This window comes from Undibacterium sp. TC9W, assembly GCF_049339865.1.
GTDB lineage: Bacteria > Pseudomonadota > Gammaproteobacteria > Burkholderiales > Burkholderiaceae_D > Undibacterium.
The window spans coordinates 172004-229674 of sequence record NZ_JBMPPJ010000002.1 but is presented as its reverse complement, the minus strand read 5'-3'; the positions used below and the strand labels follow the sequence as shown (position 1 = coordinate 229674).

At 50.9% G+C, this 57671-nt stretch carries 54 protein-coding genes and 1 riboswitch (2 of these 55 running past the window's edge); of the genes, 24 read left to right on the top strand and 30 right to left on the bottom strand.

Annotation, left to right across the window (positions count from 1 at the left end; all coding sequences use genetic code 11):
• The 4 genes from ACO0LN_RS03325 to ACO0LN_RS03310 form a co-directional block, all read right to left on the bottom strand.
• Positions 1-1068, bottom strand: partial view of an amino acid adenylation domain-containing protein gene (locus ACO0LN_RS03325; protein WP_422970956.1) — the 5' portion only. 570 nt of this gene lie to the left of the window's left edge; 1068 of the gene's 1638 nt are visible here — the first part of the coding sequence; the start codon lies at positions 1066-1068; the stop codon falls past the left edge of the window.
• A gap of 107 nt (positions 1069-1175) precedes the next feature.
• The gene (locus tag ACO0LN_RS03320; RefSeq protein WP_422970955.1) at positions 1176-3236 is read right to left on the bottom strand and encodes an alpha/beta fold hydrolase; all 2061 of its coding nucleotides are present in this window, start codon (positions 3234-3236) and stop codon (positions 1176-1178) included.
• A 72-nt stretch (positions 3237-3308) separates the two neighbouring features.
• Positions 3309-3554, bottom strand: a complete 246-nt coding sequence (locus ACO0LN_RS03315) for a hypothetical protein (protein WP_422970954.1) — start codon at positions 3552-3554, stop codon at positions 3309-3311.
• A complete protein-coding gene (locus ACO0LN_RS03310; protein ID WP_422970953.1) occupies positions 3532-4437 on the bottom strand; it encodes a diiron oxygenase in 906 nt (301 codons plus the stop codon). The genes ACO0LN_RS03315 and ACO0LN_RS03310 overlap by 23 nt, the downstream gene beginning before the upstream one ends.
• Before the next feature lie 524 nt (positions 4438-4961).
• On the opposite strand from ACO0LN_RS03310, the gene ACO0LN_RS03305 reads away from it, so the two are divergent.
• From ACO0LN_RS03305 to ACO0LN_RS03275, 7 genes are all read left to right on the top strand, one after another.
• Positions 4962-6230 (top strand): RNA polymerase sigma factor, encoded by a 1269-nt coding sequence (locus ACO0LN_RS03305; protein WP_422970952.1) that lies wholly within the window; start codon positions 4962-4964, stop codon positions 6228-6230.
• Positions 6231-6296: 66 nt separating this feature from the next.
• The gene (locus ACO0LN_RS03300; protein WP_422970951.1) at positions 6297-7361 is read left to right on the top strand and encodes an alpha/beta fold hydrolase; all 1065 of its coding nucleotides are present in this window, start codon (positions 6297-6299) and stop codon (positions 7359-7361) included.
• A 151-nt stretch (positions 7362-7512) separates the two neighbouring features.
• On the top strand, positions 7513-7935 hold the full coding sequence (locus tag ACO0LN_RS03295; protein WP_422970950.1) for a VOC family protein: 423 nt from the start codon (positions 7513-7515) through the stop codon (positions 7933-7935).
• Between the two features lie 36 nt (positions 7936-7971).
• Entirely contained in the window at positions 7972-8328 is a 357-nt protein-coding gene (locus ACO0LN_RS03290) for a YciI family protein (protein WP_422970949.1), read from the top strand.
• 11 nt (positions 8329-8339) lie between these two features.
• Positions 8340-8744 (top strand): VOC family protein, encoded by a 405-nt coding sequence (locus ACO0LN_RS03285; RefSeq protein ID WP_162042162.1) that lies wholly within the window; start codon positions 8340-8342, stop codon positions 8742-8744.
• 57 nt (positions 8745-8801) lie between these two features.
• Positions 8802-9206, top strand: a complete 405-nt coding sequence (locus ACO0LN_RS03280; protein ID WP_162059663.1) for a VOC family protein — start codon at positions 8802-8804, stop codon at positions 9204-9206.
• 187 nt (positions 9207-9393) lie between these two features.
• Entirely contained in the window at positions 9394-10338 is a 945-nt protein-coding gene (locus ACO0LN_RS03275) for an alpha/beta hydrolase fold domain-containing protein (RefSeq protein ID WP_422970948.1), read from the top strand.
• Between the two features lie 654 nt (positions 10339-10992).
• On the opposite strand, the gene ACO0LN_RS03270 is transcribed toward ACO0LN_RS03275, so the two are convergent.
• Both ACO0LN_RS03270 and ACO0LN_RS03265 read right to left on the bottom strand, forming a co-directional pair.
• Positions 10993-11562, bottom strand: coding sequence for a flavodoxin family protein (locus ACO0LN_RS03270; RefSeq protein WP_162059665.1), 570 nt, complete (start codon positions 11560-11562; stop codon positions 10993-10995).
• A 99-nt stretch (positions 11563-11661) separates the two neighbouring features.
• A complete protein-coding gene (locus ACO0LN_RS03265; protein ID WP_422970947.1) occupies positions 11662-12363 on the bottom strand; it encodes a pirin family protein in 702 nt (233 codons plus the stop codon).
• Between the two features lie 119 nt (positions 12364-12482).
• Here ACO0LN_RS03265 and ACO0LN_RS03260 point away from each other — a divergent pair, with 119 nt between their 5' ends.
• Together ACO0LN_RS03260 and gluQRS are read left to right on the top strand one after the other, a co-directional pair.
• Entirely contained in the window at positions 12483-13400 is a 918-nt protein-coding gene (locus ACO0LN_RS03260) for a LysR family transcriptional regulator (RefSeq protein WP_422970946.1), read from the top strand.
• A 9-nt stretch (positions 13401-13409) separates the two neighbouring features.
• Positions 13410-14312, top strand: coding sequence for a tRNA glutamyl-Q(34) synthetase GluQRS (gene gluQRS / locus ACO0LN_RS03255; RefSeq protein ID WP_422970945.1), 903 nt, complete (start codon positions 13410-13412; stop codon positions 14310-14312).
• A gap of 85 nt (positions 14313-14397) precedes the next feature.
• Here gluQRS and ACO0LN_RS03250 read toward each other — a convergent pair whose 3' ends face one another.
• A complete protein-coding gene (locus ACO0LN_RS03250) occupies positions 14398-14892 on the bottom strand; it encodes a hypothetical protein (RefSeq protein WP_422970944.1) in 495 nt (164 codons plus the stop codon).
• A 188-nt stretch (positions 14893-15080) separates the two neighbouring features.
• Complete coding sequence (locus tag ACO0LN_RS03245) at positions 15081-15749, bottom strand: hypothetical protein (protein WP_422970943.1); 669 nt, start codon at positions 15747-15749, stop codon at positions 15081-15083.
• A gap of 262 nt (positions 15750-16011) precedes the next feature.
• A riboswitch (cyclic di-GMP riboswitch) is annotated at positions 16012-16098 on the top strand.
• A gap of 76 nt (positions 16099-16174) precedes the next feature.
• Here ACO0LN_RS03245 and ACO0LN_RS03240 point away from each other — a divergent pair.
• Entirely contained in the window at positions 16175-19048 is a 2874-nt protein-coding gene (locus ACO0LN_RS03240) for a putative Ig domain-containing protein (protein WP_422970942.1), read from the top strand.
• A 117-nt stretch (positions 19049-19165) separates the two neighbouring features.
• Here ACO0LN_RS03240 and ACO0LN_RS03235 read toward each other — a convergent pair whose 3' ends face one another.
• The 4 genes from ACO0LN_RS03235 to ACO0LN_RS03220 form a co-directional block, all read right to left on the bottom strand.
• On the bottom strand, positions 19166-20587 hold the full coding sequence (locus ACO0LN_RS03235; RefSeq protein ID WP_422970941.1) for a multicopper oxidase family protein: 1422 nt from the start codon (positions 20585-20587) through the stop codon (positions 19166-19168).
• A gap of 25 nt (positions 20588-20612) precedes the next feature.
• Positions 20613-22022, bottom strand: a complete 1410-nt coding sequence (locus ACO0LN_RS03230; RefSeq protein WP_422970940.1) for a TolC family protein — start codon at positions 22020-22022, stop codon at positions 20613-20615.
• Positions 22023-22223: 201 nt separating this feature from the next.
• Positions 22224-22604, bottom strand: a complete 381-nt coding sequence (locus ACO0LN_RS03225) for a hypothetical protein (protein WP_422970939.1) — start codon at positions 22602-22604, stop codon at positions 22224-22226.
• Positions 22605-22659: 55 nt separating this feature from the next.
• The gene (locus tag ACO0LN_RS03220) at positions 22660-23265 is read right to left on the bottom strand and encodes a LysE/ArgO family amino acid transporter (protein WP_422970938.1); all 606 of its coding nucleotides are present in this window, start codon (positions 23263-23265) and stop codon (positions 22660-22662) included.
• 259 nt (positions 23266-23524) lie between these two features.
• On the opposite strand from ACO0LN_RS03220, the gene argP reads away from it, so the two are divergent.
• Positions 23525-24436, top strand: coding sequence for an HTH-type transcriptional regulator ArgP (argP, locus tag ACO0LN_RS03215; protein ID WP_422970937.1), 912 nt, complete (start codon positions 23525-23527; stop codon positions 24434-24436).
• Here the strand turns inward: argP and ACO0LN_RS03210 are convergent.
• The 8 genes from ACO0LN_RS03210 to ACO0LN_RS03175 all read right to left on the bottom strand — a co-directional run bounded on the left by ACO0LN_RS03210 (position 24417) and on the right by ACO0LN_RS03175 (position 32930).
• Positions 24417-25685, bottom strand: a complete 1269-nt coding sequence (locus ACO0LN_RS03210) for a GGDEF domain-containing protein (RefSeq protein ID WP_422970936.1) — start codon at positions 25683-25685, stop codon at positions 24417-24419. The two genes, argP and ACO0LN_RS03210, sit on opposite strands and share 20 nt — an antisense overlap.
• Positions 25682-26734, bottom strand: coding sequence for an ABC transporter substrate-binding protein (locus ACO0LN_RS03205; RefSeq protein WP_422970935.1), 1053 nt, complete (start codon positions 26732-26734; stop codon positions 25682-25684). The genes ACO0LN_RS03210 and ACO0LN_RS03205 overlap by 4 nt, the downstream gene beginning before the upstream one ends.
• Before the next feature lie 286 nt (positions 26735-27020).
• A complete protein-coding gene (gene coaD / locus ACO0LN_RS03200; protein ID WP_422970934.1) occupies positions 27021-28160 on the bottom strand; it encodes a pantetheine-phosphate adenylyltransferase in 1140 nt (379 codons plus the stop codon).
• Positions 28157-28798, bottom strand: a complete 642-nt coding sequence (gene coaE, locus ACO0LN_RS03195; protein WP_422970933.1) for a dephospho-CoA kinase — start codon at positions 28796-28798, stop codon at positions 28157-28159. The genes coaD and coaE overlap by 4 nt, the downstream gene beginning before the upstream one ends.
• 134 nt (positions 28799-28932) lie before the next feature.
• On the bottom strand, positions 28933-30342 hold the full coding sequence (locus ACO0LN_RS03190; RefSeq protein WP_422970932.1) for a heavy metal sensor histidine kinase: 1410 nt from the start codon (positions 30340-30342) through the stop codon (positions 28933-28935).
• A complete protein-coding gene (locus ACO0LN_RS03185; RefSeq protein ID WP_422970931.1) occupies positions 30339-31010 on the bottom strand; it encodes a heavy metal response regulator transcription factor in 672 nt (223 codons plus the stop codon). Before ACO0LN_RS03185 ends, ACO0LN_RS03190 begins: the two co-directional genes overlap by 4 nt.
• 60 nt (positions 31011-31070) lie before the next feature.
• A complete protein-coding gene (locus tag ACO0LN_RS03180; protein WP_422970930.1) occupies positions 31071-32468 on the bottom strand; it encodes a YncE family protein in 1398 nt (465 codons plus the stop codon).
• Positions 32469-32549: 81 nt separating this feature from the next.
• On the bottom strand, positions 32550-32930 hold the full coding sequence (locus ACO0LN_RS03175; RefSeq protein WP_422971270.1) for a DUF305 domain-containing protein: 381 nt from the start codon (positions 32928-32930) through the stop codon (positions 32550-32552).
• A 527-nt stretch (positions 32931-33457) separates the two neighbouring features.
• Here ACO0LN_RS03175 and groES point away from each other — a divergent pair.
• From groES to ACO0LN_RS03155, 4 genes are all read left to right on the top strand, one after another.
• On the top strand, positions 33458-33748 hold the full coding sequence (gene groES, locus ACO0LN_RS03170) for a co-chaperone GroES (RefSeq protein WP_110257032.1): 291 nt from the start codon (positions 33458-33460) through the stop codon (positions 33746-33748).
• A 41-nt stretch (positions 33749-33789) separates the two neighbouring features.
• A complete protein-coding gene (groL, locus tag ACO0LN_RS03165) occupies positions 33790-35439 on the top strand; it encodes a chaperonin GroEL (RefSeq protein ID WP_162059682.1) in 1650 nt (549 codons plus the stop codon).
• Positions 35440-35772: 333 nt separating this feature from the next.
• Positions 35773-37755 carry an OPT family oligopeptide transporter gene (locus ACO0LN_RS03160; protein WP_422970929.1) on the top strand — a complete coding sequence of 661 codons (1983 nt, stop codon included), beginning with the start codon at positions 35773-35775 and terminating at the stop codon, positions 37753-37755.
• Positions 37756-38027: 272 nt separating this feature from the next.
• Complete coding sequence (locus ACO0LN_RS03155) at positions 38028-38477, top strand: nuclear transport factor 2 family protein (protein ID WP_422970928.1); 450 nt, start codon at positions 38028-38030, stop codon at positions 38475-38477.
• Positions 38478-38596: 119 nt separating this feature from the next.
• On the opposite strand, the gene ACO0LN_RS03150 is transcribed toward ACO0LN_RS03155, so the two are convergent.
• On the bottom strand, positions 38597-39487 hold the full coding sequence (locus ACO0LN_RS03150) for a LysR family transcriptional regulator (protein ID WP_422970927.1): 891 nt from the start codon (positions 39485-39487) through the stop codon (positions 38597-38599).
• Positions 39488-39599: 112 nt separating this feature from the next.
• Here ACO0LN_RS03150 and ACO0LN_RS03145 point away from each other — a divergent pair, with 112 nt between their 5' ends.
• The 6 genes from ACO0LN_RS03145 to ACO0LN_RS03120 all read left to right on the top strand — a co-directional run bounded on the left by ACO0LN_RS03145 (position 39600) and on the right by ACO0LN_RS03120 (position 45253).
• Positions 39600-40298: an NADPH-dependent F420 reductase gene (locus ACO0LN_RS03145; RefSeq protein WP_422970926.1), complete on the top strand. Its 699-nt coding sequence runs from the start codon at positions 39600-39602 to the stop codon at positions 40296-40298.
• A 136-nt stretch (positions 40299-40434) separates the two neighbouring features.
• On the top strand, positions 40435-41061 hold the full coding sequence (locus ACO0LN_RS03140; RefSeq protein WP_422970925.1) for a hypothetical protein: 627 nt from the start codon (positions 40435-40437) through the stop codon (positions 41059-41061).
• 618 nt (positions 41062-41679) lie between these two features.
• Positions 41680-42603 carry an NADP-dependent oxidoreductase gene (locus ACO0LN_RS03135; RefSeq protein WP_422970924.1) on the top strand — a complete coding sequence of 308 codons (924 nt, stop codon included), beginning with the start codon at positions 41680-41682 and terminating at the stop codon, positions 42601-42603.
• A 54-nt stretch (positions 42604-42657) separates the two neighbouring features.
• Positions 42658-43146, top strand: coding sequence for an ester cyclase (locus ACO0LN_RS03130; protein ID WP_422970923.1), 489 nt, complete (start codon positions 42658-42660; stop codon positions 43144-43146).
• Positions 43147-43164: 18 nt separating this feature from the next.
• Entirely contained in the window at positions 43165-44142 is a 978-nt protein-coding gene (locus tag ACO0LN_RS03125; RefSeq protein WP_422970922.1) for an MBL fold metallo-hydrolase, read from the top strand.
• Positions 44143-44338: 196 nt separating this feature from the next.
• Positions 44339-45253, top strand: a complete 915-nt coding sequence (locus ACO0LN_RS03120; RefSeq protein ID WP_422970921.1) for a LysR family transcriptional regulator — start codon at positions 44339-44341, stop codon at positions 45251-45253.
• An 86-nt stretch (positions 45254-45339) separates the two neighbouring features.
• Here the strand turns inward: ACO0LN_RS03120 and ACO0LN_RS03115 are convergent, their stop codons facing one another.
• Positions 45340-45981 carry a tRNA-uridine aminocarboxypropyltransferase gene (locus ACO0LN_RS03115; protein WP_422970920.1) on the bottom strand — a complete coding sequence of 214 codons (642 nt, stop codon included), beginning with the start codon at positions 45979-45981 and terminating at the stop codon, positions 45340-45342.
• Between the two features lie 112 nt (positions 45982-46093).
• Here ACO0LN_RS03115 and ACO0LN_RS03110 point away from each other — a divergent pair, with 112 nt between their 5' ends.
• Positions 46094-47431 (top strand): hypothetical protein, encoded by a 1338-nt coding sequence (locus ACO0LN_RS03110; protein ID WP_422970919.1) that lies wholly within the window; start codon positions 46094-46096, stop codon positions 47429-47431.
• Between the two features lie 51 nt (positions 47432-47482).
• Here ACO0LN_RS03110 and ACO0LN_RS03105 read toward each other — a convergent pair whose 3' ends face one another.
• The 7 genes from ACO0LN_RS03105 to ACO0LN_RS03075 form a co-directional block, all read right to left on the bottom strand.
• Positions 47483-48961: a radical SAM protein gene (locus ACO0LN_RS03105; RefSeq protein WP_422970918.1), complete on the bottom strand. Its 1479-nt coding sequence runs from the start codon at positions 48959-48961 to the stop codon at positions 47483-47485.
• Position 48962: 1 nt separating this feature from the next.
• Complete coding sequence (locus ACO0LN_RS03100) at positions 48963-49889, bottom strand: hypothetical protein (protein ID WP_422970917.1); 927 nt, start codon at positions 49887-49889, stop codon at positions 48963-48965.
• Entirely contained in the window at positions 49873-50646 is a 774-nt protein-coding gene (locus tag ACO0LN_RS03095) for a prolipoprotein diacylglyceryl transferase (protein ID WP_422970916.1), read from the bottom strand. Before ACO0LN_RS03095 ends, ACO0LN_RS03100 begins: the two co-directional genes overlap by 17 nt.
• A 57-nt stretch (positions 50647-50703) precedes the next feature.
• Positions 50704-50904 (bottom strand): hypothetical protein, encoded by a 201-nt coding sequence (locus ACO0LN_RS03090; RefSeq protein ID WP_162042198.1) that lies wholly within the window; start codon positions 50902-50904, stop codon positions 50704-50706.
• Positions 50905-51294: 390 nt separating this feature from the next.
• Complete coding sequence (locus ACO0LN_RS03085; RefSeq protein ID WP_422970915.1) at positions 51295-51531, bottom strand: hypothetical protein; 237 nt, start codon at positions 51529-51531, stop codon at positions 51295-51297.
• Positions 51532-51534: 3 nt separating this feature from the next.
• A complete protein-coding gene (locus tag ACO0LN_RS03080) occupies positions 51535-52590 on the bottom strand; it encodes a rhomboid family intramembrane serine protease (protein WP_422970914.1) in 1056 nt (351 codons plus the stop codon).
• Between the two features lie 69 nt (positions 52591-52659).
• Positions 52660-54642, bottom strand: a complete 1983-nt coding sequence (locus tag ACO0LN_RS03075; protein ID WP_422970913.1) for a TonB family protein — start codon at positions 54640-54642, stop codon at positions 52660-52662.
• Positions 54643-54789: 147 nt separating this feature from the next.
• Here ACO0LN_RS03075 and ACO0LN_RS03070 point away from each other — a divergent pair, with 147 nt between their 5' ends.
• The gene (locus ACO0LN_RS03070; protein WP_422970912.1) at positions 54790-55344 is read left to right on the top strand and encodes a hypothetical protein; all 555 of its coding nucleotides are present in this window, start codon (positions 54790-54792) and stop codon (positions 55342-55344) included.
• A 226-nt stretch (positions 55345-55570) separates the two neighbouring features.
• Entirely contained in the window at positions 55571-56509 is a 939-nt protein-coding gene (locus ACO0LN_RS03065) for a 4-hydroxyproline epimerase (protein WP_422970911.1), read from the top strand.
• Positions 56510-56578: 69 nt separating this feature from the next.
• Here ACO0LN_RS03065 and ACO0LN_RS03060 read toward each other — a convergent pair whose 3' ends face one another.
• Positions 56579-57671 carry the 3' portion of an ABC transporter substrate-binding protein gene (locus tag ACO0LN_RS03060; RefSeq protein ID WP_422970910.1) on the bottom strand. The gene runs 50 nt beyond the window's last position, so 1093 of the gene's 1143 nt are visible here — the last part of the coding sequence; its start codon lies off the right edge, out of view; its stop codon occupies positions 56579-56581.

The following is a 57671-nucleotide window of genomic DNA, read 5'->3' as shown; positions in this document are numbered from 1 at the left end:
TTCCTGCCCTGGCAAAGACTGGCCTATGGGCACGACGGGCAAGGCCGCAATGCGCTGATCACTGGCGTCGTAAGGATGCACGGTAAAGGCGATCGTTGCCTCGGTGGGCCCGTATAAATTCTCGATGATGGAATTGGGCGCGGCAGGTTGCCAGTCTTGCGCCAGACTGGTGGGCAAAGCTTCACCACAAAACAGACTGTACTTCAGGCTGGGCAAAACACCGGGGCGCAAGGCGTTGTAGCGTTTCAGGCAGGCAGCCAGCGATGGTACAGAAAACCAGTGCGTTAATTCATGTTGCTGTACAAATTTAAGCGGCATCATCATGACACGCGCAGGCACGCTATACAGGCAGGCACCAGCACTCAGGCATACGAAAATATCATGTACCGACAAGTCAAAGGTAAAATCAAAAAACTGGGTAAAGCGGTCGCCCTGCCCCGGTTGATAGCGTGCGATGATACTGGCGACATAGGTAGCAACATTTTCATTCGTCACTGCCACACCCTTGGGCAAACCCGTGCTGCCAGAAGTAAACAGGATATAGGCAACAGGGTTGGCCTTGACAGGCAAGCTCAGGCTGGCGGTATCGGCCTCGGCCATCTGGCGTTTTAAAATATAAGTATGCTGGCTGGCGCTGGCAGCCCAGGTGGGCAAAGTCTCCGTATCGGGCATCAGCACGGTCAAAGGCTCGGGATAAGATTGCAGCAATTCTTTGGCTGCATCCATGGAACGCTCATCGACGACAATCGAGTTCGATGCAGAAAGCTCCACCATGCGCAAATTGCGCTGCACGGGGAACTTGGCATTCAGTGGCACATAGGCCATGCCTGCCAGCAAAGTACCAAGCACAGAAGCATAGGCAGTAATGCTGCGATCTACCAGCAAGGCACAACGTTGCCGGTTGCAATCCTTGTTCTCGCGCGTCAGCGTGCGGGTAATCCTGGCGACACGCAACAGCAATTCTGCATAGGTATAAACCTGTTCATCTACCCACAATGCATTGCTGTTAGGCTGGGCTTTAGCCGTGTTGAAAAAACTGGCAATCAATAATTTTTGTTCTTTTTTCATAAAAATGTCTCCCCCGACCATGGTGATTAGCATGGTCGTCATTTCGCTACGACGAAAACAGCAGGCAATATCCGCAGGTGTTCTTGATGCGGACATTGCCATTGACATCAATTCAGGCTGGGTATCACTTGATCCTGATGCTGTGCGACAAATTGCCTGATCATGGTCGCCAGGTCTTCATCATAGAAGTGCGAGAAGTGATCACCGTTTTCATCAAAGGACAATACCCCCTGCTTCAGGCCTGCAACCAGGAAACGGCCCACATCGGCATGCGTGACAAGATCCTTGCCACCGACATGCACGAGCACAGGATGCGGGATATCGGCAGTCCAGGCATCTGCTCTTTCATTGAACAGGCCATTCATCATATTGGCATAGCGGAACAATGATTCCGGCGTGCGGAAAGGTACGCTGGTCATGTACAGCAAGAAAGGGTCGGTACTGGTCAGGATGGTAGAAATCATCTTGCGGTCTTCACCATCATCTGAGGTTGCATGGGCACCATAGATGAGATCACAGTACTTTTGGGCGAAACGATAATTGGCAGCGATCTTGGGGAAAAGCGTGCGTATATTTTTTTCAAAGTCGGTGATCTTGATTTCATTCGACGCTGGCAACGAAACACCGCCATTCAGCAATACTGCCGATGAAATACGTTCAGGGAAAGCCGCCATGCTGCGCAGGCTGACCTGGGCACCGCTGCTCCAGCCAGCGATAGCTGCCTTGGCGATGCCAAAGTGGTCGAGTATCGCCACCATGTCTTTGGCATGGGTCAAGGAATGACATTTTTCCAGATCAAATTCATGAGTAATGGCTGGTACCCAGCGGCTTTCCCAGGTGATGACATGAAACTGATCAGACAAGCGCTGGGCCAGCGGGAACATGAAGTCAGATGGCATGCCATAGGCATTTGCCAGCACCAGCGCCGGTTTGCTCTTGTCACCCAGCGTCAACACACATAATTCAGTACCATCTTCAGCCGTGACCTGGCTGCGGTTGAAAGTCGTACCATTCTTTTGTTCATCCAGTTCCTTGATAAAAGCAGTCAGGTAAGTACCGTAATCAGCCCAACTCAGCCCCACATGCTTGGGCAGGCTGCGCGCAAAGTTCTTGATGGTGCGGTAGTAGCCGCCATAAAACACGGTGCGTTTATCGAACAATTCTTCTATCGCAGTCGCAGGAGTGTCGCGTTCTGGCACGAAATTGATGCTTTTCATGCCAAGCGCAGTATCAATTTTTTCCAGCATGGTCTTGACATTAAGGTCGCTGGAATTGGTCAGGTGATACACCTTCTGATCGCCAAAACCGATATTACTCAGATAGATCATGTCGAACACGCATTGATCGACCGGCACCAGATTGCCCGCAGCAGCGAGGTCACCGATGAGGCGCAAAGGTGTCTGCAATTTGCTCAGTGTTTCACGCAGGCGGTACATTTCCTGCGTCAGGCCGTAGATACCAAAGCGCGTGCCACCGCTGCGGCGTGATGCCAGCGGCCCCATGATGATGGCAGGACGCAGGATGCGGTAGTCCAGTCCGTTGGCATCACAGTATCTGGCGACTTCATGCTCGCCCTCATTTTTACTTCTCTCGTAAAAATTGTTGTAGTCTATATCGACGGAATGCAGGCTCTCCGGTATTTCACCAGCCACACGACCAGAGGTATAGGCAGTAGAGATATGCAGGTAGTGCTGGCAATGCACACGCCGCGCCAGGTCCATCACATTCTGGGTGCCGTTGATATTGTGGTGGTAGATTTCTTCCTTGTGGCGGTCTTCAAACTTCAGGCTGGCGGCACAATGCCAGAATTCGCTGATACCCGCCGCTGTGAGTTTTTCCAGATCATTCTTGCTGATCGCACACATGGTCTCGGTCATATCACCGAGTATGTATTCCAGCTTGCTGTCTATATCTGCTTTGGGGATAGGCTGGTTGTAGGCAGAGGCGCAGACAGCTAGCGCATCATATACACGCTGCTTGGCGTGTTCCTGCGATTCTCCCCTGACCAGCACATAAATTTTGCCACTCTGGCGCAAACGCCAGAACAGGAAATTACTGCCGAGAAAACCGGTAGCACCTGTGAGAATAATATTCTTTGTCGTATTGCGGTGACGGTTTGTCAGTTCCAGCAAATCGCCATAGCGATAATCAGTGAATTGATGTTCCATGGTTTGTCCTTGTATTTGTTTTGTATTTGTTTTGTCTATGTTTTTCTACATGTGCTGCGGATTAGGAATGGCCTATTCCATATAATTTAGTTGCACCCTGTCCAGGGTCCTGACCTTGTCGAGCACGGTGTCATCGACCACAACTTCCCTGCCACTGATTTCTTCTATGAGGAGTACGTATTCCACAAAACTCAGGGAATCAACGACATCGTTTTCTATAAGGTCAAGGTCTAAGGGAATATCGGACAGATATTTTTTCTTTGACAGCAACCACTGTTTAACTTCATTGATCTTGTCAAGACTGATAAGCTGGTTCAAGACTGGTCTCCTGTTTTAATAAATGGGTGTCGCCCAGCAGGGCCAATACTTTTTTCAACAATTCACGTGCGTGAAAATCCTGCCGCACCGGGTCAGCCAGCAGTGCACTGCGGATTGCCATGCCGCTGCTAAAACCGGCATCGCGGTACATCGCCGGGTTATAGAGGGACTCGATGGTGACCTGCACATATTTGTGCAAGTGTTGCGAGACTTTCTCCAGCACTTCTGGCGCATAATCATTGCTGATGCCATCTGCCAACTTGGCCAGCACGGCGCGACCAAAGGTGATGTGGCGCGACTCATCATTGCGGTGCGCCTCATTGATCTCGCGTATAAAGGGATGCACGCGGTCATCAAGTGCAATCTTCAGGTTGTAGTAATGGCCGACTTCTTCAAAAATGAAAATCTGTGCAAAGCGGACGAGGATAGTCAGCCTGGGGTCAAGCTTGAGTTCAGTAAGTTGTATTTTCTTGTTGCCATAAATCTTGCCCCCATAGTTTTCGCAGAATTTGGCGAAGTACCACATGTGCTGGTTTTCTTCGTCGATGAAGTGATGCAGATAATCATTGGCTTCTTTCAGCATGGGGGTATGCAAGAGTTCAGCAACACCTGCGATCAGTTCCTGCTCGCCCGTCACATTCAGACTGAACAGGTTGATGCATTCCCATTTGCTGAGCAGTTTGCGTTGCGCCTCGCTGGCCTGCTCGTAGTAAGCGGTGCCATGGATAGTCAGCAGTTCGGGGCTTACCCACCAGTCCTGCTCACTGATATCATCCACCCAGTCAAAGCGGGTGAAGCTGAAGACATGCCTGTCACGTGACAATTGCACCAGCCTGGCAAGGCGGTCTGTGTACATACTTTGGGCACTTTGGTTCATGCTCATCTTTATCTGTCTCCATTGATGCTGATCAATACGTTAAAATTTAGTCTAGCTATTTTTAGATGCCTCTTTAGCCACATTAATAAAAGTCCAACATCAGCGTCCATGGAATTTGATAGAATTTTTCATCTAAGTTTCTGGCACAAAATTTGATTTACAGAAACTTTGCAGACATACAAAAATAGCGGAGAAACACCTTGTTTGAGACGTGGCAGACGCATACCACCGGGGCTGGCCAGAGGGTATTTTTGTATTCAGGAATTGATCTCAGGCACGGACAGACCACTTTTCAATTAGTGGTAAAAAAAGCACAATCGGTCTTTTTTTTAATTTCGCTTAAACCTCTGGCATGCTGGAAATTTTCTTTAAATTAATGCTTTTAAAGCATTGTTCTTTAAGAGTGCGCTAGAATCCGTCATCACTATTTCTGGTACTGAAAATGCAGAATTTATCGATTCTTCAGGCTTTTTATGTGGGCCGGGCCAGTATTCAGGTAATCATCAAAGCTTCATATCGCAATTAAGAGTATGACGACTTCCGTTAGCGATAACACCCGGCAATTGGTGGAATCCATATACCAGCAAGAGTCGCGTCGGGTCTTTGCGACCCTGGTACATCTGCTGGATGACTTAGACCTGGCAGAAGAAGCCTTGCATGAAGCCTTCAAGGCAGCGCTGGAGCAATGGCCGGACAAAGGCTTGCCTGAATACCCACACACCTGGCTGGTCTCTGCAGGACGCTATAAGGCCATAGACAGCATACGCAGGCAAAGACGCTTTGACCCGCTGGATGAGCATGTAGAGGCCGTAGAAGCGCTGGTGGATGAAACAGCCCAGCCAGGCGAAACTGCATTTGAATCACCAGTCATGGAAGACGACAGGCTGCGCCTGATCTTCACCTGCTGCCACCCCGCGCTGGCAGCCGATGCCCAGGTCGCTCTGACCTTGCGCGAGGTCTGTGGCCTGACGACGGAAGAAATCGCCCATGCCTTTTTGACCCCCGCCCCTACTCTGGCGCAGCGCATCGTGCGTGCCAAGGCAAAAATACGTGATGCCAGAATCCCTTATCAGGTACCAGAAAAAGAAGAATTGCCAGCGCGCCTGCACAGCGTGCTCAGGGTGATTTATCTGGTCTTTAATGAAGGCTATTCCAGTTCTGCCGGTGACTCTGCCTTGCGCCTGGATCTGGCAGCGGAAGCCATACGGTTGACACGACTGCTACAGGAATTATTGCCCGAGCCGGAAGTCAGTGGTCTGCTGGCGCTAATGCTATTGCATGAAGCACGCCGCCCTGCCCGTACTGATAATCATGGAGAATTGATCGCACTGGAACAGCAAGACCGGCAATTATGGAACCAGACACTCATAGCAGAAGGCTGTACGCTGGTAGAGCAGGCTTTACGCTCTGGCCGCTTTGGCGCCTACACCCTGCAGGCGGCGATATCCGCCGTCCATGCAGAGGCGGCGACTTATGCAGAAACTGACTGGCCACAGATCGTTGGCCTGTATGATGCCCTGCTACGTGTTGAAGCCAGCCCCGTCATAGAACTGAACCGTGCCATCGCGATTGCCATGTGCACGGGCGAGTTAAAACATGGCTTGTCGTTGGTGGAAGCCTTGCTGGAAAAACAGGAAATGCAAAACTACCATCTGGCCCACGCAGCCAGGGCTGACCTGTGTCGCCGCAATGGTGACATGACGCAAGCGCGCCTGTCCTATGAACTGGCGCTGAAACTCTGCAAACAAGAGCCGGAGAAACGCTTTATTGAACGCCGTTTGCTTGCATTAAAAAATTAAAATCCCTGTGACACCCGTCAGTTTTACCCCAAAATTACAAGAAGTCCACTCACCATCAGGAGATATATGGCAAAACTGCATCACGTTCTTCCCACTTTGTTAATGAGCCTGCTACCTGCACTATGCCAGGCCGAAGCAACACCGATTTCACCCGGCCCGGCCTGCAAGTCTGCAACCCAAGCCATCAATGAAGAAGGATTTGTCGAGCTAGGCGGCATACCGCAGTGGGTGACCATCAAGGGCAGCCGTTGCAGTAACCCGGTTATCCTGGTCGTGCATGGCGGGCCTGGCAATACCATGAGCCCGTATGGCACGGCTATTTACGGCGCATGGGAAAAAGATTACACCGTCGTGCAATGGGACCAGCGTGGTGCAGGCAAGACCTTCGGCAAGAACAAACCCGGTGAAGAAACGCCTTTGACAATTGCACAAATGGCTGATGATGGTGTTGCCCTGGCGGCATATCTGACCCAACATCTGGGCAAGAAAAAAATCATACTGACGGGCAGCTCATGGGGCTCGATACTCGGTGCGCAGATGAGTCTGTCGAAACCTGAATTATTTTATGCCTATGTTGGTACTTCTCAGGTTGTCAGCTACAAGGCAAACCAGGCTAGTAGTTATAAACAGGTGTTACATCTGGCGCAGGCTGCCGGCGATCAGGAGACTGCCACAAAAGTAAGCGCACTGGGCCCTCCGCCGTGGACCAATCCGCGTAACTTCGGCATTTTGCGAAAGGCTATCCGCAAATATGAAGCACTGCGCACAGACCCTGCCCCAAAAACATGGTGGGCGTCTGATCCGGCCTATGCCACACCGGCTGCTCTGGCTGACTACGAAGCTGGCGAAGATTATTCCTTCCTGAAATTTGTCGGTTACAAAGGTGACGGCATGTTCAGCACCGTGAATTTTCCTGCTACGGCAAACAAATTCGCCATCCCGGTGTTTTTTGTCCAGGGCGCAGAAGATTTACTGACCATGCCTGAGATCACCAAACAGTATGTAGATAGCATTACCGCACCGCAAAAAGAGTATATCGTGGTGCCACGCGCCGGGCATGATCCCAATTTGCCATTTATTGAGGCACAATTAAAACTGCTCAATGAGCGCGTGCGAACCCTGAGCAATTAATGCTCACTGGCAATTTTTCAGATATCAAAAAAAGAAATTAAATATTTTTTTGAAGTAGTGTCGATTTACTGTCATGCCATTCGACTATCAGATGTGGAGACGCTTTCACACAATAATCCAACCAATTGATAATTGATAAAAGGAAATGACCATGCCACATCCTATCGCTTACCTGTCCTTCAATGGCAACTGCAAGGAAGCCATGCACTATTATGAACAAGTCCTGGGCGGCAAAATAACCGTCATGATGAGTGGCGCCGACTCCCCCATGGCAGCCATGATACCGGCTGAATCAGCCCACCGTATCCTGCACGCACGCCTCGAATTGCCAGACGGTGGCTTGTTGTTTGCAGGTGATTGCCCACAGCAAATGCCTTATGACGGCATCAAGGGCGTTTCGTTCACCCTGAATTACGATACCACCGAAGAAGCCAGCAAGATTTTCAACGCGCTGGCAGAAGGTGGCCAGGTGACCATGCCAGTGCAAGCTGCATTCTGGGCCAAGTCGTGGGGTATGCTGGTCGATAAATACGGCACGCCCTGGATAATCAATGGTGAACCGCAGCCACTGTAATCAGATCAACGCCATTCCATCCTTGCTGGAGCCACTATGAAATACCTATGCCTGGTTTATCTCGACAATGAACACTGGAATGCCTGCCCGGACGAAAAATGCGGCATGTATGCCCAGGAACTTGTTGATAGAGGTCATATGCTGGCAGCAGAACCTCTGCACCCTGTCCATACCGCCACCACGGTCAGGGTAAGGAACGGCCAATTGTCAGTCACCGATGGCCCATTTGCCGAAACCAAGGAGATGCTGGCTGGTTTTTATCTGATTGATGCCAGGGATTTGAATGAAGCCATACACCTGGCTTCAAAGATCCCGCCAGCCCAGCATGGCAGCATAGAAGTGCGCCCCGTGCGGGCACTGAACCTGCCAGCTGAGACAATGAGCACAAATTAAAGGAGAACGACATGCATAAACAATTTTTTGTCAATCTACCAGTCAAAGACCTGGCACGTTCCAAACAATTCTGGAGCAGCCTTGGTTACAGCTTCGATCCCAAATTCGCGAGTGATAACGCTGCCTGCATTATTTTCGGTGAAAACATCCTGGTCATGCTGTTGACAGAAGAACTCTTTGCCAGCTTCGCCCACAAACCAGTCTGCGATGCCCATGAGCGTGTCGAAGTCTTGCATGCCATGTCCTGCGATGGCCGCGAACATGTCGATAGCCTGATTGCCAAAGCTAAAGCTGCCGGAGCCACCGTGCCTGATGAGCCTGAAGATCATGGCTTCATGTATGCACAGGGCTTCTATGACCTTGATGGCCACGGCTGGAATTGCTGCGCGTGGGCCACGGAAGGTGAATGTAAATAAAACGGTATGGCTCGCCTGGCCTGCCTATACCGGAACAACAAATGAAAGGAAGACAAAATGCATAAACAAATTTTTGTAAATCTGTCTGTCAAAGACCTGCCTCGCTCTAAGGAATTCTGGAGCAGTCTGGGCTACAGTTTTGAACCCAAGTTCACGAATGATCAGGCTGCCTGCATGATCATGGGCGAGAACCTGTTCGTCATGCTGCTGGTAGAAGAATTCTTTGCTGGCTTCACCAACAAGCCCATCAGCGATGCGCATGAGCGTACTGAAGTGTTGAACTGCCTGTCCTGCGACAGCCGCGAACATGTCGATAGCCTGGTCGCCAAAGCCAGGGCTGCGGGTGCCACGGTGCCTAAAGAGCCTATAGATCATGGATTCATGTACGGACATGGTTTCCATGATGTCGATGGCCATGGCTGGGAATTGGTGTACATGGTAGCCGAAGGTGAGTGCAAATAAATCTGCGCAAGCTGAACCTGCCCCACCAAACCGCCTGTGCTTCAGGCGGTTTTTTTATGGACATGACTATCGCTTCCATGCAATTCGTCACGGCAGACTCAAGCTTGGTCACACAGTCCCTTACCTACTCCTGCTGACCCGGCATACTGATTCCATGTAAAACTCTTCATGTCGCAGGAAATATGAAATGAAATTTTTTAACCAGCCAGGCAAGTTATGTAGATTCACATCCTTTTTATGCCGCTTAATAAACTGTATCACCCTCAGCCTGCTGGCAGCAGCTTCTGCACATGCTGCCATGACAGATACGGCTTATGACATGCAACAAGGCATCGTCTATCAGCGAAACGGCGATGAAGTATTGACAGGTGATCTATACCGTCCCAAGGGTGATGGAAAATATCCGGTGCTGATTGCAGTACATGGCGGCGACTGGCGCTTTGCCGATGCCAGTCTGTATAAACACTGGGGACCGTATCTGGCAAAAAATGGCTATGCCGTATTTGCCGTTAATTATCGTCTGGTCAAAGACAAAACCAATCTCTATCCGGCAGCCGTACACGATGTACGCGTCGTCGTGCAGTTCTTGCGCCAGCACGCAGAAACTTACCAGCTTGATCCTGAACGCATGGGTTTGATGGGCGACTCAGCAGGAGCACAGCTTGCCACTATCGTCGCACTGGCTGGTGACCAGCCACCGTTCTCAGATGGCATGCAACCCACGACAACGGTCAAGGTTTGCATAGGCATTTATGGCAGCTATGATCTGACGGCGAAGTGGGAACATTCGAATCGCAACTACCCTGACAATAATATTGCCCAGGGTTTCCTTGGCAGCAGTTTGATTGACAACCGAAAAATTTATTTTGAAGCGTCGCCGCTGTCGTATGTGACGCGGGATAATAATCAAACGCAGTTCTTGTTGAGCTGGGGAGCGAAGGACAAATTCGTAGATCCTGCTGGGCAGTCGATTGCCTTCATGCATGCATTGAAGCAGGCGGGGTTTTCTGTGCGTTCAGTCGTGTTGAAGAATGCGGGGCATTATTGGGCTTCTGAGCCTATCAAGATACCTGGCAGTGATTCTGGATATTTGGCACCGCGATTATTAGAATTTTTGAAGGAGAAGCTGTAGGGGATATGCGGCTAAGTGTCTATGGTAAAAGAGGTGGTTATTCGCAGTACTTATGCAACAGGATATCGATTGAATTACCGTCCTCTCAAAGTCGTCATTCCACCGGGCTTGCGCTCCAGCGGCGTTCCTAGTAAACCATTTCAAGAATTAATTTCTGATTCATCGTATTGCATAGCTGCTTTTGAAATACTTTGCACGTCATTTACGATTGCAGGTCGGGGGTAGCCCGACAGCTACATTCTTTTCTTGTCTCGCCAAGAAAAGAATGCAAAAGAAGGCGCCCCAGGCGTCGTCGCCCCCTGAAGGGGGTTCCCGTTTGTGCAGTACAAAAAATGGGAAGGCCCGAAACTCGCTTCGGCCTTGCCCTTAGGAACATGCGCTTGCAAGCGCATGTCGTTACGCAGGCGCGCAGCAGTGCTCCCTACGCGGGCCGGCCGAAACCCCTGCTACACCTCAAACAGCGGTCCTTCTTAATCCATTTTCTGTACCGCACAAACGGCGTCGACGCAGGGGAACTGCAAAGTCAAAAACAACACCAACGTCAATTCGGCCTGTATTCATATTTCTCAAATTTGATTGATGAGCGTACTCATATGGACATAACAAAAAACCCGCCAATCAATCCGGCGGGTTTATTTATTTCACCAACTCATCTTACTTAAACTTCGCAGCCACTTCCGCAATCCGCTTACCAAACAATTTCGCCGTTTCCAGATCACCTGGCAGCGGGCCTTCTTCTGGTGAAGAATCGGATGGGGACTGCGTCATCAGGCCGCTGAAGCTGGCGATGTAGTTGATGTCATTGCGTTGTGCGGCTTTGCTGTTGGATGGCATCAGGCCTGTGCCTACCCAGATCATGGAGTGCTGTTGTGACAGGGTGAACAGGTAATGCAGGGTCGATAATTTGTCGCCATTCATGGAGGCAGAATTGGTGAAACCTGCGGCAATCTTGTCTTTCCAGACCTGGCTATACCATGGCTTGGAAGAAGCATCGGCGAATTTTTTGAATTGCCAGGACACTGATCCCATGTAAGTTGGAGAACCAAAGACGATAGCATCAGCAGCGGCCAGGGTTTCCCATTGGGCGTCGGTGATATTGCCTTCGGCGTCAATCTTGATGAGTTCGGCATCAGCACCGGCAGCGGCAGCACCTGCGTGTACTGCTTCTGCTGCCTTGGTGGTGTGACCATAACCTGAATGATAAATAATCGCGACTTTAGACATGTTTTACTCCAAATTTATATGTTGAGATTGCTAAGGAAAAAGACAAATCACTGACGCGTTTTTACTTGTTCACGTCAGCGATTTTCCTGTCTTTAGTACTTAATGAGGCAGATCAAATACCAGTACTTCTGCCTGTTTACCCTGCTCCAGCACGAGTTTTTCTTCGGCTGACATCATCACGGCATCGCCCTCTTTCAAGGCCATGCCATTTACCTGCAATTCACCACGTGCTACGTGGACATAGGTCAGGCGATCCTTTGCCAGTGCTACTTCCTGCTTTTGTTCTGCATCGAACAAGCCAATTTGCAAACGTGCGTTCTGGCGGATTTTGATGGAGCCATCGGCACCATCGCCAGAAACCACCAGACGCAAGCGCCCCTGTTTTTCTTCACGGCTAAATTCTTTTTCACCGTAGAGCGGCTCACCACCCAACTGGTCTGGCTGTATCCAGATTTGCAGCAGACGTGTGTGTTCGGTATTGGCCGGATTGAATTCCGAATGGCGCACACCGGTACCTGCACTCATATACTGCACATTGCCTGGACGTATCGTACTGCCGTTACCCATACTGTCTTTGTGCGCAATCGCACCTTCGAGCACATAAGTAATAATTTCCATGTTCTGGTGCGGATGCGTACCAAAACCCATGGCTGGAGCGATCCAGTCATCGTTAATCACACGCAGTGGGCCAAAACCCATGTGCTGTGGATCGTAATATTCTGCAAAAGAAAAACTGTGATGTGATTTCAGCCAGCCGTGCTCGGCGTGGCCGCGTTCTTGTGATGGTCTGAGCGTAATCATATAAGTCCCTTTCAAATTTCCTGAAGAATGTGTTCAGGTCATGTACACACTATATACATGCAAATTCTTTGACATAAGGGTAGAATTTCATATAACTCATTCAAATTATTTGAACAATCGTGAACCTGACCCTCGAAGCCCTGCAAATCCTTGATGCCATAGACCGTAAAGGCAGCTTTGCGGCGGCTGCAGCGGCCCTGGATAAAGTGCCCTCCGCCATTACCTACAGCATACGCAAGCTTGAAGAAGACCTGGATGTATTACTATATGACAGGCGTGGCCACAGGGCCAAGCTGACTATCGCCGGGGAAGAATTATTGCTCCAGGGCAGACATTTGCTTAATGCTGCACAAGAGCTGGAGAACCGTGTAAAACGTGCCGCCAGCGGGTGGGAGGCGGAGCTGCGCATCGTCATTGATGGCATCATACAATTCGACGACATGATCCCCTTGATCAAGGAATTTGAACAACAGGGCTGCGGTACACGCATCCGTATCAGCCAGGAGATTTTGTCCGGCGTCTGGGAAACCATGGTATCTGGCCGTGCTGACCTGGCCATAGGCGCTGCCTATTACGGGCCGGATGCGATACGCATGCAGGGTGAATTCCAGACCCGCTTGCTGGGCAGCGTGGAATGGGTGTTTGCCGTGGCACCACAACACCCGCTGGCGCAGGCAGCAGAACCGCTGACACCGGCGATTTTGCAGGCCCACAGGGCGATAGCCATAGGTGATACTGGCCTGACTCTGCCATCGATGACGGCTGGCTTGCTAAGCGGCCAGGACACCATGACCGTGCCCACCATGCATGCCAAGCTGGCAGCGCAACTGGCTGGCCTGGGTTGCGGGCATTTGCCACGTCGCCTGGCATTACCACATTTGCGCAGTGGTGCTTTGATAGAAAAGAAGACCAGCGCTCACCGTCCGCCAGAAGATAACCGCCTCGTCTGGCGTAATGCCAACAAGGGCAAGGCTTTGCTGTGGTTTTTACAGAAGTTGCAAGACCCTGTCGTGCAACGCATGTTGATAGGTAATTGAAGAACATCCATGCCAACAAAACAGATGATGCAAAAATACATAGGACGTTTCGCCCCCTCACCGACCGGCCCCTTGCATATGGGTTCGCTGGTGGCTGCCATGGCCAGTTACCTGGATGCCAAAGCCCACGATGGACTATGGCTGCTGCGTATGGAAGACCTGGATTTTGACCGCAATGTCAAAGGTGCAGACCAGCACATCATCAATTCCCTGCAACGCAGCGGCATGGTATGGGATGGCGACATTACCTGGCAAAGCCAGCGCCAGCCTCTGTATGAAGCTGCCTTGCAAAAGCTGGGCAATAATCTTTACCCTTGCGCCTGTTCACGCAAGGAAATTGCTGATTCGCGGTTGCGACTGGGTGACGCAGCCAGCCAGATTTACCCAGGCACTTGCCGTCACGGGCTGGCAGCAGGCAAGACAGCGCGCGCCTGGCGCTTGCGCGTGCCAGATCAACTCTATCGCTTTGAAGACCGGCTGGCTGGCACGCAGCAGCAAAACCTGGCGACCGAGGTGGGGGATTTTGTATTGAAACGCGCTGACGGCTTCTGGGCCTACCAGTTGGCGGTGGTGGTTGATGATGCCGCGCAAGGCATCACGCATGTGGTGCGTGGTGCTGATCTGATAGATTCCACTGCAAGGCAAATCTATCTGCAAGAATTGCTGGGCTTGCCCACGCCGCATTACCTGCATGTGCCAGTAGTGACCAATGCCGATGGCGAGAAATTATCCAAGCAAACCGGGGCACTGGCTTTTGACCGTGGTGACAATGATGTGCTGCATGAAGCGCTGATACCGGCAGCACAATTCCTCGGACTGGATTTACCTTTATCAGTCACTGATATACCAGCTTTCTGGCCTCTGGCGATTCATGCCTGGAAAGAAAAAATAGCCCGTGTGGCATCGCCATAAAACAAGGGCTGCATTGCAGCCCTTGGTGATACTGCCACTCATTGACGAGCGACTGGCAAGCAACTCATAAGCAATTAATACGCAATCAATGCTCTGGATGTTCCCTGCCGCGGCCATGACCATGGCGCTCATGCTCATCATAGCGTCTGTCATCCTTGCGATAGTCGTCACGCCTGTAATCGTCGCGCCTGTATGCATCATGTCTGTAATCATGGTCACGATAATACCCATCGCGGTAGCGAGGCACTACCTGGGTGTTGTACCAGTTTTCCTGCACAAAATACACGGGGCGATTGCAAGCATTGTAGCGATAGCAATGTTTTTCCCATTTATTTCTATGGCCTGGCGGCACCACCAGATACATGGGTTGCTGGACCACATTCACCCTTTGCACTATGCGTGGCTCAGTATAAATTACCTGAGGCTGAGGAAAATTACCAATATCTACCCGACCATAGAAACCTGGTTGCCCGAATTGCATAGACACACCCACATCCTGCGCCTGACTCTGAGCTGTCATGAATAGTGCGGCGCAGGCTGCGCCTGCGAGCATTATCTTTCTGCATGTCATGGTTTTCATTTCAAACTCCTTATTTGATACTGCTCACAGGAGCATATCCTGTGATTACACCTATAACGCTTGAGCGGCACATCTGTTGACTTCTGTCGTCAATATTCTGGCTGAGCACTGGCAAAGCTTCTGTACGCTAACCAACATTCCCTCATGTCATAGCAAATAAAAACGCATCAAAAATATCTATTTGCAACTTACTTGACAGGAAAATCTGCAGCCCATTGTTGTGCTTTTTGATCAAGAACAGCGCGGCGTTCAGCTGGAATTTTTGTTATCAATTGCGCCAAGGTGGATCTATTTGACATACAGGCATATTGCGCATCACGCTTGCCGAATTGACGCTTGAGCACACATTCCAGTTGATGGGCACCAGCCACATCTTCGTAGGCAGTTTCCAGCGCTTCAGGCAATACCGTTTGATAGCGCAGTACCAGTTGAGCCGACATGCTGCGATAAGCAGGATCATTCGCTCCGGCCTGATGGGTGTATTTGACAGCATCTTTCAATGCGGCGTAGGCATCAGCATTTTTTTTGATGTTCGGGATACCGGGATTGGATGTCGTTTCACTTGCGCCATCACCACCGCTCATGGTCACTGACCAGCCCGACTTTTCAGTGATTTTTTCTTCCAGGCAGGCGAGGCGGTTATTTGCTTCAGCGGCGACATAGGTTTGTGCCTCCACATTGCCCTCTGCAGCGCGTTTGCGGTTCTTTACCAGCCAATCCTTGAAATCGGCGCGTAAAGGTTTTGCGGTAATCAAGTCGCAATCGTCCAGGCTGATTTTTGCAGCCTGAGAACTTAGGCAAGTGAGTGCCAGACCAAGCAGAAAAACAGTGCGGGAAATTATTGAAGAATTTTTCATGTGTAATTTGTTATGTTCAATTCAAAAAAACGGATACGAATCCTGGCAAGCGATGCTGCCATGATGGATTTAATAATGGAAATGATTTTACAAATTAACACTTTTGTTTTATTCAAAAGCCAGCAAAACAACTATTTGCTTTTTCCATTATCAAAGCGAAATCGAAGTTTGTCTTAGCTGCATGATTTCAACAATCCTTGACATTTTTCCGCTTTCATTTGGGCGGAAATATTTGTACCCTGAATCTGTAATTTCAATTTCAAAATCTTGAGGGCAAACCCGTTGAAAAATGGGGACGCAAAGCCACCGGCCTAAAGCGCATCTGCGCCATGGTAGCGGGGTTGCCGGTGATGGTGTCTGCTTATTTTTGGCACGATACTATTATTCGTCGAATCACCGCCCTCTGCTTATATCGGAGTGCATTTGTGATCATCGAAAAAAAGTTGTTCTTCACCATACCCAAGCCACTTGGCTTGTCTTGCTTGCTGATCAGTGCAAGTATCCTCAGCGCTTGCGGCGGCGACAATCCACAAGTCAGTCAGTCCAGCATTGCATTACCACCTCAGGCAGTGGCAACTGGAACGACGACACTGGATATAACTGTCCCTGTTTTGCCGCCTGATGTGGCTGCACAGGCGACACAACCGACCTTTCATCTGGCTCCGGTTTTGCTTGATCCACCGACGGATATTGATGCGACTGACAGTAGCAGGTCGGCCCACATTCCAGCAGCGGCGCTGAGCATACCGCGAGAACTGCAAGCAGTGCGTGGGCGCGGTTTGACTGTCGGTGCAATTCGCTCTTTGCCACGACCACAGCTGGCACCACCGCCTGCAGGTGAGAACGCACAACCTATGGCAGGCACCTCTGTCGTTTCTACCTATACGCCTGCGCAAATCCGCGCTGCGTATAGTCTCCCTGCGCTCCCTGCCAGTACCAGTGGATTGACTGCAAGCCAGGCTGCACAGCTTGGTGCAGGTCAGACGATTTATATTGTGAATGCAAATCACGATCCCAATATCGTTGCAGAACTGAACGCTTTTAATCAAAAGTTTGGTCTTCCCGCATGTACAGTAAAAAGCATTCCTGCAGGTACAGCCCTGCCATTACCAGCAGCGTCAAGCAGCGCTTGTGAGTTTTCTGTCGTCTATAGCACCAGTGCAGGTAGCATGACCAGTACAACGCCAGCATTCGATTCTGGCTGGGCTACGGAAATTGCGCTCGACGTGCAATGGGCACATGCCACAGCGCCATTGGCCCGTATCATTTTGATTGAAGCTGCGGATTCCTCCATGAGTAACATGGTGGGTGGAATCAAACTGGCCAACGCAATGGGGCCTGGCATCGTCTCCATGAGTTTTGGGTCATCCGAAGGAAGCTGGACAGCTGGAGTCGAAAGCACGTTCACCACCGCCAAAATGACCTATCTGGCTGCAACCGGCGATAATGGGCCAGCCGTTGAATGGCCTGCAGTTTCTCCCAATGTTGTCGCCGTTGGTGGCACCAGTCTCACCTATACAGGTACAACACGTGCGGAGGTGGCCTGGTCCAATACCGGAGGTGGAGTTAGTGCATACACGGCGACACCAAGCTATCAGAACAATACAGTGCCGGGTGTGGGTACACCCGCCCGCAGGACCGTCGCTGACGTCTCCATGAACGCTGACCCGAACACTGGCCAGTACGTCGCCGTCATGACGCCAGGAAGCAGTGTTGTAAACTGGGTCAGTGCAGGCGGCACCAGCCTTTCCACGCCCCAATGGGCCGGGGTGATTGCCATCGCCAATGCGACTTTGGCGCAAGCTGGCAAACCAGTTCTGGGTGCACCGCATGCTGTCCTGTATAACAAAATTGCGACAACTCCTGGCAGCTATGCCAGCAGTTTTGCCGATGTTGCGAAAGGCAGCAATGGCACTTGCGCAAGTTGCGTTGCCAAAACCGGGCATGACCAACTGACCGGCCTTGGCACGCCCAATGTCACCAGCTTGTTAAGTACACTCGGCGGCACAGTCATTGCAACAGCGCCAACCGTAACTTCGGCAAGCATCAGCGGGCAAGTTGGCACGGCATTGAGTTTTACCGCATCTGCAACAGCGGCTAATCCCCTCACCTATACCTTGACCGGCAACCCGGCAGGCTTGAGCATCAACAGCAGCGGTATTGTTAGCTGGGCCACGCCTGTGGCAGGTACATACACTGTGGTCGTTACTGCACTGGATGCAAAAACAGGACTGAGCGGCAAAGGCACTTATACAATCGTTATTTCTGCCCCTGTGCCACCAGCGATTACTGCCGCCACCATCAATGGAAAAGCAGGCACTGCGCTGTCCTTCAATATAACAGCGACATCCACTAATCCGCTAACCTACAGCATCACTGGCGCACCAAGCGGCATGACTGCTACTTCTGCGGGCGCTGCGACCTGGCCAACGCCAGTTGCAGGAACCTACTCAGTGACAGCAACTGCACTCGATGCAAAGACCGGATTGAGCAGCAAGGCTGTCTATACCGTTGTGATTGCTGCTGCAACACCTCCTGTCGTGACTGCTGCAACGATCAATGGAGTAGCATCAACCGCACTGACTTTTAATGTGACCGCAACATCTGGCAACCCAATGACTTATAGCCTGACAGGAGCACCTGCTGGAATGACTATAGGGTCAACAGGAACTGTAAGCTGGGCTTCACCTGTTCTTGGCACGTATTCAGTCACTGTCAATGTAACGGACAGCAAGACAGGATTGACAGGCAAAGCTGTGTATACCGTCGTGATTGCTCAGCAACCTGCGCCTGCAGTAACTGCGGCGACGGTCAATGGAACCGTTGGTACTGCACTGTCCTACACCGTAGCAGTCAAAGCCTCGAATCCAGTCACCTATACACTGACTGGTGCGCCTGCCGGACTGACTATCAGCAGTGCTGGCATTATCAACTGGGCTAGTCCTGTTGCAGGAAATTATGCTGTCACAGTGCTTGCGAAAGACAGCAAGACTGGCTTGAGCGGTCAGGCGGTCATCAGCATCAGCGTTGTGGCATCTGGCTTGAGTATCAACGCACCGGCAATGACAGGCACTGCAGGCAAGGCGCTAACGGGCAGCATCACGATCAATGCGCCCGGTGCGACCTCGATTTCCATCTCGATCACGGGCGCTCCTCTGGGCCTCGGATTTTCCATGAGTGGACTAAGTATTGCAACCAGCTGGGCAAGCCCTGTAAAAGGCAGCTACACCATGCTTATTACTGTGACTGACAATCTTGGAAGAAAGGCGACTGCCAGCGTACCTATCACAATCAACTGAGACGATCAGTTGAGATAATCGGCTAAGACGATCAAGCAAATACAAAAGGCGGAGCATTGTGCTCCGCCTTTTGTACTCTGGCTTTGGACTTTCTATTACCCGCAGCCATTTTCTTTTTTAATGCCCGCTATGACCTTGCGGCTTGCGCACCTGCACTTCAAGCTCCGGCATGACACGTGAGCCATGCTTCATGCCAGCATGCACATCAACAGGCTGAGCAGGCGGGCGCGGCGCTTCTGCCACGGGGCCGCCATATTCATAGGCTACCGTCCCCTTGAGGTGCCGGAACCAGCCGGGATCTTTATAATCACCCGGTTTCTGGTCTTTGCGCACCTTGACTACGCTGAACATGCCGCCCATTTCCAGCCCGCCAAACGGCCCCTCGCCTGTCATCATGGGCAGGGTATTGTCAGGCAAGGGCATTTCCATAGCTCCCATGTCGGCCATGCCCTTGTCCCCCATAGTCATGTAAGCAGGAATGAGCTTGTTGATCTTGTCTGCCACGTCCTTGTGATCAACACCTATCATCGACGGCACATTATGGCCCATGGCATTCATGGTGTGATGGCTCTTGTGGCAGTGGAAGGACCAGTCACCTTCTTCATCGGCGACAAATTCCACCTGGCGCATCTGACCGACGGCAATATCCGTCGTTACCTCTGGCCAGCGTGCAGTTCTTGGTACCGGGCCGCCATCCGTGCCTGTCACGGTGAATTCATGACCATGGATATGGATGGGGTGGTTGGTCATCGTAAGATTGCCTACGCGTATCCTGACCCTGTCATTCTTGCGCACATTCAGGGTATCAATGCCGGGGAAGACGCGACTATTCCATGTCCACAAATTAAAATCTGTCATGGTCATGATATTAGGTTTGAATGCACCTGGCTCTATATCATAAGCACTGAGCAGGAAAATAAAGTCCCTGTCGACTTCATCAATCTGCGGATGTTTATTTTTGGGATGGGTAACCCATGAGCCCATCATGCCCATCGCCATCTGCGTCATTTCATCGGCGTGCGGGTGGTACATGAAGGTACCTGGGCGACGTGCAACAAATTCATAGACAAAGGTCTTGCCCGGCTGTATTGACGGCTGGGTCAGGCCGGATACGCCGTCCATGCCATTTGGCAGCCGCTGGCCATGCCAGTGTATGCTCGTATGTTCGGGCAAACGGTTGGTGACAAAGATGCGTACTTTATCGCCCTCCACCACTTCTATCGTCGGCCCCGGACTTTGGCCGTTATAACCCCATAGATGCGCTTTCATACCGGGTGCCATTTCGCGCACGACTGGCTCTGCCACGAGATGGAATTCCTTGACACCATTATTCATGCGCCATGGTAGCGTCCAGCCATTCAGGGTCACTACCGGATTATATGGGCGGCCGTTCTTGGGCTGCAATGGTGGCATGGTATCCGGGCTAATTTGTGTGACTGCTTCTGGCAAGGCTGCCAATGCCACCTTGCTGACGGTGCTTGCTGCGAGTGCACCACCAGCAATGCTCGCCAATTTAAAAAAATCTCTTCTTGTACTCATGTTATTTCCTTCGCAGATCGTGTGATCAATGCGCTGCTTCTGCCGTGGCAGTTGATTTAACGGGATTCAGATTACTTGCGGACGGGCGCCCCAGCAACTCGGCCTGCAAGGCCGCATCTGCCAACCAGAATTGTTGCTCTGCATTGATGGCAGCCAGCACACTATTGATTTGCTCGCGGCTGTCGGCCAGCAATTCAAATACGCTGATGAACATGCCGTTGTAGCGCAACTGGTTTTCTGCCGAGATGCGTTTGCGTAGCGGCAGTATCTCGTCGCGGTATTGGCGGGCGATATCATACATATTACGATAGGCTGAGTAGCTGACGCGCAGATGCGAGCCTGCATTATTGACCGTCGCTTGCAGGCGATAACTGGCGGCCAGGGTATTCGCATTCATGGCTGTTCTCTGCGCATCGCCCCAGTCAAATAGCGGCAACCTCAGGCTGACCTCAAAGCCGCGTTTGATCTCGCCATGTCCCGCTGCATCAAAATTGGTATCGCGCCTGATACCCAGTTCGATATCGGTAAAGCTGCTGACCAGGCTCAAACCCTGGCGTGCTGCGGCGGCGTCCAGTTCCTGTTTTGCCAGTTGTATGTCAAGACGGTTTTTTGTCGCTTGGGGACCCAGGCTTTCTGCTGCCAATGGTGTTGCTGGTAAATCCGGCAGGCGCTCAGGTAACTTCAGTGTTTTTTCCTGTTCATCATTCAGACCCAGCAAGCGCACCAGCTCTTCGCGGGTGGCAAGACTGGCATGGCGGGCAAAACTGAGCTGTGCCATCGCGTCAGCCTTGAAAGCCAGTTGGCGCGCTGCTTGCAAGCTATTGAAATTGCCCGCCTTGTGCATGCGCTCTGCCAGCATGGCACTGGCATCGGCCGCTTCACCAACTTGTCTGGCATATTCCAGGCTCTGTTGTGCAGCGACTGCCTTGACCCAGGCAATACGCACCTGGCTAACGCTGGCTATGACATCCAGGCTCAACTGCGTCTGCGCCTGTGCCAGGCTATGCTGTGCCATGGTCTGCCTTTGCGGCAGGTTCAGCAAGTCCAGCAGGCCAAAACTCAGCAAACGACCCAGTTCCAGCTCACCTGACTGGCGGTTGCGTTCAAACGTAAAAAGCGGATTGGTGATGCGGGCGCTTTGCGCTGTGCTTGCGCCTGCAGCCTGATGCTGCGCCAGCATGGCTTGCAAGGCTGGACTATTCAACAAGGCCAGTTGTACAGCAGCGTCTTGCGACAAAGGCTGTGCCAACAAGCTTGCTGCCTGGTCCTGCATGTTTTTTTGTTGCTCAGGCTTGCTCGCCAGAACCAGTTTGCCCTGGGTGTAAGCCGGATATTGCTGATTGAGTTTTTGCGTGCTTTGATCGATATCAAAACTGGCGCAGCCAGTCATCACCAGCAATGCCGGTAACAGATATCGGTAATGTATGTGCGACATGAAGTCCTCGCGATATGAAGTGTGTTCCCGTCAAATGGGTGAAGTATTCGTAACTTGGGCTACCCACGCATGTTGGGCTGAGCTTGTAGGTTGGGCTACGGTTTAACAGCCCAACACTCGGCCTCAACAAACGTTAATCTTATTCAAACGCCCAGTGTTGGGCTGATAAGGCGCAGCCCAACCTACGAACAAACTAATTATTCAGACGAGAACAGCCTTAGGAGGACGCTCCAGCATGCGAGCAGACACAGATGCAGGTAACAGGACAGGCAGTACCTGGGCATCAGCATGCATAGGTACAAATGCAGAAATTGAAGGAGCAGGCATGAGCGCGATACCCATGCAACAAGGGGAAGAAGACTTGCAGTGATCGGCCACTTTGGCTTTCACAGAATCTGAACCATGATCGCTAGCCTTGGCAGCGGGCTGGCAATGTTCATTACCGCTGACAACAGAGCTACCAGTCTGAACAGGCATATCCATGGCGCAGCCCAATTTACTGGCGACAGCAAAGCCCTGCAGGGGCAGCAGTACCAGTACCAGTAACAGGCAAGCAATCAATAAACGCCAGGATTTTTTCATGTGCTGAAGTTATCACAATTCGGGCTTTTCAACAAATGGCCAGCTCAGAGCCAGATCAACCCAGCATTAAATTGAGCGCCAGCATCAGCATCACAATACCGACCAGACTATCCAGCACCCGCCATGCCATGGGTTTGGCAAACCAGGGCGCGAGCAGGCGCGCACCAAAGCCCAAAGCCGCAAACCAGATCGTCGCATTCAAGACGGCACCCACGGCAAACCAGTATTTGCCATTGCCTGGCTGCTGGCCACCTATGGCACCCAGCAACACCACCGTATCCAAATAAGTGTGGGGATTGAGCAAAGTCGCTCCCAGCACTGCCAGTGCAGCCTTGCCAGCCGTCAGGCTCAACTCCCCAGCTTCAGGGACCAGGCTTTGCTGGCTAGCCGCAGCGCGCAGAGAGCGCACGCCATACCAGACCAAAAACGCGGCCCCGCCCCAACGGGCTATCATCAGCAAGATTGGCTGGCTATTGATCATGCCACCTATGCCGGCCACACCCGCCAGTATCAGCAGCATTTCACACGCGATGCAGATCATCACCGTCAAAGCAACATGCTGTTTACGCAAACCCATTCGCAAGACATGGGCATTTTGTGAACCAATAGCCATGATCAAACCTGCACTCATGCCCATGCCCTTGAGTATAAAAGCCAACATCATCTGTCTCCCATTTGTCGATACAGGGAGTTTGGGCAAAAAAAGGGTTAATATGAAGTATATTTAAAATATTTCCTATTTCATTAAAATTTCTTAATTAGAAAATTAATTCTTTTGTCTACTCTGTGGTGTAGCAGGGAATTCGTGCGGTATATCGCACGCCTGCGCAACGAAGACTGCTTGCAAGCAGGCGTTCCTTTCTCTGTGCCTCCGTGTCGAGATGTCTTTAGCCAAAACCACCCATACAGTCTGATAAAACATGCAAACAAGACTAGACAGCCGCCAATGCGAAGCCTTCCTCAGTGTTATTGACCATGGCAGTCTGGAACAGGCGGCGAAGGCGCTGAGCCTGACCAGTTCGGCCATTTCCCAGCGCATCAAGGCACTGGAAATGGAACTAGGCAATACCCTGCTGGTACGCAGCCGCCCCTGCCGCGCCACGGCAGCCGGGCAAAAACTGGTACAGCACTTGCGCCGGGTGGCAGAACTTGAACAGGATTTGCAAAGCGAATTTGCCGGTCAGCAAAGTGCCGCCATCAGCATTGCCCTGGGCGTCAATGCCGATAGTCTGGATAGCTGGTTATTGCCTGCCCTGGCAGGATTTTTGATCGCTGAAAATATCTTGCTTGAAGTGCTGATTGATGACCAGGATCACACGCATGATTTACTGGAAAGCGGTATGGTGCTAGGCTGCCTCTCTGCTGAACAAAATGCCATGCGGGGTTGCCAGGCTGTGCCGCTGGGCTTCATGCGTTACCACCCAGTTGCCAGCAAAGAATACTGTCAGCGCTGGTTCCCGCAAGGGATGACGCGCGAAGCAGCCAGGCTGGCACCGGTACTAACCTTCAATCGCAAGGACAAATTGCAGGCACAGATACTGCTAGAACATTTTGGACTGCAGGAACATACTTACCCCACACACTATGTACCGGCAACAACGCCGTATAACCAGTCGATTTTACTGGGACTGGGCTGGGGCGTGATTCCTGATGTCATGCTGAAAAATCTGGATCAGGACAAGCTGGTCAGGCTTATGCCGCATCATCCTGTGGATGTAGCCCTGTACTGGCACCACTGGAAAGTACAGACGCCCCGGCTGGCTCGGCTGACAAATACCCTGGTCAGGCAAGCCCGGGAGAGCCTGCAGCAAGTCAGGGGGCCAGATAAATGACGGGTGCAGCCATGGGCTGTACCTGGTTGCGCCCCTGGGACTTGGCTTTGTACAGGCATTCGTCAGCACGCTGCACCATGCTTTCCATATTGTCGGCCGCTTGCAATTGAGCCACCCCAAAACTGGCGGTGATGTGTAGCATGGTGCCATTGGCCAGACGTATGGTCAGTTGATGTTCGACTTTCTGGCGTATTCTTTCTGCGACTTCAAGTGCGGCCAGCAAACTGGTCTCAGGCAAGACCATGATGAACTCTTCGCCGCCGTAGCGGACTATCCAATCGACATCAGCACGCAACTCATCGGCCAGGCATTGGGTAAAAGCGATGAGCACAGTGTCGCCTACTGCATGCCCATACTCATCATTGATTTTCTTGAAGAAATCTATGTCGCAAAACACCAGCGACAAATGGCGCTGGTAACGCACGGCTCTCTGGATTTCTGCAGGCATGCGCTCATTGAACAAGAGGCGGTTATAACAGCTGGTGAGGCCATCGGTAATCGATAATTGCTTCAGGGTTTTCATCGCTGCTTCGAGCTGGCTGGTTCGCTCAGCGACTAGTGCATCCTGGTTGGCGATATGTTTTTGCAGACTGTCCTGCATGGTGTGGAAACCATCGACGACCAGGTCAATTTCGTTATATCCGTCCTCCGGTTTGCGTTTTAATTCCAGCTTGGTCGCGAGCTGGTTGGCTTGCAGGTTTTTGACAAAATCTGCCAGTTGTCGCATAGGCCTTTCAAGATCACGCCGCAATATCGCCACGACCGCCATAAAAATAAAAATCGACAGGATGATGACTTCGATAATGACGATAATAAAGCTGCGCAACAATTCCTTGCGCAAGATAGTCTTATCGACGACAAACTCCACCGTACCCACTGTTTTGCTGGCATCTGCCGGGGCTGGGATGTTGAACTTCATGTGCTGGCCATTTCCGAGGCGATTGACATCACCACCTGTAAATTGCTGCCCGGTGCTGGCCTTGATGGCCACATAAGAAATCGTTTTATTCTTCAAAATCAAATCGATTTGCTTTTGTATGGTTTGCGGCTCTATATCCCAGATAGCGACAGACAATAAAGGCAGATGCGCATGGGCCACATCATCCACAGTCATCGTGAAGTTTTCTTCTATGGCGCGGTAATTGAGCCAGGCTTGCAGGCTGCTGATACAGATCACGCACAGGATCACCCATTTGAAGACACGTCGTATCAACAAACTGGCGATCGGTTGCAGGACTTGCTTGCTCATTTGCGCTGGTCTGACTGTGTCAATAAATGCCGGAAACTGAAATCATATTTTTTGATGGCAGGGTTCAGGTATTTGCTGAACTTCCTGAAATCCACTTTTTCAAAATTCTGCGCGCCAAACAATTGCTCGTAACGCCTGGCCTCTTCTGGTGTGAACAGTATGAACATGGATCTGTTTTGCTCCAGGCCTTCATCAGCAAAGTCCTTGCCATGGTGATAGTCATATAGCATCACCAGGCCAAATGCACCGGTAATGAAATGGCCGCCTGCCAGCGCCGTAAGGCTCCCGGACTCCAATGCGGCAAAAGCTTCAGCCGAGGTGTTGATGGCACTGAAATGAGCATCGCGCCCTGGTTTGCCACCGCGGGCGCGCCAGCTTTCCATCGCACCAAAGCTCATCAAATCATTCCCGGCCCAGATCAGCCTGGTCTGTGGATAGCGCTGATACAGCCAGACACTCTGCTCCTGTGCCTTGGCACGGTTCCAGTCGCCATAGACGACCTGATCCAGTACCACATTCGCTTCTACAACAGCCTTGCGCATACCTTCAGTGCGTTTATACGATGTCGCCGTGGATCTGTCCCCGGCAATTGCCAGCATGTGCAATTTGCCATCAGAACTGAACATTTTGTCTGTCTTGCCACGTTGTATCAGCGCGCGTGCGGTCAGGTAACCCGCATCTTCTGCCTGCGGTTCCAGCACCCCCAACCAGCCCTTGTAAAACTGACGTGGCATACCGGTTTTTTCCCTGTCACCAGCATCATTGATACCGCTATAGGCAAAAAAAGTCTTGATGTTTGCGGCATCCAGTATGCGCAGGGCTTCGGCACCGACAGCATAATCATTCGACAAGATCACATAGTCAGGCCGCTTGCCAGCCGGGCGGGCAGCAATTTGCCTAGCGTATTCCAGCGTCTTTAAATGATCGCGTTCAGAATAAATGACTTCGAGATGGATGCCCAGGCTGCGGGCGGCAGCCGACATACCGTTGCTGGCGGTGACCCAGTAGATTTCATCGGATTTACCCGGATTGAGAAAGGTGACGGTCATAGCCATAACCACACAAGGCATGAACAAGGCCATGCAGGCGCACAAGCAAACAACCAAACGATAAATCCACATTCCTGCCTCCGCGTATCCTGTCATGTAAGAACTGCAAATGATGACGGGATCAGTGCCTGTCTTGAGTTCGCCTAGGTGATGGTGAACCGACAGTTTTTTACTCAGCTTCTATTTTCGCGGTTTTCTTGAGCAAAAAGTTGCTCATTCACAAAAAATCACATTTATGTGAATGAGCGGATGTGCCAGGAATACGAATGTGGCCCTGAGAAAAGGGCTATTTCAACAAGGCTTTTTCACGCCTGATATTCACCAGCGCCTGGCTGGTGTAGAGCTCAGCAAACCAAATATCAGAAAACAAGTTGCCAGCTACTGCCTGTGCCTCAAAATGGCTTAATACACGCGCCCTGCCCGCCTGGTAAGTGGCATCATCGACGTCACTGTATTCAAGCCTTACAGTTGACGCGTAGGCATCATAAGTGTCCGCCGCCTGCCCCAGTATCGCCAGATCAACACCGAGCATGGCATCTTTCAAGGGGTGGCTCAGGCCTGCACTCTGGAAGTGATCTGTCACCCGTATCAGGTCAGCCACCTCCTGCGCATGCTCTGATCCCAAGCTGGCATCCAGCCACAACCTGGCACTTTGCTCTTCATTAGACAGACCAGCATGCTTGCCAACAGAGCCGCCATAGACTGCGTCATGGAACCAGAAAGCTTTTTTCAATATTGCTACATCAGTCTTGCTGGCGCCCGTATTACTCGCCCAAGCCGATATCTCACTCAGGCCATGCACCAGGTGATCCAGATTATGATAAGTCCGGCGTGCTGCGCCATAGGCCTCATCACCAGTCAGATAATCAAACCAGTGGTCCAGTTTGCTGGTTTCAACACCAGCCCCCTCCCAAAGTTTTTGCCAGTCTGTACGCAGCCAGCTTTTGATCCAGGCGATATAAGCGGGCATGGGCATGAATTTTTTTACCGTCCAGTGCCAGCCCACTGGTCCCTGCAGGGCCCGCACGAAACTGGAACTGACCGAGCCAAGATCACGCGGTGGCATTACAAAAATAGTCTTGGCACCATCAAGCACATCGACATTGGTTTGCTGTATCAGGTTTTCATAATCAAAGTCTGAGGTATTGCGTATGCCGCGTACCAGATACTCAATACCGTGGCGCTTGGCGGCGCGGGCCGTGTAATCGCCTTTGACGATAACCACACTGACATTGTGCCAGCCGCATTCAGCGACGCTACGCTCGATAATATCCTTGCGTTCGATCGCATCAAACTGCGGCTTCTTGACCGGGTTTTCAGAAATAAAAACCACCACTTCATCTGCCAAAGCGCGGGCCTCTTGTATCACCCATAAATGACCATTGGTGATCGGGTCCAGAGTGCCAGAGAATGCGATTTTTTTCATTGTGTGCTCCAGTGCGACATAAAAGTAAGGTGTTGCTGCAAGACTGCCTGTTCCAGTTCCATGATGTTGCCCTGATTGACGATCATGGCATCGGCGTATTCCTTGTACTGATCCAATGTGGCCTGCATATTGAAAACCTGCCTGATCTCAGTTTCAGTCCAGTCAGGGTTACGCTGACGCACGCGTCGCAGACGAATTTGAGCGTCAGCATGCACCAGCAAAGCGCTATCGTACATGAAGCCGCCAGGTTCATCAGGCAAGAGCGCGGTTGCCCAGATCACATACGGCGCAGTTTGCTGCACAGTCCATTGCCGCATTGCTGCCAGCACATGAGGCTTCAGCAGGCACAGCAAGCGACGATTGGCATGTGCATCATGCGTCAGCACAGCGCGCAAGCTACCACGCCGCAAACAGCCATCTTCTGCCAGTAATTGCGGCAACTCCTGTGCAATCTGCTTCATCACAGGATGTTGCGGGTCCTGATGTATTGCCCTGGCGATCAAGTCAGTATCGATGACGGGCAAGCCCAGTTGCTGAAAACACCTGGCTGCGCACGATTTGCCGCTGCCCATGGGCCCAGTCAGCAAGACCACGCGAACGGGTAAATGTTTGGCAAAGATATCATTCGGAGCTTGCATGTGAGCTATTTTCAATATTTGGTTAATCAACCAATATTTGAAGCCTAATCCAGAAAAGTCCAAAATACAAGTAATTTTGGTTATATAACCAACATAAATATTAAAAAAATTTAATGCTGAATGATCCGCCTCTTTTACGCCGGGAAAAACAACTCCAAAACAATAGCCTGTTCATTCTTGTTATAACTGACACTGATATGTCCGCCATGCAAATCGACAATAGCCTTGACGATGGACAAGCCCAGGCCATTTGATTCTGTATGGCTGTTGCGGGCGCTGTCACCGCGGTAAAAGCGGTTAAACATTTTGTCCAGTTGCGGCTGCTCTATGGCAGCACATTGATTGATGATGCTGATCCTCGCCCCTTCGGTGCTTGCGATGGCTTTCACCCGTATCACCCTCCCGGCTTGCCCATGTCGTATGGCGTTGATGAACAGATTACTGAGTGCCCTCTGCAGCATCAGGGGATTGGCATGGACCATGCCATCAATACCACCGACATCGACAGCAAAATGCATGTCGCGCTCTTGTGCCAGGATGTCGAAATAATCAATGAGCTTGCCCATCTCTGCTGCCATTGATAGCGGCTCTTTTTCGACCACAAAACCTGCATGATCGATGTGAGCGAGAAACAGGATGTTTTCGATGATGCGCGCCAGCCGGGCATATTCTTCGAGATTGGATTCAAGCAGGCTTTCATACTCATCCACCTCCCTGACCTGCGCAAAGGCCACCTGGGTCTGGCCCATCAGGATATTGACGGGTGTGCGCAATTCATGCGCCAGGTCTGATGAGAATTGAGAAAGTTGCTGGAAGCCTGCTTCCAGCCTGTCCAGCATGTCGTTGCATGCAAGGGCCAACTTGCGCAAGTCCGGCGGCATATCTGCTGCTGACAGGCGCAAGGACAGGTTTTTAGGGCTGATCTGCCCGGCCTGACGGCTCATCGTCGCGACAGGCAAGAGGCCGCGTCGCAAGATCAGGTAACTCAATACGCTGGTCAGCAACACCGTCAATGCAACTGCGGCAATCACGCGCAAGAGGTAAGTTGACAGCACACCAGATTCTTGCGTCATCACATAGGCGGCGATGATTTCCACCTTGTCTTTATGATTGCCCACTTCTGCCAGGGCTGCTACCCAGCGTACCCGCACGCCATCATCGCGCTTACCGTCACGCAAGGCAGCGAGCGTCAGTGGCACGCCGAGATCAACCGGCTTCATCGCTGGCGGTGACATCGCCCCGGGATTGACGTTGATGAAAGGCGCATCACCAAGCCTGCGAAAAATACGCACATCCTGTTCATTGCCGAGCATGCTTTCAAACAAGGTGGGGTGTGCTTCCATCTGCTGGATATTGTAGAGATCACGGAAAAGGGTACGGAAGTGCTCTACCCTGCCTATCAGGGTATAGTCAGCACGTTGCTCCAAAGCCTGCCTGGCCGAGGTATATAAATACATGCCAAGACTGCTCATGATGACAAAAACCAGCACAGAAAACAGTGTGGTCGCACGCCGGGTCAGGCTCCATACACGCCAGAAGTTCATGGATTTTCCGCAAACATATAGCCCACGCCACGCACGGTGTGGATGAGTTTTTTCTCAAACGGCGCATCCAGCTTGGCACGCAGGCGTTTGACGGCAACATCAACGACATTGGTATCACTGTCAAAATTCATGTCCCATACCTGGGATGCGATGATAGTGCGCGACAATGCCTCACCCTGGTGCTTGATCAGCAGATGCAGCAACATGAATTCTTTACTGGTCAATACGATGGGTAAATTTTGACGGGTGATTTTATGACGCACGGTATCAAGCTGCAGGTCGGCGACCTGGTAGATGTCGGCATCGCGCCTGACGCCACGGCGCAACAGGGTACGGATGCGCAGCACAAGCTCAGTAAATGAAAAGGGTTTGACCAGGTAATCATCTGCGCCCAGTTGCAGGCCGCGTATCCTGTCATCGACATGGTCGCGCGCAGTCAGGAAGATGACAGGCATATCCTGCTTGCTGCGCAGCGATTGCATCACTGTCCAGCCATCAAGGCCGGGCATCATGACATCAAGAATGACCAGTTCATAGCTTTGCTCCATGGCCAGATGCAGGCCATCAACGCCATTCCTGGCAAGATCAACGGCATAGCCTGATTCGCGCAAACCCTTCTTCAGGTAGTCGCCGGTTTTCTGATCATCTTCTATGACTAATATGGTCATCCGTATCCTGTATGCATGACGCGTTGATGGCCGGATTCTACCATCCGGCCATCGCCTGGATTAATTTGTGCTCACCATCACAGCTAACTCTGCATTCAGTGCCTTACTGCCTTCCATGACAATCAGTCGTTGAGCTTTGATGCTGGCATCTGCCTTTATCGCTTCCCTCACAGGGCCTATCACAGTTGCATTGGCTGCGCCTTTCGCATCGGTCTTCAAACGGCCCAATACGGTGTTTTGCCCATCAAGATAAACCGTATATACAGTTTCTGGCTTGAGCTTGAACAAGGCCACTTCCAGCGCATCGACTATACCCAGATTACGCAACACGACAAAGCCCCTGCCCTCACCATTCACGGGTTTCAAACCTATGTTCACCGGCTCATTATTGCTACGCGGGACCAGATTCGCTGCACCATTGGCACTATCGCCACTCTCGACCACGTTAGATACATACACCAGCGCCTGCGGGGCCTGGCCACCAGCCATGTGGGCAATGACTTTATTGCTGACGGTATCAATGACATCAACGCCATCACCATTCTCCAGCCCGACATACATGCGGCTGTGATCGTCCGACGCCCATATGCCATGTGGCAAGGCTCCGGTTGCAATACTGGCCAGCAATCTGGGCTCTTTTTCTGTCGTGAATACCTTGACGACATTCTCACCGCCTATGGTTACATAGGCCAGTGTCTTGCCATCAATGTTGGCAAAAGCCAGGTGATTGGAAATAAAGCCGGTATCAAACACGCCGGTCACTTCCAGCGTTTTTGTGTCGATGCGGGTGACTTTGCCGACGTCTTTGTGCGTCATCCACACTTGGCTAAAGTCTGGCGTAAATTGCAAAAACGGTGAGAACGGGCTGACCACCTTGATACGCTTGATGACTTCATGCGTAGCTACATCAATCACATCGACCATGGGCGTGAAGCTCGACACCACAAAGGCCAGCTTGCCAGCAGGATGGAATTGCACCATGCCCGGCCCCAGGTCGGTCTGTATACGCCGCGTCTCCTTGAAAGTAACTGGGTCTATGACCGAGATATAGTCTTCACCACGCACAACCACCCAGACCTCTTTACCATCTGCCGTGAAAAAACCTTCATGCGGCGAACGGCCCACATAAGTCGTGCCCTTGACCTTGTTGGTGGCAGTATCAATAAATACTACCGAGTTGGAACCATTGGCTATCGCCAGCAAGGTTTTATGGTCTGGCGAAAACCCCATGCCATGCACATTGATCTGCCCCTTGTACAAGGGCGACAAGACATCAGGACGCGGATTACCGAGCCTGATCTGCCCGACCAGGGTATTGCTGGCGGGGTTGAATACCGAGATGGTATTGCTGTTCTGGTCTGCCGTATATACCCGATCACGCGCCGAAGGCAGGGCCCAGGCTGTGTGTGCGATAAGAGTGCTTGCCGCAATCAATGCGAGCGCTGATTTGTTTTTCATGATGATTTTTTTTGAAGTGAGAGGAATAACCCAGGTTTTAAACTCTGGCGGAGTAACGACTGAGTGACTAATGAGTAAGAACTATTTGCCGGCAGCCTGAGGGTGCTGCTGCAACCAGAGCTGCATGAGTTTGATTTCGTTTTGCTGCTCAGCGATGATGCCCAGTGCCAGGTTCCTGACGGCCGGGTCCTTGCTATACAGTAAAACCGCCTTGGCCATATCGACGGCACCCTGGTGATGAGGAATCATCATGCTCATAAAGTCATGCTCACTCTGACCATTCATGGGCGCACATTTCATACCTTCATCCATAAGCTGCATGGCATCATCCATCAGCGCAGCGAACGGCTTCGCTGTGGTTGCCATGAAAACTGGCTTGCTGCCATCAACTTTATCCGCAGCACAAGCCACAGCGGGGCCATGATGATGTTCATGCGCCATTGCTGGTGAAAAGCACAACATCAGACTGATACCCACGCCAGCACATAAAACTTTGAGCGAGCTACCCTCACCCCGGTCAAAACCCGAAAGGACACCACCTGTTACCATCATCCTGCTCCTTGAAATTTCCATGATTTGTATAAACACAAGCCGCAAACCCATGCGCGACGATGGAAAGTGTAGAAGCCCTGCCTGGACAGAGAGGTGACAGTTAGATGACAGTTTTGTCAGAAAGAGGCGGAAAAAATTTCAAATTAGACAATATCAACCCAATAAATGAGCGGAAATTAATTTCCAAAAGGAAATAAAAATACAATTATTTTGTGAAACCACATCTCAAAAACATGGAAATCATCACAAAATCATGCTGATAAAAACTGCCAAACCCTTGATTATTAAAGAAATATTAGTTTATCCCTTTTTTAGCTCTTGAAAAGCCCAACCCCCGCCCATATACTTAGCACTCGTTGGGAGAGAGTGCTAACAAAGTCTTTCCCCAGCTTAATTGAATTCCAATAGTAATTACTCGCAAATTTAAAGGAGCTAGTATGAACCTTCGTCCCCTGCATGATCGCCTGATCGTGAAACGCCTGGATCAAGAAACAAAAACCGCATCCGGTATCGTTCTGCCTGACGCTGCTGCTGAAAAGCCAGATCAAGGTGAAGTGCTGGCTGTTGGTCCTGGCAAATTGCTGGACAACGGTACTGTGCGCGCCCTGGACGTTAAAGTCGGCGACCGCGTTTTGTTCGGTAAATATTCTGGTCAGGCTGTCAAAGTTGACGGCAACGAAGTTCTGGTGATGCGTGAAGAAGATATCTTCGCGGTCGTACAGAAGTAATCGACATCCACGATATCAATTAAAGAATTCGGAGAATTAATATGGCAGCTAAACAAGTAATTTTTGGTGATGACGCACGCGCGAAAATCGTCAATGGCGTCAACATCCTGGCGAACGCAGTTAAAGTTACCCTGGGCCCTAAAGGCCGTAACGTTGTTCTGGAACGCTCTTTCGGCGCACCTACAGTCACTAAGGACGGTGTCTCTGTAGCTAAAGAAATCGAACTGAAAGACAAGCTGGAAAACATGGGTGCACAACTGGTGAAAGAAGTGGCTTCCCGCACTTCTGACAACGCTGGTGACGGCACAACGACAGCGACAGTTCTGGCACAAGCCATCGTTCGCGAAGGTTTCAAATATGTAGCAGCTGGCTTCAACCCAACTGATCTGAAACGCGGTATCGACAAAGCGGTTACAGCCATCGTTGCTGAAATCAAAACGCTGTCCAAGCCAACAACAACCAACAAAGAAATCGCTCAAGTTGGTTCCATCTCTGCTAACTCCGATGCAAACATCGGCGACATCATTGCAAAAGCAATGGACAAAGTCGGCAAAGAAGGCGTGATCACTGTTGAAGACGGCAAATCCCTGGACAACGAACTCGACATCGTTGAAGGTATGCAGTTTGACCGTGGCTATCTGTCACCATACTTCATCAACAATCCAGAAAAACAATCCGTTATCCTGGAAAACCCGTTCATCCTGTTGTTCGACAAAAAAATCTCGAACATCCGTGACCTGCTGCCAGTATTGGAACAAGTTGCAAAATCCGGCCGCCCACTGCTGATCATCGCTGAAGATGTAGACGGCGAAGCGCTGGCAACTCTGGTTGTGAACAACATCCGTGGCATCCTGAAAACTGCAGCTGTTAAAGCTCCAGGCTTCGGCGACCGTCGCAAAGCCATGCTGGAAGACATCGCTATCCTGACCGGTGGTCAAGTGATCGCTGAAGAAGTTGGTCTGACACTGGAAAAAGCAACTCTGGCTGATCTGGGCCAAGCTAAACGTATCGAAATCGGTAAAGAAAACACGACCGTTATCGATGGCGCTGGCCAGGCTGTTGGTATCGAAGCACGCGTTAAACAAATCCGCGCGCAAATCGAAGAAGCAACTTCTGACTACGACCGTGAAAAACTGCAAGAACGCGTTGCCAAACTGGCAGGCGGCGTTGCTGTGATCAAGGTTGGTGCTGCAACTGAAGTTGAAATGAAAGAGAAAAAAGCACGCGTTGAAGATGCTCTGCATGCAACTCGCGCTGCCGTAGAAGAAGGCGTTGTTCCTGGCGGTGGCGTTGCCCTGCTGCGCGCACGTCAAGCTGCTGGCGAAATCAAGGGCGACAATCCTGATCAAGAAGCAGGTATCAAACTGGTTCTGAAAGCAATCGAAGCACCTCTGCGTGAAATCGTTGCAAATGCCGGTGGCGAACCTAGCGTTGTTGTTAACGCCATCATCAATGGCAAAGGCAACTACGGCTTCAATGCTGCCAATGACACATACGGCGACATGATAGAAATGGGTATCCTGGATCCAGCTAAAGTAACTCGCTCTGCATTGCAAAATGCCGCGTCTGTTGCTGGCCTGATCCTGACTACTGACGCTCTGGTTGCTGAATTGTCTGAAGACAAGCCATCCATGGGTGGTGGTGACATGGGTGGTATGGGCGGTATGGGTGGTATGGGCGGCATGATGTAATAGCTGCTAGCTACTCTTACAGAGTCGCATTGCTCAAAACCCCGCAACGCAAGTTGCGGGGTTTTTTATTGTTTATACAATTTATAGCCTTGCATAATAGATGCCCTAATCTTCATTTTTTGTGCCTGCTAAGTTATGAATCGTCGCAAATAACACAAGACAGCAAATTTTTACACGGTCCGCTTGACAGAAAACATCTGTCGCTTGGATACTGCCGCACCTGAAAGAAAATTTTCATATTTCCGGCTTTGTGTTTCATATTTGCAATGATCTTGCGTATGCATCGACAAGCTGGGCATCATCATCAAGCAAGACAACCGCTTTGGAGAAAATATGGCGCTGCAACAATTAAGCGATGAGCAAATACGAACCTGGACCCGCGCCCAAAAGGACGAGTGGTGGTTTGCCAATATTTACCGGGGTGACATGGCGCAGTTGACCATACGCTCGGCATTCACTGGCTTTTTGCTTGGCGGCATATTGTCGGCAACTGCTTTATACATCGGTGCCAAAACCGGTATCACGATAGGCGTAGGCCTGACCTCAGTCATCCTGGCCTTTGCGATTTTCAAGATACTCGCCAATCTGGGCCTGGCCAAGGATTTCACTATCCTTGAAAACAACTGCACGCAATCCATAGCAACAGCTGCTGGCTACATGACCATGCCGCTCAATACCGTGCTGTCAGCCTATATGCTGATCAGTGGCACTGTAGTCAGTTGGTGGCATCTGGTGGTATGGATGAGTATCTGCTCCATCCTGGGTGTGCTTGTGGCCTTCCCTATGAAGCGCCGCTTTATCAATGAAGACCAACTGCCCTTCCCTGAAGGACGTGCCTGCGGCGTGGTGCTCGATGCGGTATATACCGGCGAAGCTGCGAGCGGCATGTACAAGGCGCGCCTGATGGCTTTCTCTGCGATGTGGACGGCAATCTACCAAATGATCACCAGCGATGGCTGGATGAAACTGATACAGTTCAAAATCCTGCGCATGGACAAATGGGCAGGCATGACAGAAGCATGGCATTTCCAGGAGCGGTTTGATTCTTACTATTACGCCGCTGCCGTCAAATATGACATGCTGATCCCAAAAATCCTGGGTACAGATTTCCGTGCACTGGGTCTGCGCTTTACCCTCGATGCTGCAATGCTGGGCGTCGGCGGCCTGATGGGCATACGTGTCGCCAGCAGCGTTTTGCTGGGCACCATTATCAATTTCGTTTTCCTGGCACCGTGGATGATACAACGTGGCGATATCGTCGAACGGATCGCTCCTAGCGGCAAACTGGTACCTATTTCCCGTACCGAGATCGTCAATCAATGGGGCCTGTGGTGGGCGGTTTCGATGATGGTGGTGGCCTCCTTCATCAGCCTGGCGGCCAAGCCTGAACTGTTCACCAGCCTGTTCAAAAAATCTGACACCAAGAAAGTCGCAGACCAGACCAGCACTGTGCTTGATCATATCGAAGTACCGCTGATCATGTCTTACATAGGTATCCCTGTATTCAGTATCCTGGCTGCCTGGACCACGCATGAGTTCTTTGGCGTACCCTGGCTGATGTCCATCATCACCCTGCCCCTGGTATTCATCCTGACTATCATCTGTGCCAATGCAATGGCGCTGACCTCATGGACACCAACAGGCACCTTGTCAAAAATCACCCAGTTCAGCATGGGTGCGATCGACAGCACCAACCCTGCCAACAATCTGATACCTGCGGGCATGACGGCGGAAGTGGCATCGAATGCATCCAATCTGTTGTCTGATATCAAACCTGGCTACATGCTGGGCGCGAAACCAAGGCAGCAGGCGATAGGCCATATCATCGGTATTTTTTCCGGCGCGCTGGCTTGCGTACCGTTGTACTTCCTGCTGTTCCTGCCGCCAGATGCTGACGGCATACGTTCTACTGCCACTATCGTTTCCGACAAATTTGCCTTCCCGGGCGCGATGCAATGGAAAGGCGTGGCCGAGCTGATCGCCAAAGGCTTCAGCAGCCTGCCAGCATCTGCCATCACCGGCATCATCGTGGCAGCAGTAGCGGCTACCATCATCGAAATTGCCCGTATCATCACCAAGGGTCGCTTCCCGCTGTCCGCCGTCTCAATCGGCCTGGGCGTCATCCTGCCACCAGAATCCTGCCTGGCAATGTGGATAGGCGCAGCGATTTTCTGGTGGATGGGTAGCCGTAACAGCACACCTGGCAGTAAAGGCCATGAGTTCTGGGTAGAAGGCTGCGAACCTATCTGCGCTGGCCTGATCTCTGGTGCCGCATTGATAGGTATAGGCAATGCGATTATCAACGTCCTGATCTGATCCTGCATAAATAAGCATTAATACGTATCACTACTACGGGCCCCGCTTTTGCGGGGCTTTTTTTTGTAGCTGTGAATTTTTTGGCTGAAGATAGCAACGCGAACAAATGCCGGGAACCAACATGAATATGCCGGGTCAAGGTAGATTGATGGTTTTGCTCAATCAAGCGTCAGGCAAGGAGATACCTGCCAAGGTATCGACAAATATGTCATTCTTCATGTCACCCCGTCTTTGATCTTTTAAAAGCCGCACTCAATCAGGAACCCAACGCCATGTCCATTGTGACCCTTTTCATCGCTGCTACCTTTTATGCCGGCCCTGGCAGCAATCAAACCACCGCTGATGCTGCGACGATTGCCGCCATCGAAGCCACTTGCTACGACTATATCGACGGCCAACTGGAAGCAGATCCCAAGCGGGTAGCCAGGTCGCTACATCCCGACTTGGCAAAGCGCGCCGTGATAGGCGACACACCGGACGAACGCCTGGGCCTGCGGCGCATGTCTAAAGAAGAATTGGTCGGCCTGACCAAGGCAGGCGCACTTAAAACACCGAAGGCAGAATGGAACCGCAGTTGTACTGTCCTGGACGTAACAGACAAGGCAGCCTCAGTACGCCTGGAAACCCCATGGTTTGTCGATTACTTCCACATGGGTAAATTTGAAGACCGCTGGATTATTGTGAATGCGCTTTGGTATAGCAAACCCAAGAAAAACAGTTAAATGACTTTGGAATGAGGTTCTGGTTAGAGGACTTGCTAATTAAATCAATAGAAAGATAAGGCCTGCGTTCGGTAGAGTGCGCCATGCGCACCGTTTCTATCTTAATTACTCAAGCACCTCTACATACCAAGCTCGCTAACGACTGTGTCAATAAAACTCTTCAGCTTGGGAGTCTGCCTGCGGTCAGGATGGTAGATAAGATGCACGGGCCGTGATGGTGTTTCATAATCAGGCAAAATTTTAACGAGACGACCAGTGCGCAAATCTTCACGCGCAAGGTCCTCTGCAATATAAGCCACGCCTATCCCATTTAAGGCTGCAACCAGCAATGCCTTTGCATCGTTGAGTTGCAAGCGGTGCCGGACCTGAGCATGGAATTTTTCTGCTCCACGCATAAAGCGCCATTCGCTGGCGGTTGAACCAGTGCTGGATGCATAAGCCAGGCACTCATGTTTTTCCAGATCAAGCGGCGTGGCGGGAACACCCCTTTCTTTGAGATAGTCTGGTGATGCGCAGGCGACCAGGCGAAATGGTGCAAGCTGGCGCGCGATAAAGCTGGAATCACTCAAACGGCCTATACGAAACACTGCCTCAAACTCTTCTTCCACCAGATCAACATAGCGGTCACTCAGTACCAGATCAATTTCTACCTGCGGATACTGTCGCAAATAGCGGGCAATGACAGGTGTCAGCGCGTATGTGCCAAACGACACCGGCGCATTGATACGCAAGCGCCCTTTCGGCGCACCCTTCACCTCGTCGGCGAGCGAATCAGCCCAGTCTGCATCGGCCAACACCATCTTGCAACGATCATAATAAGACTTGCCGATATCGGTCAGGCTCTGCCGCCTGGTAGTCCGGTTGATCAGGCGCGTGCCAAGGCGCCTTTCCAGCCAACTGACATGCTTGGCGATCATCTGGGGCGACATGTTCAGCGCACTGGCAGCTGCGGCAAAAGAGCCAACTTCCACTGTTTTGACAAAGGCAGCCATGCTTGCGAGTCTGTCCATTCCATACTCCTGGTTGTTACACACATACAAATATCAGTATTTATGCGCGATTCAGATTGGAATAATATCACCGTCTCAGCCTCAAAAGCGGCGTTAAAAAAGGAAAGAAATCATGAGTAAAATCGGAATTATCGGCTCTGGCAATATCGGCGGCGCACTGACACGTTTGTTCACCAAGGCAGGGCACGATGTGGCAGTAGCCAATTCACGTGGCCCATCTTCGCTGCAGGATTTGGCAAATGAAACTGGTGCCCGTCCAGTGACGATCACTCAAGCTGTGCAGGATAGTAAGATTGTGGTCGTGACCATCCCCATGGTAGCGGTCGCCAGCCTGCCCAAAGACCTGTTCAGCAATGCCCCTGCAGACTTGATAGTCATCGACACCAGCAACTATTATCCGCAACACCGTGACGGTTTGATTGTTGAAGTTGAAACGGGAATGACAGAAAGTGCCTGGGTTGAGCAGCAGCTTGGACGTCCAGTAATCAAAGTGTTCAACAGCATACTGGCAGATCACCTGCTAAGCATGAGTAAGCCTGATGCACCGACCGACCGGGTGGCGCTGGCAGTCGCAGGCGATGATATGAAAGACAAAGCAGTCGTCATGCAGCTTGTCGAAGAAATTGGTTTTGAAGCCGTTGACGCAGGTTCGATAGAACAATCATGGCGCCAGCAACCGGGCTCACCGGGATATCTCAAGGACTACAACGCCGCAGGTGTTCGCAAGGCATTGGCAGAAGCACGGAAAGAACGAACTTCCGAATGGCGAGCTACTGTGAATAGTCCTGGCACTTTCGAATCACCAGCCTGATCCCTGTCCACACCGCCTTGAACATAGTTGAGATATCACGGCATTCAAGCTATGCCCGACTCCGGTGCAGACAACTGCAACGTATGTCGGCGCCAAAGTCATATCTGCGACACATTTATTTTTTTAGGAAATTGCCATGCACAACTTATTAAAACTTATACTTGTTGCTGCCATCAATACCATCTTCACCATTTCTGTACATGCACAAACAACTGCGGCGCCAACAGCCAAAGATATCACGCCCGCCAGTATGAACATTCTGGGCCGCGAGGGTGAAGCACTTTCCAGCCGTGTCGGCCTGTGGGATGTCGTTGAGACAGCCTGGTCGCGTCCCGGTGCGACACCAAAAATCATCCGCGGACAAGTTGCCGAAAGACGTATGGTCGGCTTGTATTTACAAGAGCTACTACATCCCTCTGCAGATACAGTCGGCAAAGGTGTGAATCGCCTGGATTATCTTGGGTTCAACCGCGTGACGGGGCGCTGGGAATATCTGTCGATGGATGCCCGCGTGGCAGTCGGCCTTATGCCCGCCTGGAGCTTTGACAAGGACAATGCGGAGCGCATCCGCGTGCAATTCGACCCGTTTGTCGTACCAGGCAGTGGCAATGTGGTCACTGGTCAATTGCTGAGGATGGAACAAGTCTATGAAAAATCTGGTCCAGATAACGAGGTCAAAAACCAGTACTTCATCCTGGCCGATGGCAGCGGCACAAAATGGCTCGCGCATCAGTACATTTATACCCGCCGCAACGTACAGTGACGTCATTCAATGTTTAATGCAGGCCATGGATTTCGATGCGGTCCAAGCTGATCCACAAAAAAACCATGTCCTCCGATAAAGGCGGAAGGAACAGCCTTACTCCAATACTACTGACGCTCAACTGACTGGCACGCACTGCAATTTATTGGTGCGCTCTGCCAGTCAGCCAGCTTTTCTTGAATCCAAAAAGATGCTTGGTCCGGCAATTTATCTGCCAATGAGTGGCCATGACTTACATTCGCCCCTATAGATATTGCCAGCTCCGACTTTAGTCAATTTCACTGGACTCGCCGGGAATGTGCGGGCATTTGCCTGGCGTAAAACTCCTCCCCTGATACCAATTCTTCTGCAAGTAGAAGTTAGCTGCGCCCTTCCCTCTATGACGGCACCCCTGACTTTTTGAGCTTGACAGTCATTCCGGGCGGATGATTTTCAAAGTAAATTTGTCCAGAAATGCGTGCATGCGTCACATCACTTTTATTGAGTCTGGTGCAATCAATGACGCATGGATTATCCATATTTCAAATAATCATTTATACCTGATATCTATTGGACGAATATTCCTGAGGCCCCTATCATTTCCCCATCATCTCCTCTCACATTTTTCGAAAGACAAGCATGAAAGCACTAAATATTCGCCATTTTGGCCAGTTATCTGATGCCAGCCTGGAAGATGTACCACTCCCGGCCCTTGCATCCCATGAAGTCATCGTACGCATTAAAGCAGCATCAGTGAATCCCCTGGATTTGAAGATACTTGCCGGCCAAAAACAGGCGGCATTTCCAGTGAACTTCCCTTACACCATGGGAACTGACTTCGCTGGTGTTGTCGAAACGACTGGTGAGGGTGTCACTGGCTTCAAACATGGCGATCGCGTAGCAGGCCGTCTCAGCCCAACCGCTGGCGGCGCCTTGGCAGAGTATGCCGCAGTGCCTGCCGATCTCCTATCCCACATCCCGGCTGGCGTCAGTGATGAGCAGGCTAGCGCCCTGCCGACGGCCGCAGCGACGGCCAGGCAGGCCCTGTTCAATGTGGGCAAATTATTGCCGGGACAACATGTACTGATACACGCAGGCGCTGGCGGTGTCGGCAGTTTTGCCATTCAGCTTGCAAAGCAGGCAGGCGCGTATGTCATCGCCACGGCGTCAGAGCACAAACTCGATCTCATACGCGCGCTCGGCGCAGATGTAGCAATTGACTATCACAACAGTGAGCTGCTTGAGCATCTCGGAAGAATACATCTGGTGCTGGACACCCGTGGCGGGGAAACGCTGGCACGTTCCTGGGCAACCGTCCGTCCTGGCGGAAGCATAGTATCCATCGTTGATAACACCATTAAACCACGCGACAAGGTTCAGGCCGTGTTCACAGCGATAAAGCATGACGCATCTGTCTTGTCTGATCTGCTGAAAGACGTTGAAGCTACGCGCCTGAGGGTGCTAGTGGACTCAACTCATATTCTGGATGATGCACATGGCGCTCTTGAGCGCTTAGCCGCTGGTCATTCCCGCGGCAAGATCATCATACGCATCGGAAGCTAAAACGTACCACACGACAATCAACAATCAACAATCCCTGAAGCAGGACAACATACCATGACTAAAATTTCTACCTTAATCGCCATAATAATTATGCTCGCCAGTACATTTGTCACGCATGCAGCAAGGGCTGACGATGACCGCGCTATTGTTGAGGCCTTCTACAGCAAATTACTGAGCGGAACAACCAGTGCTGATCTGCCAGCCAGAATGGCCGAAGTGCTCGCCCCTGACTGGCAAAGCAGAGGGGACTATGCGAGTGTGGCAAAGACACGTGATCAATTTTTAAAACAGCTGCAAGGCACAGGCAATATTCTTCCCAATCTCACCTGGAAGATAGAAGAAATTCTTCAAGTCGGCAATCGCTACGTGGTCCGTGGACATGCCAGTGCAACACCTGTTCTCCCCTTCCTGGGTGTGGAGGTCTCCAACCGTAGCTTCGACATCATGTCGATTGATATCCATACTGTCGAAAACCACAAGATCGTAAAGTCATATCATGTCGAAGACTGGCATGGGGCGACTGAGCAACTGAAAAACAAGTAATCAACCGGAGGACATTTCGTGAATAAAATCAAACTCGCTGCCCTCCACTTACTGACAGCATTGGCTTCAACTTTTGCCAGTGCAGTTGCACTCGCGGCAAATAATGACATATCAAAAGAAAAAATCGTCCGCCTCGCCAATATCACTGAAGTCAGTCCAGGTGTACATGTGATTGAAGACAGACAGCATATTTTTTTGGTGCCAAATGTCACTATCATCACCGGCAAAGATGCAGTCCTGGTAGTCGATACAGGACTGGGTGCAACGAGTGCACAACTCGTTTTGCAAGAAGCACGCAGGCTCGCGGGAGACAAAAAGATCTATCTTACTATCACGCACTTTCATCCTGAACACGGTTTCGGAGCGCAAGTCTTTAAGGGCCAGGCAACGATAATCTATAACCGCGCCCAGCGTGATGAATTGCGTAAAAAGGGGCCAGTTTTCCGCACATTGTTCTCTGAAAAACTGGATGTCAGCGAAGCAATGAGGGATGTAAATTTCGTGGAACCGGATATTACCTACGAAAATGAAGCCTCAATTGACCTTGGCGGACGCGTCGTAAAACTCAATTACTATCAAGCGGCGCACACACTTGGAGACCAGGTGATCTCGATCCCAGAACAGGGCGTCGTGATATTCGGTGATCTGCTGGAAACCAAATCCTTCCCCATCATGCCCTGGTTTCCTGATTTGCAGGATACAGATGTTGATCCGTTGAACTGGCGAGAGATTTTTCGAAAGATCGCTGCGACCAAACCAAACATCGTCATTCCTGGGCATGGCACGATAGGTACTGCGGTGGACCTGGAAGCTTCAGCGCAACACATGGATTTTGCCCGTGAGGAGGTTGCCAAGTCTTGTGCTGCAGGCAAGCAACTGCCTGACATCCAGAAAGAGCTGACACCCATCCTGGCAGCCCAACATCCTGACTGGGATCTGAAGGACTGGATAAGCATGGAAATTCAGGTGTACTACGAGCGTCTGTGCCACAAGTAAGGCTACTGGGAAAGAAATTCGATAATTAAGTGTAGCAAGCTTGCCTGACCCTGCCAGTGTCAAACGCGCTTTATTTATTTGCTACACTTGCTCACAGAAAATTTCTTAGAATATGTCTGATACCCTGCTCCAGGAGAGCCCTGCCATGGTCTCGCTGAAAAATAACGAACATCTGCAAATACAGAAAAGTTGATATATGGATTTCCATGGGATAGACCTTAATCTGCTGGCCGCCTTCGATGCCCTTGTCAACGAACGCAATGTGACACGCGCTGCAGCGCATGTCGGTGTCAGCCAGCCTGCAATGAGTGCTGCACTGTCCCGACTGCGCACGCTGTTCAATGACCAGTTATTCCTGCGCAGCGCGCATGGACTGCTGCTGACACCAAAGGCGAGAGATCTCGCAGAACCGGTTTCACAGGCATTAAAGCAAATTGAAGAAGCGCTGTTACCCAAGCCTCGCTTTGAACCAGCGAATGCGTCAATTACATTCACACTTGGCTTGTCTGAGTATCCTGCCTTTGTCTTGTTACCCATCATTGTGAAAGCAATGGAAAACCACGGCAAGGGAATATCTCTGGCGGTACATGGAGTAGGTAGCCGCGACAGTGCGGTTGATTTACTGGATGCAGGAACCATTGACGTTGCGATTGGGGCACCACCCAGTGTTGCTGAAAAGCGAATATTGACACAGACAATCATGCGTGACGAATTCATTACTATTGTCCGTCGAGACCATCCTGAAGTGACAGATGACATGAATATGCAAACATTTCTCAAGCTAACTCATTTGTTGGTATCGCCAGAGGGTGATCGCTATGGCATGGTCGATCAAGCATTAATACATCTGGGCAAGCGCCGCACCTTAGGACTCACATTGCCACAGATGTTTGCGGCCCCCTCAGTCGTCGCACAGACGGATATGGTATCAACCGTACTGAAACGCATAGCCCAGCATTCCTGCGACTGGCGCAAGCTGGCTGCTTATCCTCCACCAGTTGCCATGCCGGAAATCAACTATGATTTGATGTGGCACAGGCGCAATGATACTCATCCTGCACAGCAATGGCTGCGAGAACAAATTGCACTGACTGCAGCAACACTTCGATAATACCGATTGGATTTCGCACACGTCGCTTAAAAAATCACCCTTGCACAGCAATAGCGGGAATTTTTCTGTCATACATTTGATGCTATTCAAACGGTATCAATTAAAGCCGGGGTGGACCGGAACCCCATCTGCTGCCCGACAAATCCATCAAACGCCTGCAACAAAGGTTGATATTTTCCCTCATCCTGCTCAAGTTGCATGAGCGCATAACAAGCCGCCTCCAGTGTCGATAACTGATCTGGAGCATGCGCTTTGCGTATGCGGTAGTGCGAGGCTGGCATGTCTTGCAGGCTCAGGCGGGGTAGTTGTTGCAGCAGCGGGTTCAGGTACAGCATCTTGCGGCTTTTGCGCCAGGTCGCATCGATGATCACCAGACGTATATTCGCCAAGGCATGGTCTTGCGCAACAAATTCTGCTGCTTCGTATTGCAAGTCTTGCGCGTCATTTTGCGTGGTTGCAGGATAAAGCAATACAGCCTGCTTGCCATCAGCTTGCAGCAGGCTAGTCAATAATTGTTGATCAAACTGCTCACCTTCCACCATGCGTGAATCTTGCAGGCACAGGTCCAGCAAGCGCGCGCTGCCCTTGGCATTATTGACTTCCAGGGGATGTTGCAACACTAACACTTCGGGTGCATTGGCAATGCTGCAAACCCAGTGGCAGATGCAGGCTGTGGATGGGCGCAGGCATCGTGGGCAGGATTTTCTTTTGGGCTTGGGTTCTGACATGCCAACATTGTGAAGGATTGTTATTTAAGCGGCAAGCTTGAAATGGTTTCAGGCAAAGTCGTAAAGGCATCGTCTATCATGATCAGAACCTTTGACACTTTATTTTAGTCTTATGAAACTTCCAACTATCCTTGCGGCAAGCCTGCTTGTGGCCACCAGCGCCTGCGGTGGTGGCGGTGGCTCGACTGCAGCGACAACTACCGGCACCACGACTATAGGTACCACAACTGGCACGACAGGTACCACAACTGGCACGACAGGAACAACCACTGGCACAACCACGGGTACCGGCACCGGAACTACTACAGGCACAACGACTGGTACAGGTACGGGTACTACCACTGGCACAGGTACGGGTACTACGACCGGTACTGGTACCGGCACTGGCACGACCGTCGTCACGCTGGAGAAAAAAGCCGCTGCACTGGCAGCCAAGCTAGGCAAGCCTACGCGTTTTCTGGTGGGTCTGGGCAGTGCTGATCTGGCGGATGTACAAAAGCAAAACATTACACCGGATATCTATGACCAATACCTGGTCGGTGTCGGTGCTGGTTCCTGGCCAACCTGGAACAGCCCTTCTGGTGCTTATGTCCAGATCGTTGCGCAAAATGCCGACAAGCTGGGTGCCATCCCCATGTTCACTTTGTACCAGATGGCCAGCAATGGCGACGGCAATCTGAGCGGCCTGACCAATACGACGTTCATGAAAGGTTATTGGGACAATGTACGTCTTATGTTCCAACAGATCAAAACCTATGGCAAACCGGTGCTGGTCAATTTTGAGCCAGACTTTTGGGGTTATACGCAAAGGATATCCAATAACGCCGACCCGGCCACCGTGCCAGCACAGGTCAACAATAATCCTGACTGCGCGAACCAGCCGAACAGCGTCGCCGGCATCAGCCAGTGCCTGATGCAAATGGCGAGAGCCATTGCACCAAATGCCTATGTTGGCTTTCCCCCTGCCCTGTTTGAAGACCTGCATTCAACGGCCATGTCTTATATGCTGAAGCTGGGTGCAGACAAGGCAGATTTCATCGTCATGCAAACCCTGGACAGGGACGCCGGTTGTTTTGAAACCGTACCGCAAGTGTCTTACTGCTCACGTGCAGGCACAGGCTGGTATTGGGATGAGTCGAATCTGACTTCACCTAATTTCAAGGACCATTTTGCGCTGGCCAAAACCTATTATCAGGGTCTGCAATTACCAGTCCTGTGGTGGCAAACTCCGCTGGGTGTGCCATCGACACAGATAGGCGGCTCGTCAGGTAAATACCGCGACAACAAGGTGCGTTATTTCTTGACCCATGCATCGGAAATGGTCGCGGTTGGTGGCCTTGGTGCGGTGTTCAGCACGGGTGAAGTGAACCAGACTTCCATCAATACCGACGGCGGGCAGTTCAAGACTTATTCGACCAACTATCTGGCCAAGCCTGCTGCCTTGCCATGATATAAGACATGCCAACACATGCCAGCCTTGCTTACACAGGCTGGCATTTTTTCAGTTGATTTCTACCATCGGGATGTGTTTCTGTTTCTTCCCTTCCGGCAGTCTATCCATGGTTTGCCTCGCAATGCTGCCGCGTATCTCTTTGAGCCTGCTAGCATCCCTGTACAATAGGTTATAACTCTCAAACGGTATCATCTTCCCATCGGGCAGGGCGAAATGGATGCAGGATTTTTTCAATGCGCGTACGTCCAGGGAATAAGCGTCCATGAACTGCACGATCAGTACGCGAAAGACGTTGTCATATTTGAGGTTTTGCGGCGCCGAGATCAAAGGCAGACAACACATCAATTCAGACAGACAATTGGCCTGAGACTCGGGTGAATGATTGGTCGAGAAGAGTTTGAAAATCTGGTCTTTCATACCCTGCTTTAAATTCTCATCACGTTCAAAGACGATGGTATTGCCACTGCCCTCCACCAAAGACTGCGGGTCAAGATAGCGAGTGAGGGGCACAGTTTTTTCTTCTGTCTTCAAGGCATATGCCATCGCCAGCGTATCTGGATTACAGGGTACAGGTACGATATCCTTGAGACTGAACAGGCTGCATTGCTCAGTAATTTTTCTGCGTATTTCTGATACCGTTAATCTGTGCAGGCGCGGATCATAGTTCTCGACACGACCGGCATCCTGTATCGGTTGCAAGGTCACGCCGCGTACGCATTTTTGGGTCAGCCCAAAATTGATGATGTCGCCTATCTCGTCGTCATTCAAACCTTTTTTCAAGGTCACGACCAGAGTGGCAGATAGATTAACTGCATTCAGGTTTTCCAGTGCCTGCTGGCGTATGCGACGCAGGTCCGCGCCGCGCAAGACCTTGTGCACTTCTGCCCGGAAAGAATCAAATTGCAGATAAACTTCAACACCCGGCGCATAACTCGCCAGGCGCTCAACAAAGGCCTTGTCCTGCGCCAGCACGATGCCATTGGTATTGATCATGACATGCTTGATGGGGCGTGCCTTGGCGGCGTCCAGAATTTCCCAGAATTGTGGATGCAGCGTAGGTTCACCACCTGACAATTGCATGACATCAGCCTCGCCTTCATTGGCAACTACCGTATCAAGCATCTTGATGATGTCAGCTAATGGTTTGTGCTGTTCGCGATGGGTACCACTCTCGGCATAACAGACCGGGCAATTCAAATTACAGTTGTCGGTAATCTCCACGATGGACAGGCAGGAATGCTGCATGTGGTCAGGACATAAACCACAGTCATAGGGACAGCCATATTCCATTTTGGTATTAAAGATTTGTGGCATTTCTGGATGCTTGACGAATACTTCACGGCACAGCCTGTAATACTCCACATCATCACTAACCAGCACGCGCTCAGTACCATGCGCACTGCACCACTTGTCCATATAGACCTTGTCATCCTTCAAGATGATTTTTGCTTCGACAGGGTGCAGGCAGTTGGAACAGACCGAACTGGTGGTGTCGTAAAACAGATAAGGGCGGACTTTTCGGGACATATTATTTTTTACCCTTATAGTTAGCAGGATCGGGATATTCTTGTTCTGACTGGCGAACGGCCAAACGAAGTTCTTGCGCTATTGCTTTGGCTTCCTTGATCTGCTCCGAATTCAATGTGGCAGCAAATGCTGAGGCACGTTCTCTGTAATATTTGGGAAAAGGGCTGCGCGAGTTATCCAGCAAATAAAGGAACGCTAAAGTTTTTGCATCTGAAAAATCTTCATGGCCATACAGTCTCCATTTTTTCTTAGATGAAAACCCAGATTTTCCGCCGCAATGCATGATAAATCTCGCAAACCAGAGATCAGATTTTTTTTCACTTTCAGGAACATATTTTCCTTGTTGATAGATGTCAGTCAAGTCTTCGGCCGGTATATTTTCGACTGCCCCATGATACGGACCGCATATTTTCTTTGCAGAAGCCTCAATCAGCCTTACACCTTCAGAATAAGAAAGCTCCATGTCTCCTTGCTCCAATTTAATCTGACGATCAGTTATTTTCGGTTCCCCTTGAAGTAATAACCATCCATAATAATACTCAGCATGTGGATACCCATCATCCGCGGCGCTTTTAATCAGAGCAATTCCCTTTTTTACGTCTTTTGGGAAATACCCAATATTCTTCAAATACTCTATACCAAGCTTGGTTTTGGCAGCTGGATCATTGGCGTTGGCTGCCATCGCCAGATTATTGTATTCAAGCTCGTACTTCCTCCTGCTTTCTTCCCGTGCAAGTTCCGCTTTCTTCGCAATCTCTTCTTTTTCCTGTGCAGTTAATTCTCTAGGAACGCTGACTGGATTTGTATTATTCCTCGAGCCAGAGCTAGAGCTCGCCATCAAATAATGCACACAACCAGTCCCACCTATCAAGCTCAGCGCCACCATCAACATCGCAATACGCGAATTTCTATTAAGGTTCGAGTCCAAATTTCTCTCCTGTATTCAATCTAAGCATCTGACGCACAAGCAAAGGCAAGTAAATCACAAGCGCAATGATGCACAAGATTTGTATGCCACTGAAATAAGAAAAATAATAGTAAGGCACAGGCTTGATGCCATCGACAAGCAAGCGCCAAAACAAGTAGCCAGCCAGGTACATTTTGAACATCAGGCCAGACTGGCTTTGCCATGCCTGCCTGAATCGCAATAAAAAGCCGCCCCATGCCAGAACAAAAATCATGTCGTAAATCTGGGTCGGATGGCGTGCGATACCATCGCCGAAATCGATGCCCCATGGCAGACTCGTGGCATTGCCATAGGTGCCGTCGTTGAGTCCTGCCAGGAAACAGCCTATGCGGCCTATGACCGTCGCCACCATCAAGGGTAAAACAAAATTGTCGCCGGTAGATTGCGGTTGTTTGAGCAGGTACTTGGCAAACTCGACACCGATCAAACCACCCAGCAAACCACCGACGATGGATTGGCCTGACATCAATATCTGCAAGTTAGCTGTTGCTGCCGCCCACATGTGTGGGAACTCCATCCAGAAGGCTGCTTTATTGCCAATTGCAGCACCCAGTACACAGCCTATGATCACACCATAATGTCCGGGTGCCAGTATGCCTGCCTGTTGCTGATATGCACGCTGACGGCGGTATAACTGTACACCAATGGCAATTGCCAGCCATTCAAAAATGAAATGCAAAAGATGGGCGGTACTTGCTGAAAATACGTAAAGTTTCATTGAATGCAGAACTGGAACGAAGCACGCAAAACGCTGCAGGCTGGGTAGATGAGTAATTTATTTGGACGCGATCTTACCAATTAATTTATACAGCAAAGCACAAATGAGCAAACCTGCAACGCCATAGGCGAGTGGAATGAGGCTGAAACTGATGACTGCAAAAAATATTCCAAACGCGCCACAGGCACCAAAACCTACCATTGGGATAAGGCACAGGAGGATGAAGAATGCACGAACAAAGTTATTTAAATTCCTCATGATAAATAATGTTTATCCATTTAACTAGAACTCATTTCATAAATAGGGATGAGTGCGAACAAGGCGATTTGGGATGCAGTGCAAGGCGTGGCCTGCAGCTAAGGCTCATGCCTTAGCAAAGGACGCAACACAGCAATGCGCCCAAATCGTCAGTTCCCGAAGGGTTTGCCTCATAACACGTATCAGACAACATTGGATTTATTGAAAATAGTTCCACAATTGACAACCACAAACGTGTTACCGGTCCGTGTTATGAGGCAAACGCATCTCATTCATATTTATGAAATGAGTTCTAATGAACATCATAGCCCAAGTATGTGACAAGGCTTGCCCTGTCTCGTAAATAAGTTCTGATTTGAAATGACTTGCCTGAAATCCCTGGATAGCTGCTTAGCGCGGCTCTTGCTTGTCATGATCAGATTTGTGTGTAGATACAAAAAGCTTCTTGAGCAGAAAGCCACAAACAAGACTGATACTTAAACCCAGAGCAGTCAAACCCAACACTGAAAGATTGAATGGTGTTCCTGCTAAAAAAGTTAAACCGAGAAGACCACAAGCACCAAAGCCTATCATTAATATGAGGCAAATCAGCATCGCGATGACGCGGACAATTTTTTGCAGATTCATGTTTTATCCTGTATTTGTACGCTGCTGGAGATTTTCACGTATGGTTTGCACACTGGTTCTGAACAATGCAGCCAGATTTGCATCCTTGTTTGCGTCAATGACTGCCTGCATGATTTTACTGGCAGGAACGAGGCTAAAAATGACTGGCGGCGCGTCTGCAGTAGTCATGACAAAGATGCGTTGCTGGTCGTTATCGATCACTGCCCATTTCAAACCTGTCTCTTGTACCAGGGCATCGGCAAATACTATTTCCAGTGCCTGCACTTCATGTACTGGCCGTGCTTTTATTGGCTTTTGCTGCAAGATCACTTCGATGATTTTGAGCTTGCCTTCTACAGTGTCAAACTGTGTTCTCGCTTCTGGCAAATATTGCTGTCTAACCCAATCTCTCAATGATTCTGCTTTGAGGATATCGGCAGTAGAAAAATATTCCAGGTTTTGCGCTGCGTTGGCCGGTAGCGGTAAAGAAGATTGTGTCAGCCCCAGCTTCTTGCACTCAATATAGGCCCAGGCAGCGCCAACCAGCAATCCCATGGTGTGCGCCCAGTTTGCGATGGGGCCAAGCAAGCCCGTCCAGCACAATACAAACCAGGCTAGCATCATATTCACCGTAGCTTTGCGCATGATGCCGTTAAAGGCGGCGTCATAGCGGCCACGTATCCAGACATAGGAAAATAAGCCATATATAACGCCCGACATACCACCAAAATAAGGATTATCTGTCAGCAGGTATTGCGCGATATTTGAAATGACTGCCGCAACCAGAAAAAAGCCCAGATAAAAGCGGGGACCTTTTCTGTTTTCAATGACGATGCCCAGATCCCACACCCACAGCAAATTAAAGATCAGATGCATGGGGCCGAAATGGATGAAGGCAGGTGTCAGCAAGCGCCAGATCTGGCCTGATAAAACATCGGCGAACCCGGCATGATCCGGGTCAGTTATGAAAAAAATGCGCAGGTTTTCTATTTCTCCACCAAAGCTGGAAGTGAGTGCAACCAGAGCACTCAGCGCAATCAGCGCGATGGAAACGCTGGAATAGTTTTTAAATTTTGTCATGAATGATGATTGAATTTACCTGGCCCGGCATCGAGCTTAAAAAACCCTGCGAGAGAATGCTTTACGCAACTAACGCAGCTCTTCTATCAATCTCAGATTGTCGTCAAAATTCCAGATACGGCGTATTTCTATGACGTCATACTGAGCTGCGATATTCGGCGGGAAGGCGGCGTATTTGGCATTCACGCGGACGATACGGCGTACTGCCTCATCGATGTCGGCACGCCCGCTGGAACGCAAGATAGTGATTTCTTCGACGCTACCATCACTGCGTATGGAAACCACCACTACAGGGTCGCCACGCGCCCTGTCTTTGGAAATTTGCGAATAATTCAGATTGCCATTGCGTTCGATTTTTTGCTTCCAGCTATCGATATACAGACGCAAGGGAACATCTTTGTCCTGGCTGCCAAACAGGCTGCGGCGACGCGGTTTTTCTTCTGCGTCATTACGTGGCAAAGGCGGCGTACCACGCAGGACATCGAGCCCGCGTGCCTGGTCCCTGGCCCGGCTTGCCAGGTCACCACCAGTGACATTTTTAGGCAGGCTGAACGGGTCAGATTTATTCCCCTGATTGCTGCCATTGCCTGGCGTGGTGGCAGAGCCATTGTTTTGCTGCCCGGTGTTTGCACCAGGATTGATGCCCGTGTTTGCAGACTGGTTATTGGCGGCGACCTGGGCAGCAGCTTTGGCAGCGGCAGCAGCCTGTGCCTGTGCCTGTGCCTGTGCTTGAGCTTGAGCTTGAGCTTGAGCTTGAGCTTGTGCCTGGGCACGCTGCTCGTCTGCTTTTTGTTTTGCAGCCAGCTCTTCGGCTTTTTGTTTCGCTAATTGTTCATCCTGCTTTTGTCTGGCGACTTGCTCTTCTTGTTGTTTTTGACGTACCGCTGCTTGCTGGCGCTGTTCTTCCTGTTTGCGTTTTTCCGCTTCCAACGCGACTTGCTGTTCTTTTTCTTTCAACTGTTGTTGTTCTTTGACTTGCTGCTGTTCTTTTTGTGCCTGGGCCAGTTGCTGGGATTTTTGCTGTCTTTCTTCTTCCTGGCGCTTATTGTCGTCCTGGCGTTTTTGCTCTGCCAGTTTGACTTCTTCAGCCTGGGCTGCTTCGCGTTGGGCGCGGCGGTTTTGTTCTTCTGCTTCCAGTTGTTTTTGCAGTGCCAGTGCGGCTGCCGCCTTGCGACTGGCTTCATCAGCAAGTTTGCGGTTTTCTTCGTCGAATTGTTTGCTCAATTGCTGGAGTTCTGCCTTGCCATTGGCATCGCTTTGCTGCGCCAGTTCCTCGGCCTGCTTGCGCATCTGTTCTTCACGCTTTTTGCGTTTTTGTTCTCTTGCCTGTTCTTTGGCAGCTTTTTCTTGGGGTGTTTCCTGCTCCAAGCCTTCTTGCGCTATGTTGTCATATTGCTTTTTAGGATCGGGTTCTGCATCTGCTTTTTTGGGCAGGTCATCGGGATTAGGCACAGCCATGGCAAAGCTTTCTTCGCGGGCTATATCCTGGGTGATCACACGGGCCACATCTGGTGCCATGACTTTGCGCTGCTGGGCCTGGGGTGGTGCCGTGTTGGCTTTGGTTTTTTGGGGAGCGCGCGGCTTGCTGGCAACTTTGGTCTGTACCGGTGCGGGAGCAGGTGCCGCTTTTTGCGGTGCAACCAGGCGTATGCCAGAAGTGGCAGCCTTGCTCTCGGTTTTTGCAGTTGCGCCACTTTCTTTCACGCTGACTGCGGCGGTAGTGGATGCAGGTGCAGGATCAGACTTGGGGGTGACAGGTGTTATTGGTGTCATTGGCACTACTGGTGCCGATGATTCAGCCGCAGCGCTGGCAGCGACCGGTTTGTCATTATTAGCTGGTGTTGAATTGGCAATCTGTACCGTGATTTGTGGTGACTCAGCCCTGCGTTTGTTCCACGGCGCTTCTACGCCGGGCATACCCAGGCCAGGCAAGCCAAACTGTAAACACAAAATAAATATATGTATGGCGAGAGAAATGAGCAAACCGCCAATCAGGCGCTGCTTGATCTCTTTGGGCATGGCATTTTCAGTGTGGTCTGGATACAGATTCATGCAACAGGTTCAATTTTCTCTCATGGCTGAAGATTATCGCATGGTCAAAATGCGAAACGTACTTTACCATCTGTATGCATCAAAAAAGTGCTTCAGCATCAGAAATTCACGATTTGAATTTGATAGCCCACCAAACAGGAGCAAAACATGACCCCTCGCTTTCGCATCCTCTCCGCCTCTGCCCTGCTCTGCCTGACTAGCCCTGCGCTGGCAGAAGTTATCAATATAAGTAGTAATGGTTTCCAGATACGTCATGAAGTGCTGTTGAATATACCATCTGAAGAAGCCTACGAATTGCTGGTGAATGTCAGCGGCTGGTGGAATCCTTCGCATACTTATACCCTCAATCCCAAAAACCTGAACATAGACGCCAGGCCTGGTGGCTGCTTTTGTGAGAAATACCCGCATGGTGGCGGAGTACAACACATGAGCGTGGTACATGCAGCACCTGGCAAAGCCTTGCGCATGACAGGCGCACTCGGCCCCATGCAGGCACACGGTCTGGCTGGCAGCATGAGCTGGGATTTCATCCCGCAAAAACCGGCTGAAGCGGGTCAGCCATTGAGCAAGCTGGTACTGAGTTATAGCGTGGGCGGCTATATGGCAGGTGGTTTTGAAAAAATGGCACCGATGGTGAATGCCATGCTGGGTGAACAGATTGCCCGCTACAAAAATTTTGCCAATACCGGCAAGGTGGATTAGCAAATCTGCACTCTGTGTGTGGGATCATATTGCCAACATGACTATGCTGATTTCGTCGTCCGCCTGCTGAATTTGTGTCAAGACAGGCGCAGCGTTTTTACCTAAGCTAGCGCCTGTAATCACTCCCTGATGAATCAGGCTTTCCTTAAGCTGGAACTGCCTTATTCTGCGAACTTGAGCGAACATCAACAAACATCAGCTAACACACACCACACTGGCAAAAAACATGAAAAAAATCTCAGTCATTGATTCGCATACTGGTGGCGAACCTACCCGGATTATTGTTGATGGCGGCCCGGATCTGGGCGCAGGTGACCTGGCTACCCGCCTGCAAGTATTTCGTGATCATTTTGATCACTACCGTTCAGCCACCGTCTGCGAACCGCGTGGCTCGGATGTCATCGTCGGCGCGCTGGCTTGTGCACCGCATGACCCATCCTGCACGGCGGGGGTGATATTTTTCAATAACGTCGGTTATCTGGGTATGTGCGGCCACGGCATGATAGGCTTTATCGTCACCCTCGCCTATCAGGGCAAGATCAAGGCAGGCAAGCATAGGATAGATACACCGGTCGGCATCGTCGAGGCAGAGTTGCATGCCGACAACACCGTGACCGTGCACAATGTACCTGCCTACCGCTACCGCCATGCAGTGCAGATTGATGTGGCCGGACATGGGCAGATCAGCGGCGACATTGCATGGGGCGGCAACTGGTTCTTTTTGATCAACCAGCACGGGCAAGACCTGCGCCTGTCAAATGTAGAACAACTGACAGACTTTAGCTGGCGCGTCAGACAGGCACTGGAAAACCAGGGCATTACCGGTGAAAACGGTGCACTGATCGATCACGTGGAGTTATTTGGCCCGCCACTTTCAACTGACAACCATAGCCAGAACTTTGTGCTCTGCCCCGGCAAAGCCTATGACAGATCACCCTGCGGCACTGGCACCAGCGCCAAGCTGGCCTGTCTGGCCGCGGATGAAAAACTCAAGGAAGGCCAGGTCTGGCGACAAGAAAGCATACTGGGCAGCGTGTTTGAAGCCAGCTATCGCCATGCGGCAGATGGCAAGGTCTTGCCAAGCTTGCGTGGCAGCGCTTTTGTGAATGCAGAAGCACAGTTACTACTGGATGAACGCGACCCCTTTGTCTGGGGCATACGTTAATAAGCACGTCTGCAAACTGATCCCGATAAAAGTGCGGGATCAGTTTGCGATATCATTCAGCGCAAAGTATTAACGCAAAAACCGTCCATCTTTGGACACTACAGTCAGCTCTGCATAATCAGAACCTTGGTGGTTATTTTTGCCAAAGTTGACGATAAAACCATCAAAATCAGTGCGTCCCATACCCTCTAATGCCGTGATCAGGCGCTCGCTGTTGACATCCTTGCCTGCGCGCTTGATGGCTTCGACAAACACCTTGGCATCCAGAAAACCTTCTATACCCAGATAAGAATATTCCTTGACGTTCATCTTGCCCATGACCTTTTGGTATTCGCGTACCAGAGCTGTCGTGGCAGAGTAAGGGAAAGGCAAGACCTGGGAAATAATCACGCCCACGCCATCCTTGCCCAGTGCTGTAATACCAGCCTGTGATGCCAGTACCGATAGCGCAAAATACTGCATGCCCTTAACCTTCTTATTGAAGGCCTGGATAAAATCACTGGATGGCTTGCCTGCGGTGATCAGGATGATGGTCTGTACATCGGCCGCTTCCATGGCACTGACAGCCTTGTCGAGGTCAGAAGAATCGCTGTTGATACTGACTGTTGCCGTCAACTTCAACTGATGTTTGGCGATAGCCTGTTCTATGCCAGCCAGGCCTTCCTTGCCAAAGGCATTATTCTGTACCACCACACCTATCTTCTTGATGCCGCGTACGTTCAGGTGGTCAATGATCTTTTCTGTCTCTGTCGTGTAACCCGCGCGGATATTGAAGATGCGGCGGTTAAATGGCTTGCGCACCACATCAGCACCGGTGACCGGGGCAAAGCTCAGGATATTGGCTTCTTCCAGCACTGGCAGCAAGGCGGTATTGGCCGGTGTGCCCAGCATGCCGAACAGGGCTACGGCTTTTTCTTTTTCTATAAGCTGTTTTGCGTTGGCAAGAGACTTTTTGGCGTCATATGCATCATCCAGGGTGATCAGGCGTATCTTGCGGCCATTCACGCCACCCTGTGAATTCACATAATCAAAATAGGCTTTGGCGCCGGTGGAGTGCGCAACTCCCAGTTCAGCCAGGATGCCGGTCAATGCAGTTGATTGACCGATGACGATGTCATTCCCATCTGCATGGGCACTCACACTACAGCACAACATCAAATTG

What these genes read in the sequence shown, in the direction of transcription:
- ACO0LN_RS03320 (WP_422970955.1), bottom strand. Translation starts at nt 3,236, where the DNA reads ATGGAACATCAATTCACTGATTATCGCTATGGCGATTTGCTGGAACTG.
- ACO0LN_RS03310 (WP_422970953.1), bottom strand. Translation starts at nt 4,437, where the DNA reads ATGAGCATGAACCAAAGTGCCCAAAGTATGTACACAGACCGCCTTGCC.
- ACO0LN_RS03305 (WP_422970952.1), top strand. Translation starts at nt 4,962, where the DNA reads ATGACGACTTCCGTTAGCGATAACACCCGGCAATTGGTGGAATCCATA.
- ACO0LN_RS03300 (WP_422970951.1), top strand. Translation starts at nt 6,297, where the DNA reads ATGGCAAAACTGCATCACGTTCTTCCCACTTTGTTAATGAGCCTGCTA.
- ACO0LN_RS03295 (WP_422970950.1), top strand. Translation starts at nt 7,513, where the DNA reads ATGCCACATCCTATCGCTTACCTGTCCTTCAATGGCAACTGCAAGGAA.
- ACO0LN_RS03290 (WP_422970949.1), top strand. Translation starts at nt 7,972, where the DNA reads ATGAAATACCTATGCCTGGTTTATCTCGACAATGAACACTGGAATGCC.
- ACO0LN_RS03285 (WP_162042162.1), top strand. Translation starts at nt 8,340, where the DNA reads ATGCATAAACAATTTTTTGTCAATCTACCAGTCAAAGACCTGGCACGT.
- ACO0LN_RS03280 (WP_162059663.1), top strand. Translation starts at nt 8,802, where the DNA reads ATGCATAAACAAATTTTTGTAAATCTGTCTGTCAAAGACCTGCCTCGC.
- ACO0LN_RS03275 (WP_422970948.1), top strand. Translation starts at nt 9,394, where the DNA reads ATGAAATTTTTTAACCAGCCAGGCAAGTTATGTAGATTCACATCCTTT.
- ACO0LN_RS03270 (WP_162059665.1), bottom strand. Translation starts at nt 11,562, where the DNA reads ATGTCTAAAGTCGCGATTATTTATCATTCAGGTTATGGTCACACCACC.
- ACO0LN_RS03265 (WP_422970947.1), bottom strand. Translation starts at nt 12,363, where the DNA reads ATGATTACGCTCAGACCATCACAAGAACGCGGCCACGCCGAGCACGGC.
- gluQRS (WP_422970945.1), top strand. Translation starts at nt 13,410, where the DNA reads ATGCCAACAAAACAGATGATGCAAAAATACATAGGACGTTTCGCCCCC.
- ACO0LN_RS03250 (WP_422970944.1), bottom strand. Translation starts at nt 14,892, where the DNA reads ATGAAAACCATGACATGCAGAAAGATAATGCTCGCAGGCGCAGCCTGC.
- ACO0LN_RS03245 (WP_422970943.1), bottom strand. Translation starts at nt 15,749, where the DNA reads ATGAAAAATTCTTCAATAATTTCCCGCACTGTTTTTCTGCTTGGTCTG.
- ACO0LN_RS03235 (WP_422970941.1), bottom strand. Translation starts at nt 20,587, where the DNA reads ATGAGTACAAGAAGAGATTTTTTTAAATTGGCGAGCATTGCTGGTGGT.
- ACO0LN_RS03230 (WP_422970940.1), bottom strand. Translation starts at nt 22,022, where the DNA reads ATGTCGCACATACATTACCGATATCTGTTACCGGCATTGCTGGTGATG.
- ACO0LN_RS03225 (WP_422970939.1), bottom strand. Translation starts at nt 22,604, where the DNA reads ATGAAAAAATCCTGGCGTTTATTGATTGCTTGCCTGTTACTGGTACTG.
- ACO0LN_RS03220 (WP_422970938.1), bottom strand. Translation starts at nt 23,265, where the DNA reads ATGTTGGCTTTTATACTCAAGGGCATGGGCATGAGTGCAGGTTTGATC.
- argP (WP_422970937.1), top strand. Translation starts at nt 23,525, where the DNA reads ATGCAAACAAGACTAGACAGCCGCCAATGCGAAGCCTTCCTCAGTGTT.
- ACO0LN_RS03210 (WP_422970936.1), bottom strand. Translation starts at nt 25,685, where the DNA reads ATGAGCAAGCAAGTCCTGCAACCGATCGCCAGTTTGTTGATACGACGT.
- ACO0LN_RS03205 (WP_422970935.1), bottom strand. Translation starts at nt 26,734, where the DNA reads ATGACCGTCACCTTTCTCAATCCGGGTAAATCCGATGAAATCTACTGG.
- coaD (WP_422970934.1), bottom strand. Translation starts at nt 28,160, where the DNA reads ATGAAAAAAATCGCATTCTCTGGCACTCTGGACCCGATCACCAATGGT.
- coaE (WP_422970933.1), bottom strand. Translation starts at nt 28,798, where the DNA reads ATGCAAGCTCCGAATGATATCTTTGCCAAACATTTACCCGTTCGCGTG.
- ACO0LN_RS03190 (WP_422970932.1), bottom strand. Translation starts at nt 30,342, where the DNA reads ATGAACTTCTGGCGTGTATGGAGCCTGACCCGGCGTGCGACCACACTG.
- ACO0LN_RS03185 (WP_422970931.1), bottom strand. Translation starts at nt 31,010, where the DNA reads ATGACCATATTAGTCATAGAAGATGATCAGAAAACCGGCGACTACCTG.
- ACO0LN_RS03180 (WP_422970930.1), bottom strand. Translation starts at nt 32,468, where the DNA reads ATGAAAAACAAATCAGCGCTCGCATTGATTGCGGCAAGCACTCTTATC.
- ACO0LN_RS03175 (WP_422971270.1), bottom strand. Translation starts at nt 32,930, where the DNA reads ATGTTGTGCTTTTCACCAGCAATGGCGCATGAACATCATCATGGCCCC.
- groES (WP_110257032.1), top strand. Translation starts at nt 33,458, where the DNA reads ATGAACCTTCGTCCCCTGCATGATCGCCTGATCGTGAAACGCCTGGAT.
- groL (WP_162059682.1), top strand. Translation starts at nt 33,790, where the DNA reads ATGGCAGCTAAACAAGTAATTTTTGGTGATGACGCACGCGCGAAAATC.
- ACO0LN_RS03160 (WP_422970929.1), top strand. Translation starts at nt 35,773, where the DNA reads ATGGCGCTGCAACAATTAAGCGATGAGCAAATACGAACCTGGACCCGC.
- ACO0LN_RS03155 (WP_422970928.1), top strand. Translation starts at nt 38,028, where the DNA reads ATGTCCATTGTGACCCTTTTCATCGCTGCTACCTTTTATGCCGGCCCT.
- ACO0LN_RS03150 (WP_422970927.1), bottom strand. Translation starts at nt 39,487, where the DNA reads ATGGACAGACTCGCAAGCATGGCTGCCTTTGTCAAAACAGTGGAAGTT.
- ACO0LN_RS03145 (WP_422970926.1), top strand. Translation starts at nt 39,600, where the DNA reads ATGAGTAAAATCGGAATTATCGGCTCTGGCAATATCGGCGGCGCACTG.
- ACO0LN_RS03140 (WP_422970925.1), top strand. Translation starts at nt 40,435, where the DNA reads ATGCACAACTTATTAAAACTTATACTTGTTGCTGCCATCAATACCATC.
- ACO0LN_RS03135 (WP_422970924.1), top strand. Translation starts at nt 41,680, where the DNA reads ATGAAAGCACTAAATATTCGCCATTTTGGCCAGTTATCTGATGCCAGC.
- ACO0LN_RS03130 (WP_422970923.1), top strand. Translation starts at nt 42,658, where the DNA reads ATGACTAAAATTTCTACCTTAATCGCCATAATAATTATGCTCGCCAGT.
- ACO0LN_RS03120 (WP_422970921.1), top strand. Translation starts at nt 44,339, where the DNA reads ATGGATTTCCATGGGATAGACCTTAATCTGCTGGCCGCCTTCGATGCC.
- ACO0LN_RS03115 (WP_422970920.1), bottom strand. Translation starts at nt 45,981, where the DNA reads ATGTCAGAACCCAAGCCCAAAAGAAAATCCTGCCCACGATGCCTGCGC.
- ACO0LN_RS03110 (WP_422970919.1), top strand. Translation starts at nt 46,094, where the DNA reads ATGAAACTTCCAACTATCCTTGCGGCAAGCCTGCTTGTGGCCACCAGC.
- ACO0LN_RS03105 (WP_422970918.1), bottom strand. Translation starts at nt 48,961, where the DNA reads ATGTCCCGAAAAGTCCGCCCTTATCTGTTTTACGACACCACCAGTTCG.
- ACO0LN_RS03095 (WP_422970916.1), bottom strand. Translation starts at nt 50,646, where the DNA reads ATGAAACTTTACGTATTTTCAGCAAGTACCGCCCATCTTTTGCATTTC.
- ACO0LN_RS03090 (WP_162042198.1), bottom strand. Translation starts at nt 50,904, where the DNA reads ATGAGGAATTTAAATAACTTTGTTCGTGCATTCTTCATCCTCCTGTGC.
- ACO0LN_RS03085 (WP_422970915.1), bottom strand. Translation starts at nt 51,531, where the DNA reads ATGAATCTGCAAAAAATTGTCCGCGTCATCGCGATGCTGATTTGCCTC.
- ACO0LN_RS03080 (WP_422970914.1), bottom strand. Translation starts at nt 52,590, where the DNA reads ATGACAAAATTTAAAAACTATTCCAGCGTTTCCATCGCGCTGATTGCG.
- ACO0LN_RS03075 (WP_422970913.1), bottom strand. Translation starts at nt 54,642, where the DNA reads ATGAATCTGTATCCAGACCACACTGAAAATGCCATGCCCAAAGAGATC.
- ACO0LN_RS03070 (WP_422970912.1), top strand. Translation starts at nt 54,790, where the DNA reads ATGACCCCTCGCTTTCGCATCCTCTCCGCCTCTGCCCTGCTCTGCCTG.
- ACO0LN_RS03065 (WP_422970911.1), top strand. Translation starts at nt 55,571, where the DNA reads ATGAAAAAAATCTCAGTCATTGATTCGCATACTGGTGGCGAACCTACC.